Raw genomic sequence first — 57,671 nt, 5'->3', positions numbered from 1 at the left:
CCAGCGGCAGGATCACCTCGCTGGGCAGCGGGGGGAAGAGGTTCTCGAGTGCGATCGCGAGGCCGGCGCCGAAGCCGCCGAGCTGTTCCATCAGCTGGACGGCCCAGCCCGCGATGCCGGTCAGTTCGGTCGAATTCCCTGTCGTATCCATGTTTTCGACGCTAGGGAGCTCCGGCGCGATCATCAGTAGCGTCAACCACCCGGTCGACGCGGTACGACCGCAGTCGCAGGGTGGGGTTTTCCGCACCCGTCGTCGCGGGGCCTGCACCATCGATACGGTCCGAGTAGCTACTTAGCGTCGAAAGCTATGCGACAGAAACTCTTTCGGGCCACAGTGGTCGTTGTGGGCACCGTTGTGACGGCCACGTTGGTGGCCGCTCTCGTCCTCGTGACGGCACGGTGGCGGGTCGTCGGGGATATGGTCGAGGCCACGGCGCGCTGGAACGACACCGACGTGGTGGTGCGGGTTTCCGACGGCGAGCGGCAGCGCGAATGGCACCACGAGGGCAGCGCCGGGCAGACGAGTACGCCGGGACCGCACAGCAGGTTCCGGATCGGCAGCATCACCAAGACCTTCGTCGCCACCGTGGTGCTGCAACTGGTCGACGAGGGCAGAGTCGAGCTCGACGGCCCGATCGCCGGGCAGCTGCCGGAGCCGATTCCGGGCGGTGACCGGATCACGGTGCGGCAGTTGATGAATCACACCAGCGGGCTCTACGACTACATGAAGGAATCGGGCCTGTCGACGAACCGGTGGCGCGGTGACGACCGCTTCCGCGCGCACGCGCCGCGCGATCTGCTCGCCACCGCGATGCGCCACGACCCGTATTTCGCACCGGGCGCCCGCTTCCGGTACTCGAACACCAACTACATCGCGCTCGGCCTGCTGATCGAGCACGTGACCGGGCACCGCTACGGCGACGAGATCCGCGACCGTGTCCTCACGCCGCTGCGGTTGACCGCCACCACCGTGCCCGGCGACGACCCGCGCGTCCCCTCGCCCGCCCTCACCGCGCACCGCGACATCGACGGTGTCGGGCGCGTGGATGTGACCGAGATGAACCCCTCGCTGGACTGGGCCGCGGGTGAAATGATCTCCACCACAGCCGATCTCGACGCGTTCTTCGCCGCACTGCTCGGTGGGCGCCTGCTGAGCCCCGCGTCGTGGGACCGGATGCGGGAGACGGTCCCGATGGGCATGGGTTTCCACTACGGCCTCGGCCTGCAGCGTTTCGAGCCTCCGTGTGGCGCCGACCTGTGGGGACACGGCGGTGAACTGCTCGGCTACGTCTCGTACGCGTTCCGCTCGACCGGCGGCCGGTCGCTGACGATGGTTCTCGGCTCGGCGGCGTCGTCGGACGCGCTGTCGCTGTTCACCACGGTCACCGCCACCTACTGCCTCGCCTGACGGAGTTCTCCCCTGGGCAGTGGGGCGCAACAACGACGAGGCCGGGGCAGCGTGTCGCTACCCCGGCCCGCCATGGCGTTCATCAGCGCTGCAGGAAGGCGAACTCCTCTTGCAGCTGTGCCGTCTTGTCGCACAGCGCCGTCACCGACGGGCCCGCGTTGAGCACCTCGCGCGACACCGCGGGGACGGCGGCGGCGAAGTTCGCCTCGGTGACCAGGGCGCGGATGGAGTCCGCTCCCCCGCCCTGCGCGCCGACACCGGGCATCAGGATCGGGCCGTTGAGGGCCGACAGGTCGGGCGCCTCGGTGAGCGTCGCACCCACGACCACGCCGACGGAACCGAAACCGGACCCGACATTACGAGCCGCGGCCTCGTCGACCATCGTCTGCGCGATGGTGCGCCCGTCCGCGGCGGTGATCCGCTGCAGTTGCGCCCCTTCGGGATTCGAGGTCGCCGAGAGCACGAAGACCCCGCGGTGATTGTCCTTCGCCAGGCTCAGCGCCGGGTCGAGGGAGCCGAACCCGAGGTAGGGCGAGACCGTCACGGCGTCCGAACCCAGCGGGCCGTCGCCGAGCCAGGCATGGGCGTAGGCGTCCATGGTGGAGCCGATGTCGCCGCGCTTGGCATCGGCCAGCACCAAGGTGCCCGAGGCGCGCAGCACCGAGATGGTGCGCTCGAGCACCGCGATGCCGCCGGAACCGTAGGTTTCGAAGAACGCGACCTGTGGCTTCACCAGGGCGACGCGCCCGTCGAAGGCCTCGACACAGATCTCGGCGAACGCCTCGAGCCCGTCGACGTCTTCGGTGAGCCCCCACGCCCGCAGCAGCGCGGGGTGGGGGTCGATGCCGACGCACACGGGTCCGAACTGCCGCATGGCGTGCTGCAACCGGTGACCGAAGCTCATGTCAGCCACGCAGTTTCGAGTGCAGTTCCTGCAGCGAGCGCACCCCGATGCCACCGTTGATACCGGCCTCGATGCCCTGCACCGCCGCGGCAGCGCCCTGCACGGTGGTGATGCACGGAATGTTCGCGCCCACCGCGGCGGTGCGGATCTCGTAGCCGTCCACGCGGGGGCCCGAGTTGCCGTAGGGGGTGTTGAACACGATGTCGATCTCGCCGTCGCGGATCTGCTCCACGATCGAGGCCTCCGGCATGCCGGTGGCCGGATCGGTGGATTCCGGATCGGAGTGCTTGCGTGCCTGTTCACACGGAATGCCGTTGCGGCGCAGGGTTTCCGCGGTGCCCTCGGTGGCAAGGATGCGGAAGCCCAGGTCGTGCAGGCGCTTGATCGGGAACACCATGGCGCGCTTGTCGCGGTTGGCGATCGAGACGAACACGGTGCCCTCGGTCGGCAGCGAGCCGTAGGCGGCGGCCTGGCTCTTGGCGAAGGCGGTGCCGAAGTCGGCGTCGATGCCCATGACCTCACCGGTGGACTTCATCTCCGGCGAGAGCAGCGAGTCGATGCCGGAGCCGTCGGCGCGACGGAACCGGTGGAAGGGCAGTACGGCTTCCTTCACCGCGACCGGCGCGTCCAGGGGCACGTGGCCGCCGTCGCCCTCGGGCGGCAGCATGCCTTCCTTGCGCAGGTCGGCGATGGTGGCGCCGAGCATCACGCGCGCGCACGCCTTGGCCAGCGGAACCGCGGTGGCCTTGGAGACGAACGGAACCGTGCGGCTCGCCCGGGGATTGGCTTCCAGGACGTAGAGCACGTCGTCCTTGAGGGCGTACTGCACATTGAGCAGGCCCTTGACGCCAATGCCCTTGGCCAGCGCGATGGTGGAGCGGCGCACGGCCTCGATGTCGCTGCGGCCCAACGTGATCGGGGGCAGCGCGCAGGCGGAGTCACCGGAGTGGATACCGGCTTCCTCGATGTGCTCCATCACGCCGCCGAGGTAGACCTCGTCGCCGTCGCACAGCGCGTCGACGTCGATCTCGATGGCGTCTTCGAGGAAACGGTCGACCAGCACCGGGTGATCCGGGTTGAGCTCGGTGGCGCGGGAGATGTAGCCCTCGAGAGACTGCTCGTCGTAGACGATCTCCATGCCGCGCCCGCCCAGCACATAGGACGGGCGGACCAGCACCGGGTAGCCGATCTCGCCTGCGATCTTCTTGGCCTGGGCCACCGTGGTGGCGGTGCCGTACTTGGGCGCGGGCAGTCCGGCGGCGACGAGCACGTCACCGAATTCGCCACGGTCCTCGGCCAGGTCGATCGCGGCCGCGGAGGTACCGACCACCGGCACGCCGGCGTCGGTGAGCCGCTGCGCCAGACCCAGCGGGGTCTGTCCGCCGAGCTGCACGATCACACCGGCGACGGTGCCCGACTCGGCTTCGGCGTTGTACACCTCGAGGACGTCCTCGAAGGTGAGCGGCTCGAAGTAGAGACGATCGGCGGTGTCGTAGTCGGTGGAGACGGTCTCGGGGTTGCAGTTGACCATCACGGTCTCGTAGCCCGCGGCCGACAGGGTCTGGGCCGCATGCACACACGAGTAGTCGAACTCGATGCCCTGACCGATGCGGTTCGGGCCCGAGCCCAGGATGATGACCTTCTCGCGCTCACGCTGCGGCGCGACCTCGGACTCCGCACCGGGATCCAGCTCGTAGGTGCTGTAGTGGTACGGGGTCTTGGCCTCGAACTCCGCGGCGCAGGTGTCGACGGTCTTGTAGACCGGGCGCACCGCCAGACGATGCCGCAGCGAGCGCACACCCGACTCACCGGCCAGCTCGGGCCGCAGGGCGGCGAGCTGGCGGTCGGACAGTCCGTAGTGCTTGGCGCGCCGCAGCAGATCCTCGTCGAGGACGGGCGCGTCGAGGACTTCGGTCCGCAGCTCGACCAGGCCGAGTACCTCGGCGACGAACCACGGGTCCACACCGGAGGCCAGCGCGACCTCCGCGACGCTCGCGCCGTAGCGCAGCGCGCGTTCGACCTGGTAGATGCGACCTTCGGTCGGCACGCGCAGGTCGGCGAGGATGGCCTCGATCGCCTCGCGCACCGAGGCCGGATCGCTGGGATCGACCGGGGCCCACTGGCCGTCGTCGGTGGTCCAGAAGCTGGCGGCCTTGGTCTCGAGCGAGCGCAGCACCTTGCCGAGGGCCTCGGAGAAGTTGCGGCCCATCGACATCGCCTCGCCCACCGACTTCATGGTGGTGGTCAGCGTGGCATCGGCGCCAGGGAACTTCTCGAACGCGAACCGCGGCGCCTTCACGACGACGTAGTCCAGGGTCGGCTCGAAGGAGGCCGGGGTCTCGCCGGTGATGTCGTTGACGATCTCGTCGAGGGTGTAGCCGATGGCCAGCTTGGCGGCGATCTTGGCGATCGGGAAGCCGGTGGCCTTCGACGCCAGCGCCGAGGAGCGCGAGACGCGGGGGTTCATCTCGATGACGATCAGGCGACCGTCTGCGGGATCCACCGCGAACTGGATGTTGCAGCCGCCGGTGTCGACGCCGACCTCGCGCAGGATCGCGATGCCGAGATCGCGCATCTTCTGGTACTCGCGGTCGGTGAGGGTCATCGCGGGGGCGACGGTGACCGAGTCACCGGTGTGCACGCCCATCGGGTCGACGTTCTCGATCGAGCAGACGATGACCACGTTGTCGTTGCGGTCGCGCATGAGCTCGAGTTCGAACTCCTTCCAGCCGAGGATGGACTCCTCGATCAGGACGTTCGCGGTCGGCGAGGCGGACAGGCCGCCACCGGCGATGCGATCGAGGTCTTCCTCGTTGTAGGCCATGCCCGAGCCGAGCCCACCCATGGTGAACGAGGGACGCACGACCACGGGGTAACCGAGGTCGGCGACGGTCTCGCGGACTTCGTCCATGGTGTAACAGACGGCGCTGCGGGCACTCTCGCCGCCGACCTTGGCGACGATGTCCTTGAACTTCTGCCGGTCCTCACCGCGCTGGATGGCGTCGAAGTCGGCGCCGATCAGCTCGACGTTGTACTTCTGCAGCACACCGTTCTCGTGCAGCGCGACCGCGGTGTTGAGCGCGGTCTGCCCACCGAGGGTGGCCAGGATGGCGTCGGGGCGTTCCTTCTCGATGACCTTCTCGACGAACTCCGGGGTGATCGGCTCGACGTAGGTGGCGTCGGCGAATTCCGGGTCGGTCATGATGGTCGCCGGGTTGGAGTTCACCAGCGACACGCGCAGTCCTTCGGACCGCAGCACCCGGCACGCCTGGGTACCGGAGTAGTCGAATTCGCACGCCTGGCCGATCACGATCGGGCCAGAGCCGATCACCAGGATGTGCTTCAGATCCTCGCGGCGTGGCACTAGTTAGCCTCCTTCTGATTCACAAGTCTACGGAGCCCATCTCGAAACTGACAGAAGCTGTCAGATCTGTTTGACTCAATATTCATCACTGCAGAAATATCTATTGCTGCTCGCACCTTTGCCAAGCCGCCCGAATGATGCCCCGCTCTTTCAAGAACCCTATGCAAAGCTTCAGCAGTTCCGCCCTTTATCGCATCCGGGTTACGGAAAGGGACTCGAGACGCGAGAGAGGAAGGCACTCCCGGATAGGCGGTGCACATCGCCTCCACATCGCCAAAGAACCAAGCCTCCAATTCTTCGATGGCGATGCGGTTCAAGACCTGAAAGCAGCCCCCCGATGAGGAGGAAGCGGTAACCAAGCCAACTTTCTGTGCCGATAACTCTAACTTGGACTTAAGTACGACACAGTCTTCGTCGTCCCTGTCGACAATGACGACGATGCCAACATTGTCGGACACCCAGGATTTATAGCCAGCCATCCGGCTGTCCAATTTCTTGAGCAGGTCAGGCTTACCTCGAAAAGTTCGAATACTATAGTCGACGCCAGGGATAATCTTAGGCAAAAGCGCATTTAGCGCGTTCTCCATAGAGAGTTCCTCTACGATAATCTCAAGATAGTCGATCAATTGACACCCCACTCGGGGTCCGCCGACGACAAGTAGCCCTCATTCCACAGCGACCCCAACTGGCCTCCAGCAGCCACCATCGACATCAGGCGACTGTCATCCTTTGCACGCGCGACTCTGGCGTAGCCGTCGGCCCCCCGACGAATCATCCAAAGCTCTTCCGGCTTCAACATATCAATAAACTCGGGCGAGTGCGTTGTGACCAGAATTTGACAATTGGATGAGGCCGTTCGAATTTCTTCAGCAAGAGCAGGCAACAACTTCGGGTGCAACTGATTCTCAGGCTCTTCGATTCCAATAACCGCTGGCGGATCCGGGTCAAAAATCACCGTTAGGTAGGCGAGTAGCTTCAAAGTCCCATCACTCGCAAACTTGGAAAGCACTGGCTCCGCGAATGCCTTATCCTTTAATGTCAGCAGGAGACGACCATCCGCCAGCCGCTCAGTAAGCAGGCTCTCCAATTGCGGCACCCGACGACTGAGCACCCGGAAGATAAACTTGAGTCGTTCCGGATGATTCTCTTCTAGGTATTGGACGACATTTGGCAGGTTGTCCCCAGACTGGCTTAGACGAAGCTGAGGACCTGACATCGGCAAACCGCGAGCACTGTCTGCTGAAATGTACGAAAGGTACCATCCAGAGATGAAATCCTTTAGTGCTTTGACTCTTGGATGCCGCGCAAATTGGCCAAGAGCGGAGACTGCGAGTAGATCCGGGCCGCTGAGTGCTTCAAATGTATAGTCACCGGTATCCTCGTCCCAGGTTTGCCCCACCCCTCTGGAATAGCTCAAAATCTCACGAGGACGCCCTTGCCCTGGCGCAGTTGTCCACAGCAATTTTTCCTCGACTACGACCGGACCATGCATCTCCTCATCCAGCTTCAGCAGATAGGTAACCAGTCGACGCTTTCCATCTGGGCCAGCTGCGCGATATTTGAATTCGAAACCAATCGGACCATCGGATCCTCTACTTCGAATACCGTCCATCCTGTTACGCCGGTCCCATGCAGGCCTTAGTCCAGTTGTGAATGCCTCGTTCAAAAACGCAAATACATCGAAAACGGTCGATTTACCGCTGCCATTGGGTCCACAAAGAACGGTCAGTGGCGTGAGGTTCTTGAACGTGACATCCCGAAGCGCCCGATAATTCTGGATCCTGAGCGATTCGATTCGCATCCGGTCACTGGTCACTACATCAGCCTCGATCCATGAGACCGGCGAAACGGTCGAACAGGTATGCGGCGTCGTGCGGGCCTGCGGCGGCCTCGGGGTGGTACTGCACCGAGAAGGCGCGGCCGTCGATCAGCCGGACCCCTTCGACGGTGCCGTCGTTGGCGCAGATGTGGGAGACCTCGGCCTTGCCGAACGGGGTGTCGAACACCTCGCCCCGCTCGCCCTCGAGGGCGAAGCCGTGGTTCTGGGCGGTGATGGACACGCGGCCGGTGCCCTCTTCGATCACCGGGATATTGATGCCGCGGTGGCCGAACTTCATCTTGTAGGTGCTGCGGCCCAGTGCCCGGCCCAGGATCTGGTTGCCGAAGCAGATGCCGAACAGCGGGATCCCGCGCTCGAGCACGCCTTGGGTGAGCGCGATCGCGCCGACCTGGGTGGCCGGGTCGCCGGGGCCGTTCGACAGGAAGACACCGTTGGGGTTCAGCGCGAGGATGTCGTCGAGGGAGGTGTTCGACGGCACCACGTGGGTGCGCACGCCGCGCTCGGCGAACATGCGCGGGGTGTTGGTCTTGATGCCCAGGTCGACCGCGACGACGGTGAACTTGTGGTCACCGATCGGTTCGATCGTGTACATCGCGTCGGTGCTGACCTCTTCGGCGAGGTCGGCGCCCAGCATCGAGGCCTGGCCGTTCACCCGGGCGAGGAGTTCCTCGTCGTTGGCCAGCGCGGCACCGGAGAAGATGCCCGCCTTCATCGAGCCGCGGCTGCGCAGGTGGCGGACCACCGCGCGGGTGTCGATGCCCGCGATGCCGACCACGTCCTGGCGGTCGAGCTCGTCGGTCAGCGTGCCGGTGGCGCGCCAGTTGGAGGAGACCCGCGAGGGGTCGCGCACGGCGTAACCGGCGACCCAGATCTTGGCGGACTCGTCGTCCTCGTCGTTCCAGCCGGTGTTGCCGATCTGCGGGGCCGTGGCCACCACGATCTGGCGGGCGTAGCTGGGATCGGTCAGGGTTTCCTGGTACCCGGTCATCGCCGTGCAGAACACGGCCTCACCGAGTGTCTGTCCCTCGGCGCCGAAGGCGGTACCGCGGAATACGCGGCCGTCCTCGAGCACCAAGGCTGCCTTCACTGTGCTCATTCATCGTCTCCCGTCGTCACCCTGGTATCCGCAGTCCATGCCGGGTACACCGTCTTGTCGTCGCCCCGGAATCCGGTATCGATCTCGGTTCCGGTCGGCAGTGTCCAGCGAATTACCAGCACACCATTCTCCGTCATCACTTTGCCCGCGTGTCCGCGCTCGGTACGCACGGCTGTCACCGATTCCTGCGGAATCCAGATCACCGTGGCGCCGTCGCGTTCGAGCAGAATTCCGCGTTCGAACCGCGTCAGTTCGGCGGTCGCCCGGAATCCCAGGTCACCGACCGCGATCCGGTCCTGCCAGCTGGGCGCGATGGTGCTGCCCAGGTACATGCCGGTGGTCGGTTCCAGTAGTTGTGCGCCCAGTTCGGCCGGCACCGTCGGCAGTTCGCCGATGCGTGCCTGCTGTCGCGTGGCCTTCTTCTGCCAAGCCCGGTACATCAGCCACAGGCACACAATGAAAAATGCCAGCAGCCCGACTACCCACAGCGTTCTTTCCACGTCCTGGCCTCCCTAGATCCCGACCGCCTTGCCCTCGCGGGCAGTTACCCGGCCGCGCAGCACAGTGGCTGTGACCTCGGCCGGGAACGTCATGTCTTCGAACGGTGTGTTGTTCGAGATACTCGCCAGCTCGGCGCCGCGCACCGTCCACTCGGCGTCGGGGTCGATCAGCGTGAGGTTGGCGGGCTCGCCGACCGCGATCGGGCGGCCGTGGTCGTCGAGGCCGACGATCGCGGCGGGCTTCTCGCTCATCACCTTCGCGACGCCGCGCCAGTCGAGCAGGCCGGGCTCGACCATCGTCTGCACGATGATCGACAGCGCCGTCTCCAGCCCGAGCATGCCGGGGCGGGCGGCCGCGAATTCGCAGCACTTGTCCTGCTCGGCGTGCGGGGCGTGGTCGGTGGCGACGCAGTCGATGATGCCGTCGGCCAGCGCCTGGCGCAGGGCCGCCACGTCGGTGGATTCGCGCAGCGGCGGGTTCACCTTGTTGACCGCGTCGTAGGTTTCCAGGCGCGAGTCGTCGAGCAGCAGATGGTGCGGGGTGACCTCGGCGGTGATCGAGATGCCCTGGGACTTGGCCCATTTCACCAGTTCGACGGTGCCCGCGGTGGAGGCGTGGCAGATGTGCACGCGGGCGTTCGCGTCGCGGGCCAGCAGTGCGTCACGCGCGACGATCGACTCCTCGGCGGCACGCGGCCAGCCGTGCAGTCCGAGGCGCGCGGCGTTGGGGCCTTCGTGCGCGATGGCGTTCTTGGTCAGGCGCGGTTCCTCGGCGTGCTGGGCGATGAGCACGCCCAGCGAGTTCGCGTATTCGAGGGCGCGACGCATGATCAGCGGGTCGTCGACGCAGTGGCCGTCGTCGGAGAACATCCTGACCTGGCCGATACCGGCGGCCATGGTACCCATCTCGGCGAGCTGCTTGCCCTGCAGGCCGACCGTCACGGCGCCGACCGGGAACACGTCGACGAGACCGACTTCCTGGCCGCGACGCCACACGTGGTCGGTGATGACCACCGAGTCGGCGACCGGGCTGGTGTTGGCCATCGCGAACACCGCGGTGTAACCGCCCAGTGCGGCGGCGGCGGAACCGGTTTCGATGGTCTCGGTGTCCTCGCGGCCGGGTTCGCGCAGGTGCGTGTGCAGATCGACGAAGCCGGGCAGCAGGATCTGGCCGTTGCCCTCGATCACCTCGGCGCCGTCGGACGCCGTGAGGCCCGTGCCGATGTCGGCGATGAGGGTGCCGCGCACCAGGACGTCGACGGGGTCGCCTTCGCCGTAGGGCTTGACGTTCTTGATCAGCAGCTCACTCATACCGTTTCCTCCTGACCAACGAGCAGCCGGAACAACACGGCCATCCGCATGTGCACTCCGTTCGAGACCTGCTGCAGCACAGCAGATTTCGGCGAATCCGCGACCGCCGAAGCGATTTCCATGCCGCGCAGCATCGGGCCGGGATGCAGTACCACCGCGTCGTCGCCGAGCAGCGCGAGCCTGCGCTCGGACAGTCCGTAGTTGATCGAATATTCGCGGGCCGACGGGAAGAACCCGCCGTTCATCCGCTCCGCCTGCACGCGCAACATCATCACCGCGTCGGCACCGGGCAGTTCCGCGTCCAGCGAGGACGAGACCCGGCAGGGCCAGGCCTCCACGCCGACCGGCAGCAGCGTGCGCGGCGCCACCAGGACCACTTCGGCACCGAGGGTGTTGAGCAGGGAGACGTTCGAGCGGGCGACCCGGCTGTGCAGGATGTCGCCGACCAGCACGATCCGCTTGCCCTCGATGTCGCCGAGGCGCTGACGCAGGGTGAGTGCGTCGAGCAGGGCCTGAGTGGGGTGCTGGTGGGTGCCGTCGCCCGCGTTGATGATCGACGGGGCGGCGCGGTTCTCCTCGCGCGCCCACTGCTCCATCCAGCGCGCGATCTGGTGCGCGGCACCTGACGCCGGGTGCCGCACGATCAGCGCGTCGGCGCCCGCCGCGTGCAGGGTGAGGGCGGTGTCGCGCAGCGATTCACCTTTGGAGACAGAGGAACTCGACGCACTCACATTGATCACGTCGGCGCTCATCCACTTGCCCGCGACCTCGAAGGACACGCGGGTGCGGGTGGAGTTCTCGTAGAACACCGTCATCACGGTGCGTCCGCGCAGGGTCGGCAGCTTCTTCACCTCGCGGCCCAGCAGCGCCTGTTCGAAGCGCTCAGCTTCGTCGAGGAGTTCGGTGGCGGCGCCGCGATCCAGGTCGGCGACCGTCAGCAAATGCTTCACTCTTGACCTTCCTGATGCAGATACACACCGTCACGACCGTCGTGCTCGACCATCAGCACCGAGATGTCCTCGGCGCGCGAGGTCGGCACGTTCTTGCCCACGTAGTCGGCGCGGATCGGCAGTTCGCGGTGGCCGCGGTCGATGAGCACGGCCAGTTGCACGGCGCGGGGGCGGCCGAGGTCGCGCAGGCCGTCCAGGGCGGAGCGGACCGTGCGGCCGGAGAACAGCACGTCGTCGACGAGGACGACCAGGGAGTTCTCGATGCCGCCGTCGGGCACCGAGGTGCGTTCGAGCGGGCGGTGCGGGCGACTGCGCAGGTCGTCGCGGTACAGCGTGATGTCGAGGGAGCCGAGGGCGGGGCGCACACCGGAGAATTCCTCGATCTTGTCCGCCAGCCGATTGGCCAGGGTGGTGCCGCGCGTCGGGATTCCCATGAGAACCACCCGCGGTGCGTCGGCGTCGCCGGAATCCAAGGCGGTCTTCTCGATGATCTGATGCGCGATGCGCGCTACGGTCCTGGTGACGTCCGATGGCGACAACAGCTCGCGTCCGGCCGCCACCCACTCCGGGGTGTGCCGCTGCGATGTTTCGCCCGCGCCGGTTTTGGCCGCCCGTTCGGGCACAGCCATGCCGACCTCCTTCCCCGCCTCACCGGACGGTCCGTTAAAGGATGCCTAACTCGCCCGTCAGCCTATCAGCGCCGCGAGGTGCCTTTGACCAGGTAGGCCCACCTGTGAGCGCGACCACGGAGCACAAGAGGGTGACCGCTGCCGTGTCGGTGCTCACAGGCACGCCGAAAGTGCAGCGAGCGCGCATGTTTCACCCCCACGCAGACCTGGGGCGACCGCCCCGAGGCGAGCGGTCGGTGATCGCGTTCACGTCGCCGGAACGACCTCGACAACCGCCGCCGCCTCGACGCGACATGGTTTGCCTTCCGTCACACCCGCTCGGCGAGCACGACGCCGACCTCCGGGTCGTTCACCGCCACGTCTCTACCGAGGGGAACGATCATGTCGTCCCAAGCGCGGAACCGGGTGTGCCAGCCGTGCTCGAGCAGCCACTGCTCCCCCGGGCGCCCGGCGTCCGGCGGTGGCATACCGACGTCGTCACCGGCGACGAGGCGACGCAATTCGGCATAGGGCGCAGCCTCGGGGTCGACCGCGAACCGGCTGAGACCGAAGTGACTGCCGGGCGCGGACAGTGTCGTCAGCGTCGCCACCGTGCGGAGATGATCCTCGGGTGGGAGGTACGGGAGCGCGCCCTCGTCGATCCAGTGAGTCGGCAGCTCGGGCCGAAATCCCCGCTCGCGCAGCGGAACAGCCCAGTCGGTGCGCAGGTCGATCGGTAGGACGTGTCGTTGGGTGGTCGGCGTGGCGTGCACTGCGCGCAGTACCGACTCCTTGAAGGCGAACAGCTCGGGCAGGTCCAGTTCGTAGACGGTGACGTCGGCGGGCAGACCCATCCGGAACGCGCGGGTGTCCAGACCGGCGCCGAGCAGAACGATCTGCCTGCATCCGGCGGCGACGGCCTCGGCCACCCGGTCGTCGACCAGGCGGACCCCGACGGATCTTCCCGCGAAGAACTGTTCGGCCACGGCCTCGACTCGCTCCCATTTCGCGGCGCCTGCCCCGGTGCGGGCGAAGTCACGCCGCGCCGCGTCGACGAACGCCGTAGCGAGCGGGTCGGCGTAGAGCCGATCCGGCCTGCGCGACTCCTGCTCGCGGATCAGCGCGACGCCGATCGCTGTCAGCGCCACCCCCGCGGTAGGTGCGTTCACGTGTGTCATCTGCCCCTCCTTCAAACTAACTTGCCGACCGGCTAGTGATCTCGGTCATGGTCCGACGGTAGGCTCCCCCTAGCCGGTCGTCAAGCAAAGGAAAGCCCCGTGGACGGACGTCGTAGCGACACCAGGGAACGCATTCGCACGGTGGCGATGGAACTGTTCTCCGAGCGCGGGTACGAGAAGACCTCGCTGCGCGAGATCGCCGAGCGACTCGGGGTCACCAAAGCCGCGCTGTACTACCACTTCCGAACCAAGGAAGACATCGTCGTCAGCCTCTCCGACGATCTGCGCCGTGGCATCGACGACATCGTCACCTGGGCCGAACAGGCACCGCCGGGTTCCGAACGGGCCGAGCAGATCCTGCGCCGCTACAGCGCGCTGCTGCACAGCCTCGGCCGTGACATGGTGCGGTTCTGGCACGAGAACCAGCCCGCGTTCCGCGACCTCGGTTTCGGCGCGGGCCTGCGCTACCAGTTCCGCGTGCTCGCCGACCTCATGACCGCGCCCGACGGTGCTGCGCTGGACATCTACCACGCACGGCAAGCACTGCTCGCCATCAGCTGGAGCCTGTCGATGATGGGCGATCTCGATCTGACCGACGACCAGATGCACACCGCCGCAACGGATATCGCGATCGATATCCTCGCCAGGATCCACTGACCGCACATCGTCGAGCGCCGGAAACGCGTTGCCCGCGAGTCCCTGCGTCCGCGATCATCGATCATGACCATCAGCACCAGCGCTCAGCCCGGATCGACTCCACCGCAGCGGATCGATCTGGGCGATCTGCTGCTGCACCGGTGGCGCCCCAGTGACCTGACCCGCCAGTTCACCGCGCTGAGCGCCTCGCACGCACACCTGCGCCCGTGGATGTCGTGGGCCGGGGAGCCGCCGACGCTCGCCGGGCAACGCCGTTCCCTGCAGATCTCGTCCGCACACTGGCCGACACCCGACGGCGGCTACCTCTACGGAATCTTCACCGCGAGCGGCGAGGTGGCCGGTGGCATCGGACTCCACGACAGGATCGACCCGGCCGCACTGGAGATCGGTTACTGGTGCCATACCGCCCACACCGGACGGGGAATCATCACGCGCGCAGCCCATGCTCTGACCACCGCCGCGCTCGCCCTCCCCCACATCGGTCGCGTCGAAATCCATTGCGACGCGGCCAATGTCCGCAGTGCGGCTGTTCCCCGACGGCTCGGATACGAGCTGGTCAGCACTGCCCCGCGCCCGCGCACAGCGCCCGCCGACTCCGGCATCGGCATGGTCTGGTCGACCATCGAGGGTCCTCGGGCGGGCCGAGGAGATCGCTTGTCGCTCGACGACCCCCGGACTAGACTGTGACGCGCACCACATCGCGACGGCGGGTGCACACCGCCGTCCAGCGCGATCGTGATCCGATCGGAGCGCCGGATCGCGGTGTTCGATCGTGGCCCCCCGCTCGTCGGACCGGGCCCGAAGTCACTCCAACCCGCTCGACCGCGCAAGGAGATGACCGTCATGGCGGTTGCCGTCGAACTCGAATTCACCGGCGCGACACTCGAACAGTACGACCAGGCCCTCGGGAAGATGGGCTTCGTGCACGGCGGCTCCGGCGGCCCCGGCCTCCTGTTCCATCTGGTCAGGAAGACCGACACCGGATTCCACGTCACCGACGTGTGGGAAACCCCCGAGCAATTCCAGAGCTTCGCCGAATCCACCCTCGGCCCCATCGGCATGGAAGTCGGCATGCCCAACCAGCCCACCATCGAAGTCCACGAAATCTACAACTACCTGGCTCAGGGAAACTGACACGCCACACGGGGCGAGTAGTCGCCGCACCACACCGCTCGAGCCGGTGCCTGCGCCTCGTTCCAGGTCAGGACCTGCGGCTCAGGCCATGTGGGCGCGCAGGGCTTGGGCGAACCAGGTGAAGATCGGGGCCAGGTCGGGTTGGTCGGGCCAGGCGTTCACGGTGCCGAGCAGCCGCCAATAGCGTTGTACGCGTGGGTCGTCGGCTACGTCGAGTCGTTCGAGGATCCACCGGCGGAGTGCGGTGTCGTCAGAGCGGTCGAAGGTGGTGGCGTAGCGGGCGGTGAGGGCATCGAGGATGGGGGTCGCGGCCGGGGGTTGTGGGGGCATGCCCGCGGCGATGGCGCCACCGACGAGTGTGCGGACGGCTTCGGTGAGGTCGTGGTGCAGGCCGGTGGTGTCGCCTGCGGCGCGTTCGCGGGCCTGGTAGTCGGCCATCCGGCGGACGGCGTCACGGAAGTCGGTGTCCTGCACCAGTTCCGCCAGTTCCATCCAGGCTGCCAGCTGATCGGGGGTCGGGTCGTCGGGGAGGTCGGGCACGCTTGCCCGGACCAGCTCCACCATGGCGGGGTTGGCGGCGTAGCGGCCGAAGGTGTCGTCGACGAAATCCTCGATGAGGCGGTGCCTTTCGGCAGCGGACAGGGCGGCGAGTCGGTGCATGAGGTCCATCTCTCGTTGGCTGGAGTCCCGGACGGCCACCGCTCGCAACACGGCCCGGCGCACCCGCAGGGTCCGGATCTCGACGTCGAGCGCGACCGCGTGAGTGGCGGCGACCTCTGCCATCGAGGATTCGCGATCGAGCACAGCGCGCACGGTGCTCAGATCCATGCCGAGTGCGCGCAGGGTGCGCACGAGTTCCAGTCGCGCGATCGCGGCGGAGTCGTAGAGGCGGTGGCCGGCCGGGCTGAGTACGGTCGGCGCCACGATGTCGCGGTCGGCGTAGAAGCGGATGGTCTTGACCGTGAGCGCGGTACGCGCGGACACTTCACCGATCGTGCGGAGCGTGTCGTCGTCCATGGATCTCAGCGTGCCGTCTCCCCTCGGGGGAGAGGCAAATCCTCGCTGCGCGGAATCAGCGGCGCCGCCCGGCCTCTCGCAGCACCATCGCCGGAGCGGGCGTCTCGCGCATGATCGGGACGGACGGTCACAGCGGTGCGGGCGGTTCCGGCGTGGTCTGGCGGGCGGGCAGGGCGCTGATCGTCAATGCCAGCATGACCAATGCGATGCCCGCGAGTTCCAGCAGGGTGGGGCGTTGTGCGAGGGCGATCGCGCCCACGACGGTCGCGGTCGCCGGGAGCAACGCGAGCAGCAAGGCGAATCGGGCGCGTCCCACCGCGGTCAGCACCACCTGGTCCAGCGCGTAGGGCACCGCACTCGACAGCACGCCGACACCGAGACCGAGCAGCCAGGTCCACGGGTCGGCGAATACCGCGGCATCGATCATCAGCTGCGGAATCAGCACGAACGGCGCCAGTAGAACCGCCGCGGCCGCCATCCCGACAGCGAGAGAATCCTGGCCTTCACCGGTGTCGGCGACGCGCTTGCCGACCAGGATGTACGCCGCCCACAGGACCGCCGAGGCGAGAGCGAACCCCACCCCGACCGGCTCGACGTCGAACTGCACGCCGGCCAGCAGCACCACACCGACTGCCACCAGCGCCACGGCGAGCAGGTCGCGCGCCCGCCGCGACCCGAGCGTCGCGACGGCGACCGGACCGAGGAATTCGATGGCCACGGCGGTGCCGAGCGGGATACGCGCGATGGCCTCGTAGAACACGATGTTCATCGACACGGTGACGATGCCGAAGCCCGCCGCCGTCGCGATGCCCCGCCGTGTCCAGCGGGTCCGCCACGGCCGCCGCCAGGCCAGCAACGCGACCCCCGCCGCCGCGGCCCGCAACCAGGCGACAGTGGACGGCTCGGTGGTGTCGAACAGGAAGACGCCGAGTGCCGCACCCACATATTGCGAGGTCGCCGCGATGATGAACACCATCGGCACCGACCAGCCGGGTAGCGCGCGCGTCGCCGGCCGGTCGGTTGTCGAGATTGCATTCATCCCAGGAGTAATCCACAGACGGGCACGGATTTCAACGCGAACCGGCCCGGGATCGAATGATCGAGGACCGGTTCGCACTATCGGTGGCAGTGCGTCATGTGGCTGCCGGAACGTCGACGCCGGCAGCTGCGGAGTTTCGCGTTCGCGCGGTTACCGGACGCCGAACCACCTGGTCAGCGCCGCGCGCAGATCAGCTGCGGCGGTGTCCGACGACTCGTCGATCGTTGCCACCCAGGCGATGTGACCGTCGGGGCGGATCAGGAGTGCGTCGGCGAGACGATCGCCGGTCTTGGCCGCGTGGATGTCGACGTGCGGCGCCCACTCCCCGACGATCTCACGCAGGTCGGCACGGTCGGCCAGGTCGAGGAAGACCGGTCGCGCGGCGCGCATGATCTCGGCGACGGTGGTGGTGCCCTGGTCGGTGTGCAGGCTCAGATCAGGAGCGAAAGTTCCGGTGAGCGACGGGGCTCCGGGCGTCGGGTAGCGCAGATCGGTGCCCGCGACGAGGGCTCCCATACGGCGCAGCGCGGGCTCGTCGGAGAGCAGTTCCTGGAATACCGCGCGCAGCGCCTCGGCGGCAGGGTCCTGACCCTGGCGAAGTGCCGCCTGGGCGCGGGTCTGCAGCAGCGCGCGACCACCGGCGAAGTGACGTTCGTCGTGGTAGGTGTCGAGCAGGTCGGCCGGTGCCCAACCGTGGATGTCCGCGGCCAGCTTCCAGGCCAGGTTCACCGAATCGGTCATGCCGAGATTCATCGCGGCGCCGGTCGCGGGCAGCAGGTGGGCCGCGTCCCCCGCCAGGAAAACCCGGCCCACACGGTAGTTTTCGGCCTGTCTGTCCTGGAACTGGTAGCGCGACAAGCGAGTCGGCGCACCGAGCGCAACCTCCGCGCCCAGCACACGCCGGACGCTGTGGCCGAGTTCGGCCATGGTCAGTGGTTCGTCGTTGTCGTATTCGGCGTCGTCGTTCTCGGTGGTCTGGAAGAACATCACGCGGTCCTCGGAGCTGACCCGTCCCAGTGCGAACACCCCGGTGTCGGTGCGGGTGAATCCCGGATCGATCCGTCCGAAACCGGGCACCTCGAGGCCGCCGTCGTCGAGCACGGTCACCGACTCGTGCACCGCGACCACGGCCAGCCGGTTGACCTCCGGATAGGTGCTGCCGGGGAACCCGATTCCGGCCAGTTCGCGAATCCGGCTGCGGCCGCCGTCGCAGCCGACCAGGTAGCGGGCCCGCACCCGGTACGGTCCGTCCGGCCCGTTCACTTCCGCGATCACCGCCTCGTCGTCCTGGGTCACCGCGACCACTTCGTGTCCGCGCCGGATCTCGGCGCCGAGGTCGACGGCGTCCTCGGCGAGCAGTTCCTCGACCCGCGCCTGCGGAATCGCCATGGCGTGCAACGGAGTTTCGTCGAGACCGGTGAAGTCCAGGTACACCCCGCCGAAGGGGAAGATCGGCTTCGGACTCGCGTCACCGCTGACCGCCGTCATCCGGTCGAGCAGGCCCCGATAGCGCAGCACATCCAGAATTCGCCCGCCGAGACCGCTGGCCTTCTGCGCGGTGCCCGGCCGTTCACGACGTTCGAGCACCAACGGCCGCACCCCGGCCCGGCCCAGTTCCCCGGCGAGCATCAATCCGGCAGGCCCAGCGCCGACAACGATCACGTCGGTGGTCATCTCTTGCATCTCGTCACTCCCGAATACGGCTGGTCCCTGCATTGCCCAGCGATTCTGCAGCACCACCGGGGCCTTGCCGCAAGCCCCGGGGTGAGCTATAAGTTAGAAGGGGCAACGAGTCAGCGGGTCACCGTCAGGTGGTTGTCAGCGGAAGTACACATAGTCCTGGACCCAGTGGAATCCGCGGCTGCGCAAGGTGAAGGTGTCGGGGTCCTTGCGTTCCAGGGTGATCGTGATCGGGCGGTCGTGCAGTGTTCCGCGCAGCAGCAGTCGGTCCGGGGTGGGTTTTTCGGAGGACAGTGTCGCGAACGGTGGTCCGGGGTCGACCGCGCCGATGGCGTTCATCGAGGTGAGCTCCACTTGTCCATCGGGGCGGAAGTGGGCGTGCGCGGGTACCAGTTCGCCGTTCATCCGCTGGTAGGCGGCTTCCTGCGGGTCATCGAAAACCAGTCGCTGCCACCGTGTTTCGTCGGTGGTCAACGGCGGGATCGGCTGCCCGTCGATGGTGAAATCCCGCACCTCCCAGATTCCGTACAGCGCGGACTTGGGGCTCGCGGCACCGGATTGTTCGTGCCAGACCACCCAGCGGTCATAGCCGCTCCCCAACGCGACCCACAGGCCCAGCGCCGCCACCACCCAGATCGCCACGCGGTTCTTCCTGGCGTCGGTGAACAGCGCGGGCTGGGTCAGCGGCGCGCACGCGCGTTCGCGCGCGAAGACATCGGTCAGCCGGCGCAGGTACGGCGCGAGCAGGAACACGCTGATCAGCAGCAGATGCGCGGCGAGCAGTTTCTCCGGTATGTCGAACGTCATGTTCAGCAGCAGAATTTGCGCTGTACTCGCCAGCGTCAACGCGGCGCCGAGCACTGCGGTCCTGGACACGAACAGCAGCAGCCCCGCCACCACTTCCACCCCACCGAGAGCCATCTCGTACGGATACGAGCTGCCGACCTGCAGCCACAACACCGAGGCGGGGCTCATCTCGCCGTACGGCCGCAACAGCTGCGCCAGTCCGGGGGCCGGCATCTGAGTGGGGATCAGTTTGGCGAACCCGAACCCGATCATCTGCCCGCCCAGAGCCAGCCGCAGGAACAGCGAGAACCAGGCGAGCGGGCGGGCGGGTACGGGACGACGGTCGACGGCTGTCCACACCGCGGCGCCGGTCGCCGCGACGACCAGCAGACAGAACACCAGTACCCAGACGGCGGTCTGGTCGCCCGCTCCGGAATCCTGGTGTAACTGAGCGTCGACCCCGAAGACCGCTCGACCCACCGGCCCGGTGACGGGGTCGGTGATGGGCATGTTCCACGGCCCCGGGTATTCGCGAATCCACCGGCCGAGGATGCCGAGCAGCGCGAACGGGATATAGGTGAGAAGCAGGCAGAGCAGGCCGAAGTAGATGATGGAGAATCGGAGGACGATCTGGGTCAGCACGGGCCGACCGGCCCGTGCGGCGACGGGGGCAGACACTGTCGTGGTCACTGCTGCATCCTCGGGTCGTGGGTCGGGTCGGCGTACAGGGGCGGGCAGCCGAGTTCCCCCGCGTCGGAGCGAAGTTCGTAATGCCAGGGTTCGTTCGCGTAGATCTGGCACAACCCATAGGCGGCGCCGTGCGCGGCCAACCATGCCGCGCCGTCGGTCGGCCCGATATCAACCGCCTCGCCGGCTACGTGAGCGGAGGTGTAGGGGGTTGCCACCCACCGAGCGGCTTCGGTTTCCGAGCCGTATTTCGAGACTGCCTCGCGCAGCAGTTGTTCCTGGTATTCCGGCGACCGCCAGCCACTGTTGACGACGAGCTCGACTCCGTCGTCCGCGGCGTCGGCGGCGGCGGCGCGCAGGGCGGCGAGCAGATCGGAGTCGAGGTTGCCGACGGACGGATTCCCGTCATCGAAGAGCGTCGCGCCGGGCGGACCGGCGTGGCCGCCGACAAAGGCGTCGATGGATCGTGCGACCGAGGACATGGTCGGCAGCGACTGGTAAACGAGGACACCGACAGACGCCGCGCTGACGATGACAACGGCGCCGAGGGCGATCGATCGGAGACGGCGAATCGCCGGTTCACGGTAGTTCATGCCCCTCAGTCAAGGCAGCATGGTGTTGCCGACGCGTATGCGGTTTCGGATACGCCGACGATATCCCCGGGCTGGGAGAATCGAGCGTCTATGCGTGTACTGATCGTCGAGGACGAACCCTATCTGGCGGAGGCCATCCGCGATGGCCTGCGCCTGGACGCGATCGCCGGCGACATCGCGGGTGACGGCGACACCGCACTGGAACTGCTGAGCGTCAACACCTACGACATCGCGGTCCTGGACCGCGACATCCCGGGTCCCTCCGGCGACGAGATCGCCGAATACATCGTCGCCTCCGGTAGCGGTCTGCCGATCCTGATGCTCACCGCCGCCGATCGGCTCGACGACAAGGCGAGCGGTTTCGGGCTCGGTGCCGACGACTATCTCACCAAGCCGTTCGAACTCCGCGAACTGGTCCTCCGGCTCAGAGCGCTCGATCGCAGGCGCGCGCACAACCGGCCACCGGTGCGCGAGATCGCCGGGGTGCGGCTGGACGCGTTCCGCCGGGAGGTCTACCGCGACGGCCGCTACATCGCTCTGACCCGCAAGCAGTTCGCGGTGCTCGAAGTGCTCATCGCCGCCGAAGGCGGGGTCGTGAGCGCCGAGGAACTCCTGGAGCGGGCGTGGGACGAGAACGCGGACCCGTTCACCAACGCGGTGCGTATCACCGTCTCGGCGCTACGCAAACGGCTCGGCGAGCCCTGGGTCATCACCACCGTGGCCGGTGTCGGGTATCGCATCAGCGACGGGCGAGCGCGTGGGTAGGGCGCCCGGATTGAGTGTTCGCCTCAAACTCACCCTCAGCTACGCAGGCTTCATCATGGTCGTGGGTTCTCTGCTGATCGCCGCCGTAGGTGTCTACTACCTGTGGTACCTGCCCGAGGGGTGGATCTACACCAGCGGCGGCGATTTCTGGATCGATCGCGGCATGCTGCTACGGTCCTTCGCGCCGTTCGTGACCGTTGTGATGGCTTTCCTGCTGGCGATCGGTCTGGTGGGCGGATGGTTCCTCGCCGGTTGGATGCTCACCCCGCTGACCCGTATCACCGCCGCTACCCGGACCGCCGCGAACGGCTCACTCGCCCACCGAATCCGGCTGCCGGGCCGCAGCGACGAGTTCCGCGAACTCGCCGACGCCTTCGACATCATGCTCGCCCGGCTGGAAGCACACGTCACCGAACAGCGTCGATTCGCCGCCAACGCCTCCCACGAACTGCGCACGCCGCTGGCGATCACCCAGACCCTGCTCGACGTGGCCCGCGACGACCGCACCCACGACACCGGCGAACTGGTCGACCGCCTGCACGCCGTCAACACCCGAGCGATCGCTCTCACCGAGGCATTGCTCCTGCTCAGCCGCGCCGATCAAGGGTCGTTCACCCGAGAACACGTCGACCTCTCCCTGCTCGCGGAAGAAGCCGCCGAAACGCTGCTCGCCCTCGCCGAAGAACACGGCGTGAGCCTGGAGACCTCCGGCGAGGTGACGCCCACCATCGGTTCGCACGCCCTGCTGTTGCAGCTGACGACGAACCTCGTGCACAACGCGATCGTGCACAACCTGCCCGCACGCGGCATCGTGTGGGTCACGACCGGACTGCGCCCCGAGACGGTGGTGCTCACCGTCGAGAACACAGGCCCGGTCCTCGACCCCCTGGTGGTTTCCACACTGGTCGAGCCGTTTCAGCGCGGCACCGAACGCGTTCGCACCGACCACGCGGGCATCGGCCTCGGCCTGGCGATCGTCGACAGCATCACCGCGGCACACGGTGGAACCCTCGCACTCGATCCCCGTCCGGCCGGCGGACTCCGCGTCACCGTGCGGCTTCCGCGTCGGCCACATCCGCCGACAGCACGGCGGTAACGGCTCCGCCCCGGGCGTTCAGGGAGCGCGCAGCACCGAACGCACCAATTCCGCTACCGCCGATCGCAATCGGTCGACCTCGTCCGCCCTGGCCAGTTGCTGTGCGAGTTCCCCGCCGACTGTCGACAACAACAGCGCGCCCACGGTGTCGGCGTCGATATCGGGACGGACTTCGTGCAGGAGCGTGCCGATGTGCTGCGCCCAGAACGTGTGGAATTCGGCGCTGCGCGGATGTGGCGGCATCGCCTGATAGGCCGCGATCAGCTCCACGTCGTCGGTGACCATGCGCGTCATCGCATCGAAGAAGGCGAGTAGCCGGTCGGTCGCCGGCGCGCCCGGACCCAGCGGCGGTGGGCCGCTCGACACCGCCGCCATCAACGCGACGGCGCCCTCGGCGACGAGCTCGTAGAGCAGGCCCGCGCGGCTGCCGAACCGGTGGAAGATGGTCCCCTTTCCGACACCTGCCGCCGCGGCCACCCGATCCATCGTCACCCCGGCCGCGCCGTGTTCGGCCAGCAGCGCGGCGGTGGCATCGAGGATCGCTCGACGGTTGCGCGCGGCATCGGCGCGTTCGGTGGGACGTCGGTCGGTCATCGCACCCGCTTTCTCGGCACCCGCCGATCCGTTGACAAGTTGACCGACGGTCCATATCGTTCGAGATATCTGGACCGACAGTCAACTTATGGAGTTCTGATGCAGGCAATCGTAATGACCCAGACCGGCGCACCCGACGTTCTGGTAGCGCGCGAGATCGGCGAACCTCGCCCCGGCGAGGGACAGGTCGTCCTCCGGGCCGAAGTGGTGCCGGTGCTCTACCCCGAGACCAAGGTTCGGGCCGGCGCGTTTCCGTTTCCCGCGCCGCTGCCCGAGGTCTTCGGGTTCCAGGCGGCGGGCACGGTGATCGATATCGGCGCGGGCGTCGATCGGGCATTGCTGGGCGCCCGGGTGGTCGCGTCGACCCGCGGCTTCGGCGCCTACGCCGAACTTGTTGTCGCCGAGACCGATTCGGTGACCACGATCCCGGCCGACCTGACCATCGAGCACGCCGCCGCGATACTGATGCCGGGATCGGTGGCACTGGCGCTGATGCGGACCGCGGGTGTCGCGGCGGGCGAGACCGTCCTGGTCGAAGCGGCGGCTACCGGTGTCGGCAGCTGCCTCACCCAGCTGTGCGCCGCCGCGGGCGTGCGCGTCATCGGCACCGCGGGCGGGGAACAGAAGGCCCGGCTCGCGCGCGAGCGCGGCGCGCACGAGGTGCTCGATCACACCGCGCCCGACTGGGCGGATCAGCTGGCCGATCTCCTCACGGACGGCACGGTCGATGTCGTGTTCGATTCCATCGGGGGCGCATCACTGACGCCGCTGCTCGACCTGATCACGCCCCTGCGTGGCCGAATCCTCAGCTACGGCTGGCTCGACGGCGCTCCCGCACAGCTGGGCGTCACCGAACTGATCCTGCGCGGGCTCACGCTCACCGGCTGCGCGGGCACCGCCTGGCTCGGCGAAGTCGCCCGGCAGCGATCGGCGGCACTCACGGCAACAGCACAGGGCCTGCTGACACCCGCGATCGACTCGATCCTCCCCCTCGCCGACGCCGCGCGGGCACACCGAATGCTGGAGGACAGAACCGCTTTCGGCACGGTGCTCCTGCGTCCATGAACCTTCAGCCTCCTTGAAACTCGAGGTATGCTTCAACCAGCCTGAAGGTTGGTGGACGTCACGCAACCCGGGCACACCGATAGGAGCAAACCTCATGTCACAGGCCACATTCGGCATCGACTCGCTGGCACTACCGTCCACCCCACTCGCGATCGAGACCCACCGGCTGATCAACGAGGCCCTCGAAACATCGGTCTGCCATCACAGCGTTCGCGGGTTCCTGTTCGGGCGCGCCCACGCCGCCGAGCAGGGCCTGCGGCCCGGCGCGGACTACGACGAGGAGCTCATGTACCTCATCTGCGCGCTGCACGACATCGGCCTGTCCGAACGTGCCGTCGGCACACAGCGATTCGAGATCGACGGCGCGGATTTCGCGGCCGAATTCCTCGAAGCGCAGGGCATCGACGACGAACGCGTCGACATCATCTGGGACGCCATCGCCGCGCACACGACAGGCCTCAGCGACTCACCCGTGTACCGCCGTCGCCGACCCGCCGCCATCTGGATCGCGGTCACCGGCATCGGTCTCGACGTCGGCGGCGGCCCCGACGATCTGCCCCCGGGATTCGCGGACCTGGTCCACGCCTCCTATCCACGCCTCGGCGGCACGCGAGCCCTCACCGACATCATCGAACGTCAGGCCGTCGCCGATCCGCGCAAGGCGCCGCCGGGCTCGCTGCCGGGCGAGATCCTCCGGCTGCGACATCCGGAATTGGTGCCGTACACGTGGGACACGGTTCTCGACACGAGCGGCTGGCAGGACTGAGATGTCGAGAGTGCTCGGGCGGCTCCGTCCCAGGGTTACGAGAGCCGAACGGGCCTCGAGACGACGAGCGTCAGCGCGTCCGAAATCGATCGACCCGGCCAGAATGAGCCGGACGAACCCGAGGAGAACATCATGACGGTCCATCGGATGGATCATGTCGGCATCGTGGTCGACGATCTCGCGGCTGCTGTCGCGTTCTTCGTCGAACTGGGCCTGGAGCTGGAGGGCGAAGCCACAGTCGGGGGCCAATGGGCAGACGACCTGCTCGGATTGACGGGCGTCCGAGCCGACATGGCCGTCGTTCGGACACCCGACGGCCACAGCCGGGTCGAGCTCTCGACGTTCCGCTCGCCGACGACCACCCTTGCCGCGCCGAACGCGCCGGTGAACATCCCCGGCATCCCGCGCCTGACATTCGTCGTCGACGATGTCGAGAACGTCCTCGACCGCCTGCGCGCCCACGGCGCCGAACTCGTGGGCAGGCTCGCCCGCTACGAAGACATCTGCCGCTACGCCTATGTGCGCGGTCCCGACGGCGTCGTCCTCGGGCTGGTCGAGGAACTCCGCTGAGCGACACTCGCACCACAAGCCGTCTATCGAACATACATTCGAACACGTTGTAGACTGGCGCTCATGTCGCTGCCCCTGCAAGGTTCACTGTTCGACGGTGATGCGATTGCCCTGGGTTCGATCGAGGCGATCCGGCGCACCCCACTCGACGCGACCAGCTGGGTCGATGTGCTGCCCGGCTGGCTGAGCGGCGCGAGCCGGCTGTTCGATCGACTGGCTGAACGCGTTCCCTGGCACGCCGAACGCAGGCCGATGTACGACCGGGTCGTGGACGTGCCGCGGCTGGTGTCGTTCTTCGGGGAGAACGATCCGCTCCCCGATCACATTCTGGTCGATGCGCGGGCGGCCTTGACCGCGCATTACGCGGCGGAACTCGGTGAACCGTTCCGCACGGCCGGGCTGTGTTTCTACCGCGACGGTCGGGACAGCGTCGCCTGGCACGGCGACACGATCGGCCGCGGCGCCACCCACGACACGATGGTCGCGATCGTCTCGGTCGGAGCGCCGCGCGCTCTGCTGCTGCGCCCGCGCGGCGGTGGCGCGAGCGTCCGGTTCACGGCCGGGCACGGGGATCTCCTGGTGATGGGCGGGGCATGTCAGCGCACCTGGGAACACGCGGTCCCCAAGACCGCACGCCCCGTCGGACCCCGCATCAGCATCCAGTTCCGCCCCCGCGGGGTCCGGTGACCCGACCACGCCCGTTGGACTGATTCGGTCGAAATACTCTCTGTTGCTTGGTAATTCACCGATACTCGAAAGAACGGAGTATTACGGACCAAGCGGGGTGGCCGAGATGACGTCCGGTAACGATGAGGAATTCCTGCGTCTGCGTGCGGAAGAGGCGCTCGCGCAGAGCGTCGTCGGGCTGACCGGGCGTTTGCGTGGCGTCTACACAGCGTTGCTATTGGCGGGTAGACAGCGATGGCGGCTATCGGTGTACCGGACCCAGCCCGCTCCGACTGGTCGGTGTGACGCGCTGCTCATCGGGCCCGGTGGAGTGTTCGCGCTCGCCGTGGTCGACGAGCTGCCGGACGACGACCAGGTGCGGCGGCTGCGCGCACAGGCCGAACAGCTGTTTGCCGGTGTGTCGATCGGACCGAATCGCAATGAGTTCGTCCGGGAGACAGTCGAGTTGGTGTTCGTTCTGCCGCCGGGCCGACGTGCCGGCGGCGATGGCCGGTTCGTGGTCGTCACCGACGCGACGGTGCGCACACTGATGGGCCGGCGATCGGTGATGCCCGCACGGTTGGCAGGCGACCTCGCCGAGCACACCGCCCAGCGCCATCGCGACTATCGTCCGATCGCCCGGCTCGCTCCCGCGCAGCCGCCCGCCGAGACAGACGGCCTGCTGGAGGTGGAAACGCTACATACCGACCATCTTGCCGGTGCGCTGGCCAAGCCGTTCCCGACCTGGCTGGCTTTCCTCGATCCCGCCCAGCTCGCGTTGGTAACCCGCAATCACAACGGTCCGGCACGGATCGTGGGTCCGGCGGGGTCGGGGAAAACGGTACTGGCGCTACACCGGATGGCACATCGGGCCCGCCGCAGCACCGGGCCGCTGCTGTTCACCACGTTGGTGAAGAACCTGCCGCCGTGCCAGGAGTCGGCGTTCGCGCGGTTGCTGCCCGATGCGGCCGGGCGGGCGGAGTTCACGAACCTGCACGCGTGGGCGCAGGCGTTCCTGACCGAGCGCGGGATTCCGATGAGAATGGAACTCAAGCGGGCCGACACAGCCTTCAACCTCGCGTGGGGGCGAGTCGGCAGGTCGGGCCCACTGGCGGAGATCTCGCCCGCGCTCCCCTACTGGCGCGAGGAAGTCGATCGGGTGATCAAGGGGCGTGGACTCGCCTGCGACGACGCCGGGTTCACCGCCTATGCCGAGGTGGATCGGCGTGGTCGCCGAGTGTCGTTGCGTACCGGTCAGCGCCGACACGTGTGGGAGCTGTACCAGGCCTATGAGGCGTACCGGACCGAGTGGGGATGCTTCGACGGAAACGATGTCATCACCGCAGCGCTCGACGAACTGCGCGCGCGTCCCCTCCGGCACCCGTACGCGATGGTCGTCGTCGACGAAATGCAGGACATGACCGTGCAGAGTGTGCGGCTGGTTCACGCGCTGACCGGCGACGAACCCAACTCCCTGCTGTTCGTCGGCGACCGCCAGCAGCAGATCTACGCGGGCGGCTGGCGATTCGTCGATGCCGAAGTCAATATCGTCGGGCGCAGCGAGAAGCTCACCAAGAACTATCGCAACCGCCGGGAGGTCCTGCGACTCGCGGCGAGCCTGCCGGGCGCACGACCCGTCGAGGACCTCGATACCAGCGAACGGCAGAGCCTCGATCTCACCGACGCCGCCCTTCCCGACGGCTACGCCGGACGGCAGTACTGCACGCGGGCCGAGCTGCACGGTCATATTCGTCGCCAGCTGGACAATATTGTCGCCCAGGGCATCTCGCTGTCGGACACCGCGATCATCACCATCACCAACGCCGAAGCGGAAGCCGTGCTCCGCCGATTGCGCCGCTGGGGGATCGCCGCGCAGGAGCTCGTCGAGTACCGCTGCGCCGACAGCGACAGCGGCGTCAAGGTCGGCACGGTCTATCGCGCGAAGGGCTTGGATTTCCGCGCGGTGATCCATCCGTTCGTCGAGCCGGCGCCGCCGGGTACCGACGCCGAACGGGAGCGTCAGGATTTGATCATGCGCCAGCAGTTCGTCGCGGTCACGCGGGCCAGGGACTACGTCTGGCTGGGGATCGTCCGGGGCTGACGGATGTCGGCGACGTGGCGGATTGTCGGTCGCTGGTCGTAGGATCCGGGGATGGGGAGTTCACTTCTGCCGCATGTGCGGGCATCGAACGCGCTGACGGGGCGGTGGTGCGAAACGTTCGAGGGCGAGGACGCGGTGGTGTCGGGGGCCGGATTGTGGCCGTTGCTCGCCGTGTTGGCCGGGGCCGCTTCCGGCCCGGCCAGGGATGAGCTCGCTGCCGCGGTGGGAGTTCCGGCGGAGCAGGCGCATGCGGCGGGGCTGGACATGCTGAAATCGCTGGATACTTCGCGGGAGGTGTCGACGGCGATCGGGGCGTGGGTCCGGGCGGGGCTGACCTTGCGCGAGGAGTGGGTTCGCAGCATGCCCGCCGGGACGGTCGGTGAGCTGGGCGATCCGGCGGCACTGGATGCGTGGGCGAACGAGCAGACCCGGGGGTTGATCAAGAAGTTTCCGGTACCGATCACCTCGGACACGGCGCTCGCGCTGGCGACCGCGCTGATGGCACGCACCCGCTGGGTGACGGCGTTCGACGAGATCCTCTACACACCGGAAACCGGTCCGTGGCAAGGACATCGGGGACCCGGCCTGTACCGCACGAGCCATCCCGACGGCAGTGTGTCGGTACTCGACGACGAAGTGACCCGGGTGATCGTCACCGGCAAGGGCGAACTGGACGTGCACGTGCTGATCGGCGCGAATCCGCGGCACGGTCTGGCCACTGGCCTCGCAGCTCTGGACGGGACCGTCGAGGTGCGGACGGAACTGCCTGTCGGCACGACGGCACCCTGTCTATCGGTGAGTCGACGGGAGACCTTCGGCGGTGGCGACTCCGTGGTGCTGACCATGCCACCGTTCGAGGTGGAGAACAAGCACAACCTCGCTTGCCATGCGGCGATGTTCGGCCTGTCCACCTCGATGAACGTTCCCGGTTCCCATTTCGCCGGACTCGCAGCTGATCCGCTGGCGCTGGACGCTGCGGGTCAGGACGTCATCGCACGCTTCGACGCCGAAGGCTTCGAAGCGGCTGCCGTCACGGCCGTGGCGATGCGCCTCGGCGGTGTTCCGCAGAAGACATGGTCGACGATCACATCGGTGAACGTCGACCGCCCCTTCGGATTCATCGCGGTAGACCGGCCGACCGGCCTCGTCTTGGTCGCGGGTCAGGTCACGAAGCCGCCGGTGGAATGGGTTCGGCCGGTCGGTGTGGAACCGGCGGGCAGACGAAACCCGGGGCCGCCGTGGTGAGATCGGTAATCGACATTGCCGAAGCCGTTGCTCAGCAACAGGATTCGGTTTCGATACGGCTAGTGGAGGCCGTATCCTGGTAGCAGTCCGCAGTCAGGTGCACAGGGGGTCGTGGTGATCGTCGTTGTCGCGGACGAGAGCGAACTCGAAGGCGCGGAACAGATCGTCGGCGCGGCGCTCCGTGACCAGGCGTTTCGGGCGGGCGGCGTCGCCGTGTTCCGCTGTCACGTACCGGAGAACCGGGGTGGGTCGGTCGAGGTCGACGCGTTGGTGTGCACGCCGCAGAGCGTGACCATCGTGGAGGTGAAGGGTTTCACCGCCCGTCAGGAAGGCACCCTCGCCACCCCACCGAACGGCCCGTGGACCATCGACGGCGAACCGGCGGCGCTCTATCACGCCGTCCGGGTGCCGAACCCGTTCGTCCAGGTGCGCCGACAGGTGTTCGCGGCCAAGAGCCTGCTGCAGCAATCCGGGATCTTCGGCTGGGTGAACGCGGTGATCGCGCTGGTCGCTCAGCCCGGCGCCGAGATCACCATCGAGGAAACCAGGATCGCCGACGGGTACCGCGCGGTGCTGATCGATCGCGACGACGCCGGCGCGTTGCACGACTATTTCCAGGCCGAGAGCGGGCGCACGGTCCGGCTCAGCATCGATGACGTCACCCGGGTGTTCGGCGCGTTGAACCTGGGCCATCTGTTGCCCTCCCCCGATGAGCTGACAGCACAGGGCTTTCCGGCCGCGCTCGACCCGGCGACCACTTCCCGGCCCATCGCCCCGACCGCTGTGGAGCTCGGCTCCCCCTCGGAGACAGCTGTTTCCGACACCACATCGGATTCCCCTGCGGCGTCGACCGGCTCGGCTCGCGCATCTACACCCGCGTTTCTCGCCGCGATCGACAGACTCGCTCATCGACCCCCTACCGCGGCTCATCCCGAGGATCCGACGTCGGTGCCCGCTGAACGCGAGACGGAATCCCCTTCTTCGAGTGAAGGTTTCACCGGCGCGCAAGCCGACGAGTCCGACGACGCGGCGTTATCGGCCACAGCGATCGGACCACCCGACGAGCCGATACCCAGCACCGAATCCGCCGAACCGGTGACTGACCGAACTTCACCCCCCGACGGTGCCGAACAAGACTCGCCCCAGGACGACAACCCGGAGCACGAGCCAACCGCTGAGGGCACTGCTCCGGACAGGGAAAGCGCCACACGCGCTGAGCCTTTCGACGACGACACGATCGATCTGGACGAACCCGCGCTCGGTGAAGTAGCCGAATCATCGGACGGTCAGCCCGAAAGCACTGTCTCACTGAGCAAATCCGTCGCCGCCGATGAATCGGTCGCGATCGACGATCCACCGACCGATGGCATCGAACGCCACGAACCCACGCCCGGGGACGAAGTGGCCGCTGCGGGCACACCCGCTGGTACCGACGAAAACCGCACTGCCGAGTGGGCTCCCGCAGTCGGTACAGTGGCCGCGTCGGGCGCTGCTGCCGCGGTCGGTGCCGCCGGGTCGGCCCGCGAGACCGAATCGCGAAGTACCCCTTCCCCGGCGTACACCCCCGCCGTCGCACCGTCGTATCGTTCCCCGGAAACCCCAGCGCCCCAGCAACACCCGGAGCACTGGTCCGATTGGGTCGAACACGACCGAACGACGCGGCAGCCGACCCTCTCGCAGAAATGGCGGTCGTGGCGTCGCGGGGACGGCCCGTCACTGCTCGAGCGGTGGCACAACCGTCCCGTTCGGGAGCGGAGTGCCCCCAGGCGGGGCCTGCGAGTCGGGCCCGGTGTCGCTTTGCTGCTGTTCATCGCGCTGTTCGGAGCCGGGTTCTTCGCGATCGCGGCGGTGCAGGCGAGCCGATTCGAGATGTCGGACTACGACCGGATGTGTGGCGAGGACAAGAAGCCGTTCCCGAACGCCGCGCCCTATGAGCGCGACGGCGCGCGCCCGATCTATCTGTCCGGTGACCTCACGACCATGGTCCACCCGAACGATCCGACCGCGTGGAACCCGGACGACCCGTCGACCGTGCAGCTCATCGCCTGCATGAAGCAGCTGGAACTGCGCGACCTCGTGCAGACCTGCCAGTACGGCCCCTCCCCCGGCGCACCGGTGGGGCGCACCGTCAACCTCTTCCGCGCCACCTACGAGATCGCCGTCTACGAACTCCGTACCGGACGCGAGGTCGCCAAGGCCACCATGCTCGGCGAACGCTATTCCGACAACCCGGCCAACACCGACCAGGACCGCTGCCGGGCAGCCGCCGACGCCCCCGACTATCTCGGCCGCCGCCTGGGCCAACCCTCGAGAGCCCAGCTCACCGGCTTCCTCGCCCCACTGGTCCACGCCCCCCGCTGAACCGCTTGACCTCGAGCGCACTCGAGGTAGCAGGATTCACCTCGTGCCCCGAGCACAACCCGACACCGCGCCTACCCAGCGTCGGTCGCGCCTCCGCCGGTTTCCTCGTACACCCACCAGCGGAGGCCGTCGGGCTCACAGCGGGGCATCTGCGGCGACCCGCACGACCTCGGCGAGATGCGGATCCAGTTCGCCCGACTCGAAGCGAGTCGTGCCGATCACATGCCAGAACTGGCCCGCGACGTTGCCCTCGTATTTGTATCGCCCGTCGGGGGTCAACGCGGCCCATCCTTCGGGCAGTCCGAGCAACACCGCGCGAATCGAAGGCGCCGCCCCCTGATCCGCCGCACCGGACCACAACACGACGTTTCCGTCTTCGCTACCGCTGGCGAGTAGATCGCCCGACGCGTCGAACGCCAAGGTCGACACCCGGCGGCGATGACCTTCCAAGGTGTGCAGATGCCGACCGGTGTCCATGTCCCACAGCCGGATCACCAGGTCGTCTCCCGCGGTGGCGAGGATGCCCCGCTGGGCGTCGACGGCGGCCGACCAGAGTTTTCCGGTGTGCCGCGTCAATTCGTGCACCGGCTCGCCCGACGTGACGTCCCAGATCCGTGCCGTGCCGTCCCAGGAGACGCTGGCGACGCGGTTGCCGTGAAACGCCACCCCGTACACCCGGTCTCGGTGCCCGCGCAGGGTGTGCAAGCACCGCCCCGACTCCACGTCCCAGATCCGAACGACGGAGTCGTCGCAGCCCGAGGCCATCAGCGCCCCGTCCGCGCTGAAGGCCAGGGACCGAACCCTGCCTCGGTGCTCGCGGTAGATCCCGTACTGGGCACCGGTCGCACGGTTCCAGATCGTCACTGTGTCATCGTCGTTCGCCGTGGCGATCAGTTCACCGGAGGGGTTGAACGCGATCGCCCAGATCGGCGCATCCTCGATGCTGATGTGGCGCTCATAGGAGTCGGCGTCGAGGTTGAACAGGCTGAGTCTGCCGTCGTTGCCCACCATCGCGAGCTGCCCAGGTCGCACCGTGCTGAACAGCGCCGACTCGAAGGTCAGCAGGTGGTCGTCGCTGCCGGTCAGCGTGCGAACGAGACGTCCGGTGACGGGGTCCCACAGCCGGACGACGCCGTCGTTGCCCCGGGTGGACAGCATCGCCGAATCGGCGCTGAAGCCCACCGCTGTCGTTCGGCGGCCGTGCCCGGTGAGCAGGTATCGGCAGGCTCCGGTGACCGGATCCCAGAAACGCGTGGTGAATTGGTCGTCGGTTACCACGAACTGGGTGCCGTCGGGCCGGAAAGCGAACGGCCAGATGGATCCGGTGTGGGCGGTGAGACGATGCCGCAGCTGACCGGTCTCGGACGCACGCAGGCAGACGAGCCCCGCACTGTCCCCGGAGGCCAGCAGCTCTCCCGACGGGTTGTACGACACCCAATAGATCGCCGCGCTGTGTTCGGTCGGCGCGTGCAGCACTTCTCCGGTGTCGGTATTCCAGACGCGGAGCAGCCCGTCGGTGTCCCCGCTGGCCAGCACGTCCCGGGACGGGTGGAAGGCCAGCGTGTAGATGCGTCCGGTGTGACCGGTCAACCTGCCGGTGAGCGTGCAGGTGACGGGGTCCCAGAGCGTCAGTAGTCCGTCTACTCCACCCACCGCTATCCGGGTTCCCGACGAGTCGAAGGCGATGCGGTAGGCGGCGCCGCCCGCTGCCTGGAATTCCCCTGTTTGCCTGCCGGTTTCGATGTCCCACAGGCGCACCATGCCGTTGCCGTAGGCGGCGGCCAGCGTCCGACCGTGCAGGGCGATGCTGTAGATCAAGGTCATGCCGTGTTCGGGTGGCAGACACTCGTGACGCAGATCGCCGCTGGGCAACGACCACAGCCGCAGCACACCACGCGCGTCACCGGTGGCCAGCAGATCACCGCCGGGACCGAGCAGCACCGGCCACGGCCACTGTTCGTGCCCCCGCAGAATCCGGCGGAGTTCCCCACTGACGGCATCCCAGATGCCGACCGTTCCGTCGCCGGAGCCGGTGATCAGGACCTGGTCGGTGTACGCGACCGCGAAGGTGCGCGCGCGGTGGGTCTGCAGCATCCGCAGTGGCCGGCCGGTGTCGGCGTCACAGATCAGCACGCCCCCGTCGTCACTGCCGACCGCGACCGTACTTCCGTCCTGGCTGTACGCGACGGGCTGGGGCAGTCTGCCTCGACTGGCATGGAATCCGTGCCGAACGCCCAGTGCGGCAGGCGCGAATTCGGTCTGCACCGATCCGCCGGGTACTACGGCCGCGCCGCGCAGATCCGCCCCCGAGGCCTGCCCGATCACGTCCAGGAGTGCGGCGCGCTGCCAGCGGCTACCCCTGCCACGCGCGCCGGTCAGGTCGGTACGGATCAGGCGCGCCCTGGTGAGGTCCGCGTCGGTCAGATCAGCGCTGACGAGGCGTGCGTCGTCCAGCCGCGCCGCGACCAGCCGCGCACCGCGCAGCACCGCGTGGGTCAGATTCGCGCCGATCAACCGCGCACCACTGAGATCGGCGCCGCTGAGATCGACTCCTTGCAGGTCGCGGTAGGAGAGGTCCTCGCCGGCCAACATCGCGCCGCGCAGGTCCGAGCTCGGCGCCGTGCGCAGCCGGGTGGTGATCCGCAGCGCGTTGGTGCGTGAGTTCGGGTCGGCGTCGGAGTCGGCCAACACCGACTCCGCCCAGATACGCAGCGTGCGCGGGTCGGCGAGATCGCACAGGAAATCTATGATGAGCAGCGACAATTGGGCTTGCGCGAGGTGTGGTGCACTCACGCCCGCACCGAGTAGGCGGGCGAGGTGATCGGCCACCAGCCATTCGGTCACCGAGGAATGGATGAAACCGAACAGGTCGTCGTCGGTACGTACCAGCAGGCTGCCCGAACCGATGGCGTGCGCCGACTGCTGCACCGACATGCGATCGCGGACCGCGGTGTCGGTGAGTTCCCGTGCCACTTCCGACAATTCGGCCGCACGCAGATAGGGCCTGCCTGTCTCCCACACCCGCAGCGCGAAAGCCGTTACCGCCCTCCACAATTCGTCCAGTCCCAGTCCCGGCAGCGATCCGGCCACGGTAGCCGTGCGATCCACCTCGTAGCGAAGCCAGGAATCGAGGATCTCCCGATACAAGGCGGCCGGGCCGATGGCATTGGTTGTTCCCGCGGCCGCGCGCAACCGGCGCTCCTCGAGATCGGCGATGAAGCTGAGCATGCGCGGGTTCTGTGCCAGCCCGAGCAGGTCCTGGATGCCCCTGATCAACTGCATTCTGGCGTCGGCGCGCCGCGTGTCACCCCCGTAGCGATTGGTGAGGAAGGTATGGATCTGTGGCGGCGCGAACTCCTCGATGCTGATGATGCGCCGGTCGTCGAGCAGACCGACCCGCTCGCCCAACGCTGTCAACACCTGGGCCCTGGACTCGAAGTGCTGAGTCCGGCTGGCCACGATGATCTTCGCCTTGCCGACGGCGGCCTGCAGGAGGGTCTCGAGATGGTCGGCGGCGAACTCGTAGCTGATCCTGGTCACCAGTTCGTCGAAGCCGTCGAACAACAGCACCACCCGGCCTTCGCGCAGCATGTAGCGCAATGCCTTCAGATCGATCCGGTCTTCGCCGTGATTGGCCAGATGGGCGGCCACCAGTCCGTCGACCGAGTGGGTCTTGTCGAGCGCCCGCAGGTCGATCAGGATCGGAATCAGCGCGGGCGTCGACTCGCTGATCCGGCGGGCGAGCTCGCGCAGCGCGAACGTCTTGCCACGCCCGAAGTCACCGAGCAGCAGTACGAACCAGCCGTGATCGGCGGTCACCACGCCCATGAGTTCGGCGATCAGATCGTCGCGAATCGCGGTTTCGTTCTCCTCCAGCAGCCGAAACCGTTGTGGTACATACAATTCGGGTGGGTAGCGCCGGTCGGTGCGCAGGTCGAGCACCTGACGGGCGAGGTAGTCGGTCAGATCGAGCATGCCCTGGAATTCCAAGAAGCTGCGGATGCGCAACCCTTGACCCGCTGCCTCCTCCCGCAGCGAACGGGCCGGAACCGCGCCACGATAGACGAGCTCGGATCCGAATTCCGGGTCGTGCGCGAGGAAATCCTCGACCACCTGTCTGGTCAGATCTCCCACGTGGGCGCCGATGCGCCACTGCGCCGCCATTCCGTCACGATGATGGGTGACGAACAGGTGTGGCGGGTCCGCCTCGACCCGCCTGATCCGCGCGCCGGGGTAGCGCGCCGCACAGACCTCGATGACGCGCTCCAGCAAACGCCCCTGCGGATCGACCACGGGCGCCGAGTCACCGGCCTGTTCATCGGAATCCGGATCTTCGGTCCCCGCGGATTCGATCATCTTCGTCTCGGCGGGCGCGGCCAGGGCCGCGGCCACATTCGACCAGGACACGGGGATGACCGTGCGTTCGACCTCTCGATCATGGTGCTGGGCGGGATAGCGCGACATGCCCTCGGCGGTCAGGTGGATGATCTCCGCGCTCCCCGGGGCCGCGGCGGGCAGCACCGGCAGCACGCCCCCCAGCAGATCGGCATGCACGCCACCGGGTCCCGGCCCGTGCAGCAACACATTCAACCGGTTGCCGAGCAGCCGGGAGACCGTCGTCGCGTCACGAAGGAGCGCTGGGTCGGTTCGCGCGGCCCCCGCACCCGGCATCGGATCGTGGCGCACCACACCCAGGCGTAACCATCCGCGTGCCTCGAATGCGCGTAGTTGCTCGGAGAACCACGCGACCTGGGTCTGCCCCACACTGCCGTAGTCGTCTTCCTGACGATGCGTCGCGGCGATCGTCGAATTCATTCCTGCGACGACAATCCGCAAGTCCGCGATGGGAAACAGGGTCCATGGTTGCCCGGCGTCGAACACCAGATGATCCAGGCCCTGGTACAACTCGCCGAACATGCGCTCGAACTGTTCGAGTTTCTCGAAATACGGCGGTTGCGGCAGCCGGTCGCGTGACTCGCAGCGCAGAAAGTAGCTCTCGCACGCCTTCTTCGACACGTCGTGATTGCCGGGTACGACGATCAGGCGATCAGGCTCGAGCCCCAGCAGAATGCGCAGGCCGGTGAGGAAGGCAAGCGCGTCGTCGACCTCGCGCGGGTGGCCCGATTCGGTGAGGTCACCGGAGACGACGATCACATCCGGTGACGGCACGCCCTGATCGGACAGGTGGATGACATCGGCCCAGATGCGTGATTGCAGCTCGCCGGGACCGTCCGGCTCGTCGCGCCCGAACAGACCGCGCCCGAACCGGGGGCCGGCGACATGCAGCACCGAGAGCCCGTTGCGCGCTTCGCGTGAACTGCCCGCGCCCGGAAAGCTCGGTGGCACAGCGGGAGTCCGCCGACGCTCCACGGCCTGTGCCGGGCCGAAACCATTCGGAACGGGCCGATCCCGCACCGCCGCACCGGAACCCGGCGGGAACTCCGGTCCGCGCGCCGGTTTGGCTCGACCGTCACGCATGTGACCGACGCGATCGAGCAGGGTGTTCCGCGCGGTCTCGGCGCTGGCGACATTCACCAGATCCAGATAGGTGCGCGTGGCGAGCAGACCCTCCAGCGCGCAATCGGCGACCCGCACCGGCAGCAACTTGTGCTCGTCGGTGCGAATTGCCGCCTGCCACTCCATTGTTCCGTAATGGGAGGTCAGGTAGCTGTCGGACAGGATGGCGATCACGATGGCCGAATCGCGCACACCACGGTCCATGAAGTCGATGAAGTTCGTCCCCGGCACGAAGTCCCACGCCTGGATCAGCGTGCGGAATCCGGCGGTCTCCAGTTGCCACGCCACCCAGGTGGCCCAGCGTTCGTCAGCCGGCGAATAGCTGATGAAGAAGAATTCACGTGCCCACCCCAGGTCCGTCACACCGTCGAGTATGCGCCCGAATGATCACCGCGGCAGACTCTTGGCGGGACGAGCACGCGTCCGGTAAGCCGCAATGCGATCATGGATCGGTGTCCGAAAAGGTCGACCCGCACCGCCGCGTCACGCCACCGCAGTGGTGGGCACGGCTACCACGACCACGGCTGTCGGTGCTGGATCGGATTCGCGTCGGCCTGCTGCTCGTCGGGTTGACCTTCGTCGCGACCGGACTGCTGCCCCGCGCCGAGGCGGCGGCGAACCTGCGTCGCGTCGGGCCGTTGCTGCTTTTTCTCGCCAGCGTGATCGTGCTGGCCGAACTCACCAGGGAAGCCAAGGTTTTCGATGTCATCGCGCATCGGATCGCGATCGTCGGACGCGGAAACTACCTCGCCCTGTTCGCACTGTGCGTGACGTTCGCCTCGGCGACGACGATTCTGCTGAACCTCGACACCACCGCCGTGCTGCTGACCCCGGTCATGCTCGCGCTCGCGGGACCGACACGCATCCCGCCGCTGCCGCTGGCGATCACCACGCTGTGGCTGGCCAACACCGCCAGCCTGCTGTTGCCCGTATCCAATCTGACGAATCTGCTGGCGGCGGATCGGATCGCCAAGAGCTCCACAGAATTCGCGGCGAGCATGTGGGCGCCCCAGCTCGCCTCGATCACGGTGACGATGCTGTTCCTGTGGCTGTGGTACTGGCGTCGTGATCGTCGCGACGCCGACCGCTACGTGCCGCCGGAGCCCATCCGCACCGAGGGAATGCGTGCGCGGACATTGCTTTACGCGACCGCCGGTGCGTGCTTGCTGTTCATCCTCGCGATTCCGGTGGTCGGTGATCAGATCGGTCTCGCCGCGGTGGTGGCCGCCACGATCGCGGTCGTCGCCTTCGCGATTCTGCGGCCCGCAGCGCTGCGCTGGTCGCTGATCCCGTTCCAGTTGCTGATCTTCGTCATCGGATTGTTCCTGGTGGTGCCGACATTGAGCCGATGGGGACTCAACGACATCATGCACGGCCTGATCGGCGTCGACGACGGTGTCGCCGGGGCGTTCCGCGCGGCGGCCGCGGGGGCGGGCCTGTCCAACGTGGCCAACAATCTGCCTGCCTACACCGCCGGGGAATCCGTGATCCCGGTGGAGAACGGGACACAGCTGCTCGCGCTGCTCATCGGCACGAACGTCGGGCCGGTCGTCACGCCGTGGGCATCGCTGGCGACGCTGATCGGACTGGAGTTCTGTCGCACCCACGAGGTGCGCGTTCCGATGCTCCGGTTCGTCTGCACCGGATTCGCACTGGCCGTGGTCGCGACGGCCGCCGCGGTCACCGCGCTGCTGCTCATCGCCTGACTTCTCGACTTCCCGACCCGCCGACCCGGTCGCGCGGCCTATCCTGGAATCACCGAACTGGGAGGGGGCGGGATGTCGCGACTGCTGAACTGGTTGCGTACCAACGTCGATGGCGCGCTGGCGCTGACCATCGCGGTGATCATCGGCGCGATCGCCGTGATGGATCCACTGTCGAATCAGATCGAGCTCGAACCGGCGGTCATCGACGGCGCAGTACTGCTCGTGCTCGCTCTGCTCGCGACCACCCTGCTGCGTGACCGACGGATCGCCACCAAAGCGGTCCGCGACGCGACCGCGGTCCATCTGCTCTACGGACCCGAGATCGGCCACGCGCACACCCTCGCCCGCCGCGACACCGAGCAGTGGATCTTCAAGGGCGGCACCGGAACCTACATTCGAGCCGTCACCCTGCGCGCGTGCGTAGAGAACGCGCGCCGTGAACAACGCCCCCTGCGCATGCAGATCGAGATCCTCGATCCGTCGAACGAGGCGCTGTGCAAGACCTACGCGCAGTTCCGGTCCTCGCTCACCCCGGAAGCCGACCGCACCGGCGAGCAGTGGACCACTGAGCGCACTCGCAAGGAGGCCTACGCGACGGTGCTCGCGGCGTGCTGGTACCGCCAACGGTTCACCTTCCTCACCATCGACGTCGGGTTGTCCGCGGTGATGACGACCTTCCGTTGGGACCTCTCGTCGAGTTGCGTCATCGTCACGCAGGACAACCCGAACACCCCGGCGCTCATGTTCGAACGCGACCGGCCCTACTACCGTGACTTCAGCCGCGAACTGGTCGCCAGTTTCAAACAGACCCGCCAGGTTCCGTTGTATCGGTGCGAGGACCTGCCGTTGGCGGACGAACCCTCCGTCGACCAGACCAGGCGACTCTTCGACGCGCTGGGATTGGGTCTGCCGACCTCGTTCACCGACCGCGACGTCGCCGACATCGTGCGCCGTGCGCTCCAGCCGAGAAACCCGTACTGATGCCCGCCTACACCCGGCTCCGTTCGCTGCTCACCGCTGCGGGCGCGACCGCCGAGGTGCGTGCCTGGGTGCACGATTATCTGGCCGACGTGGCAGCAGGCGTGGTCGAGGTCGTCGCGGTCCGGCATCCGTTGGGGTTCACCTGTTTTCCGGTGTGGCGACAGGAGGGCCGCGGCATCTGCCTGCATGTATGGAGTACCGACCGGCCCGCCGCGCCGACGACATCGATGGTGCACGCCCATAGCTGGAATCTGGTCAGTCATGTCCTGTACGGCACGGTCGTCAACGAGATCATCGATGTCTCGGCCGATTCGGACGCGGGCACACATCGGGTTTTCGAGGTTCGTAGCGACACCGACGGCGATACCGTCCACGCCACCCGCCGCTCGGTCCGATACCGCAGCCGATCGCGCGAGGTGTTCCGCGACGGCGACGTGTACACGTTGCCGCACAGCGAGTTCCACGTCACCGACGTGTTGAGCGCCGCCGCCACCATCGTGTTGGGCGAACACATCCCCGGCGAGCTCGACCTGTCGCTGGGCGATCCCGGCACCACCGATCATCGTGTCGAACGCACACCGCACAGTTCCCAGCGAACGCGGGAACTGGCCGAAGCCGTCCTGGCGCGCCTGTGAACGGATTGCCCCGCGAATGGCCTGGAGGAACGGTGCGACACAGCGAATTCATAGATCTCACACTCGAACGCGACGTCATCGAGCGCGCCGCCGCGACCGCACGTGACACCGCGATCCGCGCCGGGCAGCTCATCCACTCACGTCTGACTCAGCCGCTCGGTATCCGGGTCAAGGACGCGGGCGGCGACCTGGTCAGCGATCTGGACCTCGGCGCCGAGGAGATCATTCTTCGCGATCTGCGCCGAGCGTTCCCCCACCACCGCGTCATCGCCGAAGAATCCGGCGAACTCCGCGGCGAGCCGGAATGGTGCTGGTTCGTCGACCCGCTCGACGGCACCAACAATCTCGCAGTCGGTCTGCCGGTGTTCAGCATCGGTATCGCGTTGTGCCACTTCGGGACCCCGGTTCTGGGTGTCGTGCACGAACCGATGACCGGCAACACCTGGTCGGCCATTCGGGGACGAGGCGCCGCAGGGCCGCACGGTGCGCTGCGACGCCAGGTGCCGCCGCGACCGCCCGGCGATCCAGTCCTGGCGTGGTTGCAGGGGTATCCGGTCGGCCGTACCGACACCACCGCCATCGCCCTTCGACTCGCGCTGGAAACCCATTCCCGACGTCTCATCCAGCTGTGGTCACCCCTGCTGTGCTGGATCATGCTGAGCCGTGGGCTGATACACGGATTCGTCGGCTACCGCGCCGGGTTGATCGACTTCCCCGCAGGTAGCGTGATCGCTCGTGAATGCGGCATCGAGATCACCGACTTCGACCGAACTCCGCTGCCCGAATCCATCGATGATCCGTCGAGCGAAGTGAGCTTCCTCGCCGGTGGGCCTGTCGCTGTCGACGAGCTGGCACAGCTCGTGAAGTCCGTCGTGCGCAAACCGGAGCCTCCCGCTAGCCTGTAGCGCATCGCACCGGACGAATGACCGGCGATGTCGGCGAAAAGGGGTGGCCGCCATGAGTTTTCCCGCACGCATCGTCGCTGCTGCGGTGTGGATCAAGAGCAATTTCGAAAGCGCGATCGCCATTGTTCTTGCTGTCACACTGAGCGTGCTCGGGCTGGTCGACCCCACCAGGCAAGAGCTGCTGACCAAGGTCATCCCACTCACTCTCGGGGTGATCGCCTTCGCCGTTCTGCGTGACCGATGGCGACAGGAGGCGATGAACGCACAGGTACGACAGTCCCTCGCCGATATCGCGCACACGCTGGACGAGCTGAACGACCGGCGCGACCGGGCCTCGGCGATCGACGAACTGCTCACCAGCACCCAGCGCACGCTCGACAGCTTGTCGGCCGTCCGATTCGCCAAGGGCGACGAGGTATCGGACGTGCTCGCCGAGGCACGGACCGAAACCGATCGCTGGATCTTCAAAGGCGGTACCGGGGCTCACACCCGCGTTGTCACGCTGCCCGATTGCTTGCACCGGGCTCATCGCAATCGCCGAGAGCTGCTGGTCCGCCTGGAAATTCTCGATCCGACCGATCGCGACCTCTGTTCGCGTTACGCCGCGCTCTACCGCTCGCTGGCCGAAGGCGCCGACGACGACGCGCGCACCTGGACGGCCAAGGGCACTCAGATCGAGGTGTACGCCACCATCGCCGCGGCATGCTGGCACAAACAACGACTGCCGCAGCTCCTCGACATCCAGATCGGCCTGACGTCGTCGGTGTCGCTGTTCCGGTGGGACCTGTCCACCCGCTTTCTGATCGTCACCCAGCGCGGACCGCGGTTCCCCGCCATGATCATCGAGCGCGACCGCCCCTACTACGACTCCTGGAACATCGAACTCAGGACCAGCTTCGCCGAATCCCGGCCGGTCGCGATCGACCGCGCGACGTCCGTACGGCTCGACGACGAGCCGACTGTCGAACAGGTACGCGACCTGTTCGACACCCTGGGCATGGGCCTGCCCGGCGATTTCGACGATGCCGACGTCACCGACATCATCACGAAAGCACTCCAGGACCACGATCGAGCGGTCCGGGGCGCCGGCGACACGGCAGCGTAGGGCTCGCCCCGCGGTATGGGTGCGAGACGACAGCCGCGATGCGAGTTCGATTGCGCCGGTGGCAAGCTGGCGGGGTGGAGCAGCCGAACATCCCGCAGGGACAACAGACCGGGCAGCCGGCGCGACCGAGTGATCAGTGGCGACCGCCCCGCGGTCGTCGCACACGGCCGGGCTATCGGGAGCAACAGGCGCGCACTGCGCGCTTGTTCGGCGGCAAACGTAAGTGGGTTCTGCTCGGGCTGGTCGCGCTCGTGCCGATCAGCGCGGTCGGGTTGATGGCCTGGGGTCTGCTCTCGCCGCGATCGGACACGGAGCGAACCGGCGATTGCGGGTACTACACCGATCCGACGCGCGGTGGCTGGGACTTTCATCGACGGGCATGCGCCGACCCCGACGCGGCGTTGATCATCACCAGCGCGTGGAGTACGCAGAAATGCGCGACCGGTGACATGGACTTCTCGCGGAGTCGCCGGAAGTACACCAGCAGCCCCATGAAGTACCTGTGCACTCACCTCAACGCGAAAGTCGGTGAGTGTGTCAACGACCCGGGCAACGTCAAGCTCCATCTCGACCGTCTACGCAAGGTCCCCTGTGGCACAGGGGCATTCGAGGTCGATACTCGCGTCGAAGCCGAGGACCGGAACGTCTGCGACGCGACGCGGAATCGGTTTCGCGAGACGAAAGCGGTGATCCACACCTCACCGGCGGTCTCGTTCTGCCTGCACAAGATCTGACCGGGCCGCGTACGACAACAGCCGCACGTTCACTCGGAACGTGCGGCTGCGGGAACGGGATTCACGCCGAAACGGTGATTTCCCATTCGTGGATCGTCAGATCCGAGGCGCCGGTGGTGTGCAGCGGGTCGGAGTGGGCGATTGTTGTTGCGGCGGTGAGGCTTTCGGCCAGGATGACATAGGCGCCGCCGGTGCCGTCGGTGAAGCCACCGCTTTCCTGGAGTCGGCCCTCAGCGAGCAGGTCCCGCAGGAAGGTGCGGTGCGGTTCGATCACCGAGGCGTCGAACGCCGGGGTGCGTTCGGCCATCACAAGGTACTTGCGCGCCACGCCTCAGGACTCCGACTCGCCACGCGCGGCCTTCGTGGCGGCCGTTGCGGCCGCGGCGGCGCGGACCTGCGGCGCCACCTGCACGACCTGGCCGAGCACGCCGTTCACGAACGACGGGGAGTCGTCGGTGGACAGTTCCTTGGCCAGCTCGACAGCCTCGTCGACCGCGACGACCGGGGGCACGTCGGTGGCGTGGAACAGCTCCCACACCGCGATCCGCAGAATGGCCCGGTCGACCGCGGGCAGCCGCTGCAGAGTCCAGTCCTGGAGGTAGCCCTCGATGGTGCCGTCGACCCGGTCGAGATCGTCGGCGACGCCCTCGACGAGGGTGGTGGTGTAGGCGTGCACGGGAGCCACGCTCTGGTCGCGGGTCGCCAGCTCAGCGCGATCCGAGAGCAGCACGGAGACGTCGACATCGCGCGCCTCCGCTTCGAACAGCAGGTCCACGGCCCGGCGGCGCGCCTTGTGGCGCGCGCCGAGCTTCTTGAACGAGCCCTTCTTGTCTGCCGGGGAGTCGGTCACGATCAGCCGTTGACGCGGCCGAGGTAGCTGCCGTCGCGCGAGTCGATTTTCAGCTTGTCACCGGTGTTGATGAACAGCGGAACGGCCACCTCGGCGCCGGTTTCCAGGGTGGCGGGCTTGGTGCCGCCGGTGGAGCGGTCGCCCTGCAGGCCGATGTCGGTGTGCTGCACGACCAGCTCGATGGTGACGGGGAGCTCCACGAACAGCGGCGCGTCCTCGTGCACGGCGACCTGCACGCCCATGTTCTCCAGCAGGAAGCGGGCACCGTCACCGATGGTGGCCTCCGGGATGGAGATCTGGTCGTAGGTGTCACCGTCCATGAAGATGTAGTCGGTGCCGTCGTGGTACAGGTAGGTCATGTCGCGACGGTCGACGGTCGCGGTCTCGACCTTGACACCCGCGTTGAAGGTCTTGTCGACGACCTTGCCGGACACGACGTTCTTCAGCTTGGTCCGCACGAACGCGGGGCCTTTGCCCGGCTTCACGTGCTGGAATTCGATGATCTGCTGAAGCTGACCGTCGATCTTCAGCACAAGGCCGTTCTTGAAGTCGCTGGTGTCCGCCACTGTCCTCGGATCTCCTCGTTCGTATTACTGCGTACTGGGGGTTACTGCGTTCTGCGCGCCGACGTCAGTCGACGACGATCAAGTCCTTGCTGGTGCGGGTGAGCAGTTCCGGGCCCGCTTCGCGTACCACGAGCGTGTCCTCGATCCGGACCCCGCCGCGGCCGGGAAGGTATACACCAGGTTCGACGGTCACCGCCACACCAGCCAGAAGTGTACCGGTACTCGTTTTCGCCACTCCGGGTGCTTCATGGATCTGCAGCCCGACGCCGTGACCGAGACCGTGCACGAACTGCGGGCCGTACCCCGCTTCTTCGATGATCATCCGGGCCGCCGCGTCGACCTCGCTGGTCTGCGCGCCGGGTTCGAGCGCCTCGGTGCCCGCGCGTTGCGAGCGGGCGACCAGTTCGTAGATCTCCCGCTGCCAATCGGCGGGGGTCCCCAGGACCAGGGTGCGGGTCATGTCGGAGTGGTAGCCGTTGACCACCGCGCCGAAATCGAACTTCACGAAGTCACCGGTGGCCAGGACGGCGCCGGTCGGCCGGTGGTGCGGGATGGCCGAATGGGCGCCCGCGGCGACGATCGTCTCGAACGAGATCGCATCGGCACCGTGCTCGAACATCGCCCATTCGAGGTCGCGGGCGACCTGTCTCTCGGTGCGGCCCGGACGCAGCAGGCCCCGCTCGAGCAGGGTGGCCAGCGCCTTGTCGGCGGCCGTGCACGCCGCGCCGAGCTGGTCGACCTCGTAGGGATCCTTGACCATGCGCAGCTGTTCGACCAGACCCGAGGTGGGGACGAGTTGCAGCCCGGTGCGCAGCTCCTGGAACGCGGTGTGCTGATCGACGGTCACCACGTGGCTCTCGAAGCCGACGCGACCGAGCTGCCATTCCCCGGTCAGCTCGAGAACGCGGCGCGCGGTGGCCCGGCAGATCTCGGCCTGCAGATCGGGGACCTGTTCGGCGACCTGAGCGGAGTACCGGCCGTCGGTACCGATGACGGTGCGGTCCTCGGCTCCGCGCATATCCCACGAATGCACCAGCACAACGGCATTGGATCCGGTGAAGCCGGTCAGGTAGCGGATGTTGACCAGATCGGTCACCAGCAACGCGTCGACACCGTTTTCCACCAGCAGGCTCCGCAGGGCACCGCGCCGGGCCGCGTAATCGGGAGCCGTGTAGTCAGCACACATGGGTCAACGCTACCGCCCGACGGGCGACACGTCGGCACGCGATACCCAGGATTTCGTGTCGGTGGGCGAGGTGGATACGGCGTTGTCCACATGCGCGGACGTTATCCACATTCTCGGGTACGGCCCACTTTCGGCGGTCGCGGCCCAGCACGATCGATCCCATGACCACTGCCGCGTTCTGTTGCCTCATCGCCTGGTGCCTGCTGCTGGGCGTCATCGACATCCATGCCCGTCGCCTTCCCAACGCGCTGACCGGCGTGGGTGCGGCCGCGGTGTTCCTGTTCGCGTTCTCGACAGGGGAATTGGAGACCGCGGTGATCGGGGCCGCGCTGTTGACGATGCCGTATCTGATCGCCCACCTGCTCTCCCCGGCCGCGCTCGGCGCGGGTGATGTGAAGCTCGCGGTGTCGCTCGGAGCTGCCACGGCGATCGCCGGTCCGCCGGCCTGGGTGTGGGCCGCGGTGGCCGCCCCGCTGCTCACCGCCGCGGCCGCGGCCGTGCTGCTCGGCGGTGATCGGCTGCGTGCGGTGGTGGGCCGTGGTTCGCGGCAGGTGCGCGCGGTACCGGCACGGCGGCTGGTGCCACACGGCCCCGCGATGTGCCTGGCCACCGTCACCGCGATGGCACTGGCATGACCGGCAGCGCGACGCGCCGAGACGAACCCTGTGATGGGGTGTTGCCTGCGGTCCGGAGCAGGCCGGTTCGGCCGGATCAGGGCGGCGGCCGCCACCGCGCGGCCCGCCTCGGCGCCTACGTGCCGCTCGTCACGTCGGCCCGCATTCCCGACTACACGTGTCGACATGGGAAGATAGTCGGCGTGTTGCGCTGGATAACTGCCGGAGAATCCCATGGTCCCGCTCTCGTCGCCCTCCTGGAAGGGATGGTCGCCGGAGTCGAGGTGACATCGGACGATGTCTCCGCACAGCTCGCCCGCCGCCGGCTCGGTTACGGGCGCGGCGCCCGGATGAAGTTCGAGGCCGACAAGGTCACCCTGGTCGGTGGCGTACGCCACGGCCGCACCATGGGTGGCCCGGTCGCCATCGAGATCGCCAACTCCGAGTGGCCCAAGTGGACCGAAGTGATGTCGGCCGATCCGATCGACGAGACCGAGCTCGCGGGAATGGCGCGTAACGCGCCGCTCACCCGCCCGCGCCCCGGTCACGCCGATTACTCCGGGATGCTCAAGTACGGCTTCGACGATGCCCGTCCGGTGCTCGAACGGGCCAGCGCCCGGGAGACCGCGGCCCGGGTCGCAGCAGGCACACTCGCGCGCAACTTCCTGCGTCAGGCCTTCGGTGTCGAGGTCATCTCGCATGTGGTGTCGATCGGCGCCGCCGCCAACACCACCGGCGTCACACCGGGCCCGGCCGATCTCGACGCGGTCGACGCCAGCCCCGTGCGGGCGTTCGACGCCGACGCCGAGGCGGCCATGATCGCGGAGATCGAAGCGGCCAAGAAGGACGGCGACACCCTCGGCGGCGTCGTCGAGGTGATCGTGGACGGCCTGCCCATCGGGCTCGGTTCGTTCGTCAGCGGTGAGCAGCGTCTGGATTCGCGCCTGGCCGCCGCCCTCATGGGCATCCAGGCGATCAAGGGTGTCGAGGTGGGCGACGGGTTCGAGACCGCGCGACGACGCGGCAGCCAGGCCCACGACGAGATGCGTCCCGGCCCCGACGGCGTCCTGCGCTCGACCAACCGCGCGGGCGGCCTCGAAGGCGGCATGACCAACGGCGAAGCACTGCGGGTGCGCGCCGCGATGAAGCCGATCTCGACTGTGCCGCGTGCGCTGTCGACGGTCGACATGTCCAGCGGTGAGGAAGCCGTCGCCATCCACCAGCGCTCGGACGTGTGCGCGGTGCCCGCGGCGGCCGTGGTCGCGGAGTCGATGGTGGCGCTGGTGCTGGCGCAGGCCGCGCTGGAGAAGTTCGGCGGCGACTCGCTGGCCGAGACCGTCGACAACATCACCAGTTACGTCAAGCGGATCGGTAGCCGCCCACACGTGCCCGCGGACAGCCGTATCCCGTGACCGCGCAGGGGCAGGAGGGGACCGCGCCGGAGAGCGACGCGGGCCCCTCACCGGCGATCGTCGAGCCCGGAGCTCCTGACACCGGCGGTGACGACCGGACAGCGCCTGCGGCACGCGTGGTGCTGGTCGGGTTGCCCGGCTCGGGGAAGTCGACCATCGGGCGCAAGCTGGCCAGGGAACTCGGGGTGGAGCTCTACGACACCGACGCGGGGATCGAGGCCGATACCGGCCGCACGATTCCCGACATCTTCGCCACCGACGGTGAGACGGAGTTCCGCCGGATCGAGGAACAGGTGGTGCGCCGCGCTGTGCTCGAGCACGACGGCGTGGTTTCCCTCGGCGGCGGTTCGGTGCTGTCCGAACGAACCAGGGACCTGCTGCGGGACGCTCTCGTCGTCTACCTGGAAATCAGTGTGTCCGAAGGGGTTCGGCGTACCGGCGCCAGCAGTACCCGTCCACTGCTCAACGGAGTCGACCCCGCTGCCAAGTATCGGGATCTGATGCGCGAGCGTCGCCCGCTCTACCGCGAGATCGCCTCCGTGCGTGTGCGGACCGACGGGCGGAGTCCGGGTCGGGTGGTGCGAATGATCCTGGCCAAGCTCGGTCTCGAATCGGTGCGTACCGATCTGCAATCTCCACGTGTGAACGCCGGAAACACCTCGCCCGCTTCGGGTTCGGTCACCGGCAGGCCCGGAACGGGAAGCAATCGGTCCAAGAACAGGCGACGCGCCAGGGCCCGCGCCGCCGCCGCACGCCGAAGTGGTGCCGACCAGACGGGCGTGGCGGCCATCGAACGCCGCGACGCCCCGGATGATCGGAACCGTTCGGGGGCAACACAATCCGCGACCGATCGGGCGGCAGTCGACGACACCACCGGCGCCACTCGCACAGCGGGTGCGGCGCAGAGTGAGTCACGCACGACCGCCGGTCGACGGTCCCGGCGTAGCAGGTCGCGCCGAGGCGGTGCGCGGATCCGGCCGGCAACCACCGTGGCCACCCGGGAAACCGGCGGCTCGGTGGCCGAGAGTCCGGAGAACCGCGCGAGCTCGAAATCAGAGGGCCGCGCGGGTACAGCCGAAAACCAGCCGGGCAACCGCGCTGCCGGCGCCGGGGGCCGGACGGGTAATCGCAGCACGCCGGGTAGTCGAGTAGGCGGCCGCAGCCCGGTCACGGGAGGCCAGGCGACCGGTCGCAATGCCGGTCGCGGCAGGCGGACGGCGAGCCGTCAGGCAGGCGCCCCAGGGCGGGCCGGGCAGCGCGGTGGCGAGCCTGCCGGACCGTCGGGTTCGACTACCCCGGAGTCTTCGGTGGAAAGCCGGACCGGGGCACCACAACAGGTGCAGCGGGCCGGACCATCCGGTGACGCGGAGCGTGGGACCGGCGCCAACGAACGCCGACGACGCGGGCAACCGCGGCGACGCGGCGGACGACGCAATAACAATGACCAGAAAGAATCGGAGCAGCGCACGTGACAGAGCCGAACATCATCCAGGTTCGCACCGCCGACCCGTACCCCGTGATCATCGGCCGCGGACTGCTCGGCGATCTCGTCGAAGCGGTCAACGCGGGCAACGCCGTGCGGACCGTGGCGATCTTCCATCAGCCGCCGCTGGCCGAAACCGCCGAGGCGGTGCGTAAAGCACTGGCCGACACCGGGATCGACGCGCATCGCATCGAGATCCCCGACGCCGAGGACGGCAAGGAACTGGCCGTGGCCGGGTTCTGCTGGGAGGTGCTCGGCCGGATCGGCCTGACCCGCAACGACGCCATCGTGAGTCTCGGTGGCGGCGCCGCGACCGACCTGGCCGGCTTCGTCGCCGCCACCTGGATGCGCGGGGTGCGCATCGTGCACGTGCCGACCACGCTGCTGGCGATGGTCGACGCCGCGGTCGGCGGCAAGACCGGCATCAACACCGAGGCGGGCAAGAACCTCGTGGGCAGCTTCCACGAGCCCAGCGCCGTGCTGGTCGACCTGGCGACCCTGGAAACGGTGCCGCGCAACGAGATCGTGGCGGGCATGGCCGAGATCATCAAGGCCGGTTTCATCGCCGACCCGGTGATCCTCGACCTCATCGAGGCCGATCCCGAGGCTGCCCTCGACCCCACCGGCGATGTGCTGCCCGAACTGATCCGGCGCGCCATCCAGGTCAAGGCCGACGTGGTCGCCGCCGACCTCAAGGAATCGAGCCTGCGCGAGATCCTGAACTACGGCCACACCCTCGGCCACGCCGTGGAGCGCCGCGAGCGCTATCGCTGGCGTCACGGCGCCGCGGTGTCCGTCGGCTTGGTCTTCGCCGCCGAACTCGGCCGACTGGCCGGCCGTCTCGACGACGCCACCGCCGATCGGCACCGCACCATCCTGGAAAGCGTCGGCCTGCCCGTCTCCTACGACGGCGATGCGCTCCCCCACCTGATGGACGCGATGCAAACCGACAAGAAGACCCGATCCGGTGTGCTGCGTTTCGTGATCCTGGACGGTCTGGCCAAGCCCGGCCGCCTCGAGGGCCCTGATCCGTCGCTGCTGGCCGCCGCCTACTCGGCCATCGCCCGCGACACCACCCCGGGCACGTCACCGATCATGCTCTGAGATCCACACTCTGGCACCTGTTCGCGCCCCGGCACCGTGGTGGGGCGCGAACAGGTTCGAAGGGTCGACTCGCGGCCGGTGCCGTTCCCGAGAGAACGACTCCGCTCAGTTCGCGGTGGCGAATTCGGGTTCCGCGGCGCCGGTGGCGGATTCGCTCGAACGGCGCGACCGCGAGTAGCCGAAGGCGACACCCGCCAGCGCGGGCAGGAAGATCAGCAGCAGGATGAACGATGCCGCGGACGTCAGTTCGTAGAGGATCCCGGCGTCGCCGAGTTCGATTCCGGGCACCTGATCGAGGACCCAGCACACGGCCGAGCTGGCCAGCCCCGCGCCGAACCCGGCAGCCAACCAGCGGACGGTGAGGCCGTCGGCGCCCGTGCGGCCGTCGCGCACGCCCCAGGCGACTACCACGGCGACGATGGCGAGCAGGCAGGCCGCGCGCCAGAAGGTGCCGTAGGTCGGCCAGGAGGCCATGACGAGGCCGAGCAGAACACGCAGGGCGACGACCAGCGCGCCGAGGACGGTGGCTCGTAACACCCAAGCGGTCATGAAGAACACCTTAGCGGGCAAAAACTAGAACCGGTGTCAATTCGACAGATCGGTCGGTGACGTCGAGGATTCGGCACCGCACTCGGCGGCAGCCACCGGAGCCGTCGCCTACTGCTACGGAAGGGACGCTTCCAGCGCAGCGGCCATCGCCGCACGCGGCGCAGGTCGACCGGTGAACAGTTCGACCTGTCCGTAGGCCTGATTCAGCAACATCTGCAGGCCGCTGACCACCGTGTGCCCGGCGGCCTCGACCGCCGTTGCGAGGGGGGTCGGCCACGGGTTGTAGATCGCATCGAGCACGACCGGTGCCACGGCTACCGCCGACGCGATCACCGCGGCCGCCTCGGCGGGCACCGTGCTCACCACCGCCGCGGCCGACGCGCACGCCGCGCGCACCTGCTCCCTGTCGAGCGGCACGACCGCGGCCCGCAGGCCGAGACGGTCCGCCAATTCCAGTGCGCTGCGTGCCCGTCCGGCATCACGGGCGATCACCGTGACCTTTTTCGCCCCGAGTTCGGTCAGGGCAAGCAACGCGGGCCTGGCCGTTCCGCCGGCACCGAGCACGACAGCCTCGTCGATCGCCGAGACGCCACCACCGCGCAACGCACCGAGTACGCCGTCGACATCGGTGCAGTCCGCCGACCACCCGGCATCGACGCGCACGAGGGTATTGGCCGAGCCGACCAGCACCGCGCGCTCGGTGCGCTCGGCAGCCACCGCCAGCGCCGCTTCCTTGCCCGGCATCGTCACCGACAGCCCGACCCACTCCGGGCCCAGCTCACCGACGAGCCCGGGCAGCCGCGCGGCATCGCATTCGATCCGCTCGTAACTCCAGTCGAGGCCCAGCGCGCGGTAGGCGGCCAGGTGCAGCTGAGGCGAGCGCGAATGCGCGATCGGCTGACCGAGGACAGCGGCCTTGCGACCCATCTCAGCGCCCACTGTCGAGAATGCCGCTCTGCTCGGCCTTCACGATATTGCGCAGGTGCTCGGAGTAGCTCTCGGTGAACAGGGTGGTGCCCTTCTTGTCGATCGTGACGAAGTACAGCCACTTCCCCGGCTCCGGATTCTCCATCGCCTGCAGGGCTTTGAGCGAGGGCGCGGAGATCGGATTGGCGGGCAGACCCGACATCGCGTACGTGTTCCACGGCGTGACGGTGTTGCGGTCGGAGTCGGTGGTGGCGACCTCGGTCTCCTCCAGCGAATAGTTCACCGTCGAGTCGAACTGCAACGGCTGGTCGATCCGCAGCCGGTTGACGATGACCCGCGCGACCTTCGGCATGTCCGGTGCCAGCGCTTCGCGTTCGACCAACGAGGCCGCGATCAACGTCTGGTAGGGGTTGAGCTGGGTTTCGGCGCCCGAACGCAACAATCCGGTGGACTCGTAGAGCGCCGCGCTCGCGGTGATCAGCTGACGCAGGATCTGTACCGCCCCGCCGCTGGGATCGAAATCCAGGGTGCCCGCGGAGATCAGCCCGTCGAGCTGCCTGCGCCGGTCCGGAGCGGCCGCGACCGACGCCTTGGCCCAGTCGGGCACGCCGAGAGCGGCCAGGTCGGCACTGGCGCCCGCGGCATCGAGTTGCTCGTAGGTGACGCACTTGGCGGCGGAGCCGGCGCCGAGGCAGCTGGCGGCGGCGATCTTGGTGTAGATGCCTTCCGTGGGGGCGCCGGTGTGGACGTCGCGCCGGTTGTGCAGCTGACGCCCCTCCGAGATCACGACGTTGCCGACGCGCGAGTCCTTCGACACCAGCGAGGTCACCGCGTGCGCGGCGGGACTGTTCTTCTGCACCGCGTAGTACCCGGGCTGCACGCTGTTCATGTTCGAATTGCGCACGGCCGCTTCGTAGAACGCTTCCGAACTGGCGACGACACCCTTTTCCTTCATGGTGTCGGCGATCTGGGTGGCGGTGTCACCGGAGTGCACCTGGACCACCACGAGTTCGCCGGGCGGGCCCGCGAAATCCTCGGCGGGCGCGAGACTGCCCATCAGTTTGTACCCGGCGAAACCGGCCGCGGAGACGACCAGCACTACGAACACCGCCGCGATCACCCACATATTGCGGCGGCGCTTCTTGCGCTCAGCCGCCTTCCGCGAGGCGATCCGTGATTTGGCGCGTCCCGACGGCTTGTTCCGGCCGGGCGGCTTGTTCCGGCCGGACCCCGCGCGAGGACGGCCACGCTCGGCCGTCGCGGCGCGCTGCCCGACGCGACGCGGCGGAACGACCGGCTCCGGCTCGGGTTCCGGTTCGAGGACGTCTTCCAGGACCTGGTCGTCGTAGACCTCGTCCTCATAGCGCGGGATGACGTCGGTGCCGTCCTCGTCCCACTCGCCGCGATCCGGCGCCGCGTCCTCACGCACCGTGCGGGCATCGAGCCCCCAGTCGTCGCGGCGGGGGTAGCGCCGATCAGCTTCCCGAGCCCGGTAGCGTTCCTCGGCCCTGGTCCATCGGTCGGTCATGCATCGTCTCCGACCCTCGCCGTATCTGCTGCGTCCTTCAACACCGAACTCCGCTCGTCCAACCATCCTTGCAGAATCGACACGGCTGCCGCCTGATCGATCATCTGCCGCTGGCCACGTGCGCGAACTCCACTGTCGCGCAGCGCACGTGCAGCAGACACCGTAGTCAAACGTTCGTCGGAAAGGCGTATCGGAATCGGGTCGATCACCCGGCGCAACTGCTTGGCAAACTTACGCGCGATGGCGGCCGCGGTGCCGTTTTCGCCGCGCAGCGTGCGTGGCAGACCGATGATCACCTCGACCGCTTCGTATTCCCGCACAATGTCGGCAATTCTTGCGATATCGACGGGTGGGCCCGCGCGCCCACCGGATTTGGCGCGCGCGACGGTCTCGACGGGGGTGGCGAGGATACCGTCGGGGTCGCTCGAGGCGACTCCGATGCGCACGCTACCGACGTCGATCGCGATCCGGCGGCCCCGACCCGGGTCGGTCTCCGGGTCGGGGCGGTCGGCCGATTCCTCGCTGGACGAACCAGGGGTGGTCATCAGCCGGCGAGTTCGGCCACCCGGGCGCGGACCGCGGTCAAACCGGCCGGGATGCCCGACGGATCCGAGCCCGCGCCCTGCGCCATCTCCGGCTTGCCGCCACCACGCCCGGCGATACTCGGTCCGAAGGCCGCGACCAGATCGCCGGACTTGAAGCCGAGATCCTGGGCGGCCTTGTTCACGGTCACCACGAACGGTGCCTTGCCCTCGACGTTGCCGAGCAGCACGACCACGGCGGCCTCACTGCCGAGACGGCCACGGATATCGGTGGCCAGCGTCCGCAGGTCACCGGCCGACACACCCTCGGGCGCCGCGGCGGCCACCAGACGCACCGCACCGACCCGCTCGGCCTGCTCGGCGAAGGTGCCCGCCGACGACAGCACCGCGGCGATCTTGGTGCGCTCCAGTTCCTTCTCGGCCACCTTGAGCCGCTCCACGAGCTGCTCCACGCGCCCCGGCACCTCGTCGGAGGGCACCTTCAGCGACGACGCGACACCGGCCAGCAGCGCCCGCTCCTTGGCCAGGTACTTGTAGGAGTCGAGGCCGACGAAGGCCTCGACGCGGCGCACACCGGAACCGACCGAGGCCTCACCCAGCAGGGTGATCGGGCCGATCTGCGAGGAGTGCTCCACGTGGGTGCCGCCGCACAGCTCCATCGAGAACGGGCCGCCGATCTCCACGACGCGCACCTCGTCGCCGTAGTTCTCGCCGAACAGCGCCATCGCGCCCATCTTCTTGGCGTTAGGCAGATCGGTGACGAAGGTGTTCACCGGGAAGTTCGCGCCGACAGCGTCATTGGAGACGGCCTCGATATCGGCCTTCTGCTGCTCCGACAGCGCACCCTGCCAGTTGAAGTCGAACCGCAGGTAACCCGGCTTGTTCAGCGAACCCGCCTGCACGGCGTTGGGGCCGAGGATCTGGCGCAGCGCGGCGTGCACCATGTGCGTGCCGGAGTGGCCCTGGGTGGCGCCGCGACGCCAGGCCGGATCCGCTTGCGCGAGCACGACATCGCCCTCGGTGAGCTGGCCCGACTCGACGGTGGCCTTGTGTACCCAGACCTTCTTGGCGATCTTCTGCACGTCGTTGACCTGCAGCTTCACACCCGAGGCCGTGATGGTGCCGCGGTCGGCGATCTGACCGCCGGACTCGGCGTACATCGGGCTGCGATCGAGGATGACCTCGATGTCGCGGCCTGCCGTGACCACCGGGACGCGCACGCCGTCGGCGATCAGGGCCAGCACAGTGGCCTCGGAGGTCAGCTCGTCGAAACCGGTGAATTCGGTGGCGCCACGGTCGACCAGTTCCTTGTAGACGGTGAGGTCGGCGTGGGCGTGCTTGCGAGCCTGGGCGTCGTCCTTGGCCCGCTTGCGCTGCTCGGCCATGAGCGAGCGGAAACCGTCCTCGTCGACGGAAAGGCCCGCCTCGGCGGCCATTTCGAGGGTGAGGTCGATCGGGAAGCCGTAGGTGTCGTGCAGGGCGAACGCGTCGGAGCCGGTGATCTGCTTGCCGCCCTTGGACTTCACCGCGGTGGCGGCGTTGTCGAACAGGGTCTCGCCGGTGTTGAGGGTCTTGAGGAACGCCATCTCCTCACCGACCGACACGGTCTCGATGCGCGAGAAGTCGGTGGCCAGCTCGGGGTAGGACGGCGCCATCAGGTCGGTGACGACCTTGATCAGCTCGGCCATCACCGGCTTCTCGGCGCCGAGCAGGCGCGCCGAACGCACGATGCGGCGCAGCAGGCGGCGCAGCACATACCCGCGGCCGTCGTTGCCGGGGTTCACGCCGTCGGCGATGAGCATCGCGGCGGTGCGGGCGTGGTCGGCGATCACGCGGAAGCGCACGTCGTCGGTGTGCTCGACGCCGTAGGAGCGGCCGGTGAGTTCCTCGGCCTTGTCGATGATCGGGCGCATCAGGTCGGTCTCGTAGACGTTGTCCACGCCCTGCAGCAGGAACGCGACCCGCTCGACGCCCATGCCGGTGTCGATGTTCTGCTTGGGCAGCGGGCCGAGGATCTCGAAGTTGTCCTTGGAGATGCCCGCGCCGCGCTCGTTCTGCATGAACACGAGATTCCAGATCTCGATGTAGCGGTCCTCGTCGGCCTCCGGGCCGCCCTCGACGCCGTACTCGGGGCCGCGGTCGTAGTAGATCTCCGAACACGGGCCACACGGGCCGGGGATGCCCATCGACCAGTAGTTGTCGGCCATGCCGCGGCGCTGGATGCGGTCGGCGGGCACGCCCATCTCGAGCCACATCCGCTCGGCCTCGTCGTCGTCGAGGTAGACGGTGACCCACAGGCGCTCGGGATCGAAGCCGTAGCCGCCGTCCTCCACGCTGTCGGTGAGCAGCGTCCAGGCCAGCGTGATGGCCTCACGCTTGAAGTAGTCGCCGAAGCTGAAGTTGCCCGCCATCTGGAAGAACGTGTTGTGGCGGGTGGTGATGCCGACGTTCTCGATGTCGAGGGTGCGCACGCACTTCTGCACGCTGGTCGCGGTGGCGTACGGCGGGGTCTGCTGACCGAGGAAATACGGAACGAACTGGACCATGCCTGCGTTGACGAACAACAGGTTGGGGTCGGCCAGGATCAGCGAAGCACTGGGGACCTCGGTGTGTCCGGCACGGACGAAATGGTCCAGGAACCGTCGTCGAATCTCGTGGGTCTGCACAAATACCCAGCCTACCGGGCCGGTGCGGGTGCTTTTTCATCGACCGGGGTGGTCCGCGCCACGCCGGTGGCACAGTGGATCGACGACAATCGCGTCGTGACGAAAACCGAGCGGCTCTACGCACTCGCCGAGGAACTGCGGGCCTACAGCCCGCGACCGCGGACCGCCCGGCAGCTCGCGGCCCGCTTCGAGGTGTCGACCCGCACGATCGAACGCGATCTGGCCGCATTGGCCCAGGCCGGGGTGCCGATCATGACCGTGCCGGGGCGCTCGGGCGGGTACGCGCTCGATCGGCATCGAACGCTCGCTCCGGTGAGTCTGACGACGGCCGAGGCCACCGCCCTCGCGGTGGCGTTGCCACGGTTGGCCGGTACGCCGTTCGCCGCGGCGGCGGCTTCGGCGGTACACAAGATCGTGGCGGTCCTGCCCGAACAGGACCGAGTGCGCGCTACCGCGCTGGTGGAGCGGATCCGGTTCCTGCCGGTAGATCCGGCGAGAGCGGTCTCGCCCGCGATTCTCGACGCGGTGATCCGGCGGCGAGTGCTGCGCTTGGACTACGCCGACCGCGAGGGCGTGACCACCTCACGGGAAGTGGAACCGCTGGCGTTCCTGGCGGGCGAGGAGTGGTTTCTGTACGCCTGGTGCCGGATGCGGGCGGGGCTGCGGGGATTTCGGCTCGA

50 protein-coding genes and 1 pseudogene (2 of these 51 running past the window's edge) are annotated in these 57,671 nt (G+C 67.7%); 24 read left to right on the top strand and 27 right to left on the bottom strand.

Annotated features, from left to right (window positions below; translation table 11 throughout):
- Positions 1 to 151: the 5' end (the start) of a DedA family protein gene (locus ACWFRF_RS07920; protein WP_452449268.1), read on the bottom strand. Its footprint begins 500 nt before the window's first position; 151 of the gene's 651 nt are visible here — the first part of the coding sequence; it begins with the start codon at positions 149 to 151; its stop codon lies beyond the left edge, outside the window.
- A gap of 192 nt (positions 152 to 343) precedes the next feature.
- On the opposite strand from ACWFRF_RS07920, the gene ACWFRF_RS07915 reads away from it, so the two are divergent.
- A complete protein-coding gene (locus ACWFRF_RS07915) occupies positions 344 to 1,408 on the top strand; it encodes a serine hydrolase domain-containing protein (protein ID WP_452449267.1) in 1,065 nt (354 codons plus the stop codon).
- An 82-nt stretch (positions 1,409 to 1,490) separates the two neighbouring features.
- Here the strand turns inward: ACWFRF_RS07915 and pyrF are convergent, their stop codons facing one another.
- The 10 genes from pyrF to ACWFRF_RS07865 all read right to left on the bottom strand — a co-directional run bounded on the left by pyrF (position 1,491) and on the right by ACWFRF_RS07865 (position 13,159).
- Entirely contained in the window at positions 1,491 to 2,312 is an 822-nt protein-coding gene (gene pyrF, locus ACWFRF_RS07910; protein WP_379317498.1) for an orotidine-5'-phosphate decarboxylase, read from the bottom strand.
- A 1-nt stretch (position 2,313) separates the two neighbouring features.
- Positions 2,314 to 5,676, bottom strand: coding sequence for a carbamoyl-phosphate synthase large subunit (carB, locus tag ACWFRF_RS07905; protein WP_452449265.1), 3,363 nt, complete (start codon positions 5,674 to 5,676; stop codon positions 2,314 to 2,316).
- On the bottom strand, positions 5,676 to 6,314 hold the full coding sequence (locus ACWFRF_RS07900; protein ID WP_452449264.1) for a DUF4276 family protein: 639 nt from the start codon (positions 6,312 to 6,314) through the stop codon (positions 5,676 to 5,678). The genes carB and ACWFRF_RS07900 overlap by 1 nt, the downstream gene beginning before the upstream one ends.
- A complete protein-coding gene (locus ACWFRF_RS07895; RefSeq protein ID WP_452449263.1) occupies positions 6,299 to 7,492 on the bottom strand; it encodes an AAA family ATPase in 1,194 nt (397 codons plus the stop codon). Before ACWFRF_RS07895 ends, ACWFRF_RS07900 begins: the two co-directional genes overlap by 16 nt.
- Before the next feature lie 4 nt (positions 7,493 to 7,496).
- Positions 7,497 to 8,612 carry a glutamine-hydrolyzing carbamoyl-phosphate synthase small subunit gene (gene carA / locus ACWFRF_RS07890; protein WP_452449262.1) on the bottom strand — a complete coding sequence of 372 codons (1,116 nt, stop codon included), beginning with the start codon at positions 8,610 to 8,612 and terminating at the stop codon, positions 7,497 to 7,499.
- Positions 8,609 to 9,112, bottom strand: a complete 504-nt coding sequence (locus ACWFRF_RS07885; RefSeq protein WP_358062764.1) for a PH-like domain-containing protein — start codon at positions 9,110 to 9,112, stop codon at positions 8,609 to 8,611. The genes carA and ACWFRF_RS07885 overlap by 4 nt, the downstream gene beginning before the upstream one ends.
- A gap of 12 nt (positions 9,113 to 9,124) precedes the next feature.
- Complete coding sequence (locus tag ACWFRF_RS07880) at positions 9,125 to 10,423, bottom strand: dihydroorotase (RefSeq protein WP_379314659.1); 1,299 nt, start codon at positions 10,421 to 10,423, stop codon at positions 9,125 to 9,127.
- Positions 10,420 to 11,373, bottom strand: a complete 954-nt coding sequence (locus ACWFRF_RS07875) for an aspartate carbamoyltransferase catalytic subunit (RefSeq protein ID WP_266290507.1) — start codon at positions 11,371 to 11,373, stop codon at positions 10,420 to 10,422. The genes ACWFRF_RS07880 and ACWFRF_RS07875 overlap by 4 nt, the downstream gene beginning before the upstream one ends.
- Positions 11,370 to 12,002 (bottom strand): bifunctional pyr operon transcriptional regulator/uracil phosphoribosyltransferase PyrR, encoded by a 633-nt coding sequence (gene pyrR, locus ACWFRF_RS07870; protein WP_378989058.1) that lies wholly within the window; start codon positions 12,000 to 12,002, stop codon positions 11,370 to 11,372. Before pyrR ends, ACWFRF_RS07875 begins: the two co-directional genes overlap by 4 nt.
- 308 nt (positions 12,003 to 12,310) lie before the next feature.
- Positions 12,311 to 13,159, bottom strand: a complete 849-nt coding sequence (locus tag ACWFRF_RS07865; protein WP_452449261.1) for an SAM-dependent methyltransferase — start codon at positions 13,157 to 13,159, stop codon at positions 12,311 to 12,313.
- A gap of 99 nt (positions 13,160 to 13,258) precedes the next feature.
- On the opposite strand from ACWFRF_RS07865, the gene ACWFRF_RS07860 reads away from it, so the two are divergent.
- The 3 genes from ACWFRF_RS07860 to ACWFRF_RS07850 all read left to right on the top strand — a co-directional run bounded on the left by ACWFRF_RS07860 (position 13,259) and on the right by ACWFRF_RS07850 (position 14,950).
- Positions 13,259 to 13,816 (top strand): TetR/AcrR family transcriptional regulator, encoded by a 558-nt coding sequence (locus tag ACWFRF_RS07860; protein ID WP_378989056.1) that lies wholly within the window; start codon positions 13,259 to 13,261, stop codon positions 13,814 to 13,816.
- Between the two features lie 63 nt (positions 13,817 to 13,879).
- Positions 13,880 to 14,503 carry a GNAT family N-acetyltransferase gene (locus ACWFRF_RS07855; protein ID WP_452449260.1) on the top strand — a complete coding sequence of 208 codons (624 nt, stop codon included), beginning with the start codon at positions 13,880 to 13,882 and terminating at the stop codon, positions 14,501 to 14,503.
- A gap of 156 nt (positions 14,504 to 14,659) precedes the next feature.
- On the top strand, positions 14,660 to 14,950 hold the full coding sequence (locus ACWFRF_RS07850) for a hypothetical protein (protein ID WP_378989054.1): 291 nt from the start codon (positions 14,660 to 14,662) through the stop codon (positions 14,948 to 14,950).
- A gap of 81 nt (positions 14,951 to 15,031) precedes the next feature.
- On the opposite strand, the gene ACWFRF_RS07845 is transcribed toward ACWFRF_RS07850, so the two are convergent.
- The 5 genes from ACWFRF_RS07845 to ACWFRF_RS07825 all read right to left on the bottom strand — a co-directional run bounded on the left by ACWFRF_RS07845 (position 15,032) and on the right by ACWFRF_RS07825 (position 20,752).
- Complete coding sequence (locus ACWFRF_RS07845; protein ID WP_452449259.1) at positions 15,032 to 15,967, bottom strand: MerR family transcriptional regulator; 936 nt, start codon at positions 15,965 to 15,967, stop codon at positions 15,032 to 15,034.
- Between the two features lie 127 nt (positions 15,968 to 16,094).
- Entirely contained in the window at positions 16,095 to 17,006 is a 912-nt protein-coding gene (locus tag ACWFRF_RS07840) for an EamA family transporter (RefSeq protein ID WP_452449258.1), read from the bottom strand.
- A 150-nt stretch (positions 17,007 to 17,156) separates the two neighbouring features.
- The gene (locus ACWFRF_RS07835; RefSeq protein WP_452449257.1) at positions 17,157 to 18,689 is read right to left on the bottom strand and encodes an FAD-dependent monooxygenase; all 1,533 of its coding nucleotides are present in this window, start codon (positions 18,687 to 18,689) and stop codon (positions 17,157 to 17,159) included.
- Between the two features lie 135 nt (positions 18,690 to 18,824).
- Positions 18,825 to 20,162 carry a DoxX family protein gene (locus ACWFRF_RS07830; protein WP_452449256.1) on the bottom strand — a complete coding sequence of 446 codons (1,338 nt, stop codon included), beginning with the start codon at positions 20,160 to 20,162 and terminating at the stop codon, positions 18,825 to 18,827.
- Positions 20,159 to 20,752: a M15 family metallopeptidase gene (locus ACWFRF_RS07825; RefSeq protein WP_378989049.1), complete on the bottom strand. Its 594-nt coding sequence runs from the start codon at positions 20,750 to 20,752 to the stop codon at positions 20,159 to 20,161. Before ACWFRF_RS07825 ends, ACWFRF_RS07830 begins: the two co-directional genes overlap by 4 nt.
- A gap of 90 nt (positions 20,753 to 20,842) precedes the next feature.
- Here ACWFRF_RS07825 and ACWFRF_RS07820 point away from each other — a divergent pair, with 90 nt between their 5' ends.
- Positions 20,843 to 21,517: a response regulator transcription factor gene (locus ACWFRF_RS07820; protein ID WP_379313677.1), complete on the top strand. Its 675-nt coding sequence runs from the start codon at positions 20,843 to 20,845 to the stop codon at positions 21,515 to 21,517.
- Positions 21,518 to 21,527: 10 nt separating this feature from the next.
- A complete protein-coding gene (locus tag ACWFRF_RS07815; RefSeq protein ID WP_452449255.1) occupies positions 21,528 to 22,613 on the top strand; it encodes a sensor histidine kinase in 1,086 nt (361 codons plus the stop codon).
- An 18-nt stretch (positions 22,614 to 22,631) separates the two neighbouring features.
- Here the strand turns inward: ACWFRF_RS07815 and ACWFRF_RS07810 are convergent, their stop codons facing one another.
- Positions 22,632 to 23,207 (bottom strand): TetR/AcrR family transcriptional regulator, encoded by a 576-nt coding sequence (locus tag ACWFRF_RS07810; RefSeq protein ID WP_452449254.1) that lies wholly within the window; start codon positions 23,205 to 23,207, stop codon positions 22,632 to 22,634.
- A gap of 99 nt (positions 23,208 to 23,306) precedes the next feature.
- Here ACWFRF_RS07810 and ACWFRF_RS07805 point away from each other — a divergent pair, with 99 nt between their 5' ends.
- From ACWFRF_RS07805 to ACWFRF_RS07775, 7 genes are all read left to right on the top strand, one after another.
- The gene (locus ACWFRF_RS07805; protein WP_449966008.1) at positions 23,307 to 24,272 is read left to right on the top strand and encodes a quinone oxidoreductase family protein; all 966 of its coding nucleotides are present in this window, start codon (positions 23,307 to 23,309) and stop codon (positions 24,270 to 24,272) included.
- Between the two features lie 94 nt (positions 24,273 to 24,366).
- Positions 24,367 to 25,038, top strand: coding sequence for an HD domain-containing protein (locus tag ACWFRF_RS07800; protein WP_452449253.1), 672 nt, complete (start codon positions 24,367 to 24,369; stop codon positions 25,036 to 25,038).
- 132 nt (positions 25,039 to 25,170) lie between these two features.
- Positions 25,171 to 25,608 carry a VOC family protein gene (locus tag ACWFRF_RS07795; protein ID WP_379312857.1) on the top strand — a complete coding sequence of 146 codons (438 nt, stop codon included), beginning with the start codon at positions 25,171 to 25,173 and terminating at the stop codon, positions 25,606 to 25,608.
- Positions 25,609 to 25,671: 63 nt separating this feature from the next.
- A complete protein-coding gene (locus ACWFRF_RS07790; protein WP_378989037.1) occupies positions 25,672 to 26,295 on the top strand; it encodes an alpha-ketoglutarate-dependent dioxygenase AlkB in 624 nt (207 codons plus the stop codon).
- Between the two features lie 106 nt (positions 26,296 to 26,401).
- Positions 26,402 to 28,375 (top strand): UvrD-helicase domain-containing protein, encoded by a 1,974-nt coding sequence (locus ACWFRF_RS07785; protein WP_452449252.1) that lies wholly within the window; start codon positions 26,402 to 26,404, stop codon positions 28,373 to 28,375.
- Positions 28,376 to 28,426: 51 nt separating this feature from the next.
- Positions 28,427 to 29,620, top strand: coding sequence for a serpin family protein (locus ACWFRF_RS07780; protein WP_452449251.1), 1,194 nt, complete (start codon positions 28,427 to 28,429; stop codon positions 29,618 to 29,620).
- 111 nt (positions 29,621 to 29,731) lie between these two features.
- The gene (locus tag ACWFRF_RS07775) at positions 29,732 to 31,981 is read left to right on the top strand and encodes an NERD domain-containing protein (protein ID WP_452449250.1); all 2,250 of its coding nucleotides are present in this window, start codon (positions 29,732 to 29,734) and stop codon (positions 31,979 to 31,981) included.
- A gap of 135 nt (positions 31,982 to 32,116) precedes the next feature.
- On the opposite strand, the gene ACWFRF_RS07770 is transcribed toward ACWFRF_RS07775, so the two are convergent.
- Positions 32,117 to 37,861 (bottom strand): WD40 domain-containing protein, encoded by a 5,745-nt coding sequence (locus ACWFRF_RS07770; protein WP_452449249.1) that lies wholly within the window; start codon positions 37,859 to 37,861, stop codon positions 32,117 to 32,119.
- A gap of 89 nt (positions 37,862 to 37,950) precedes the next feature.
- Here ACWFRF_RS07770 and ACWFRF_RS07765 point away from each other — a divergent pair, with 89 nt between their 5' ends.
- The 6 genes from ACWFRF_RS07765 (at position 37,951) to ACWFRF_RS07740 (ending at position 43,564) form a co-directional block, all read left to right on the top strand.
- Positions 37,951 to 39,204 carry an SLC13 family permease gene (locus tag ACWFRF_RS07765; RefSeq protein ID WP_452449248.1) on the top strand — a complete coding sequence of 418 codons (1,254 nt, stop codon included), beginning with the start codon at positions 37,951 to 37,953 and terminating at the stop codon, positions 39,202 to 39,204.
- A 72-nt stretch (positions 39,205 to 39,276) separates the two neighbouring features.
- Positions 39,277 to 40,185, top strand: coding sequence for a hypothetical protein (locus ACWFRF_RS07760; protein WP_378989031.1), 909 nt, complete (start codon positions 39,277 to 39,279; stop codon positions 40,183 to 40,185).
- Complete coding sequence (locus ACWFRF_RS07755) at positions 40,185 to 40,820, top strand: hypothetical protein (protein WP_452449247.1); 636 nt, start codon at positions 40,185 to 40,187, stop codon at positions 40,818 to 40,820. Before ACWFRF_RS07760 ends, ACWFRF_RS07755 begins: the two co-directional genes overlap by 1 nt.
- Positions 40,821 to 40,852: 32 nt before the next feature.
- Positions 40,853 to 41,725, top strand: a complete 873-nt coding sequence (locus tag ACWFRF_RS07750) for an inositol monophosphatase family protein (RefSeq protein ID WP_378989029.1) — start codon at positions 40,853 to 40,855, stop codon at positions 41,723 to 41,725.
- 52 nt (positions 41,726 to 41,777) lie between these two features.
- Positions 41,778 to 42,830 (top strand): hypothetical protein, encoded by a 1,053-nt coding sequence (locus ACWFRF_RS07745; protein WP_452449246.1) that lies wholly within the window; start codon positions 41,778 to 41,780, stop codon positions 42,828 to 42,830.
- 74 nt (positions 42,831 to 42,904) lie between these two features.
- Positions 42,905 to 43,564 (top strand): hypothetical protein, encoded by a 660-nt coding sequence (locus ACWFRF_RS07740; RefSeq protein ID WP_452449245.1) that lies wholly within the window; start codon positions 42,905 to 42,907, stop codon positions 43,562 to 43,564.
- 61 nt (positions 43,565 to 43,625) lie between these two features.
- On the opposite strand, the gene ACWFRF_RS07735 is transcribed toward ACWFRF_RS07740, so the two are convergent.
- The 4 genes from ACWFRF_RS07735 to ACWFRF_RS07720 form a co-directional block, all read right to left on the bottom strand.
- A complete protein-coding gene (locus ACWFRF_RS07735; RefSeq protein WP_378989026.1) occupies positions 43,626 to 43,892 on the bottom strand; it encodes a YciI family protein in 267 nt (88 codons plus the stop codon).
- A gap of 3 nt (positions 43,893 to 43,895) precedes the next feature.
- Complete coding sequence (gene nusB / locus ACWFRF_RS07730; protein ID WP_378626982.1) at positions 43,896 to 44,414, bottom strand: transcription antitermination factor NusB; 519 nt, start codon at positions 44,412 to 44,414, stop codon at positions 43,896 to 43,898.
- A 2-nt stretch (positions 44,415 to 44,416) separates the two neighbouring features.
- Positions 44,417 to 44,980, bottom strand: coding sequence for an elongation factor P (gene efp, locus ACWFRF_RS07725; protein ID WP_067452307.1), 564 nt, complete (start codon positions 44,978 to 44,980; stop codon positions 44,417 to 44,419).
- Between the two features lie 64 nt (positions 44,981 to 45,044).
- Positions 45,045 to 46,166, bottom strand: coding sequence for a M24 family metallopeptidase (locus tag ACWFRF_RS07720; RefSeq protein WP_378989024.1), 1,122 nt, complete (start codon positions 46,164 to 46,166; stop codon positions 45,045 to 45,047).
- Between the two features lie 161 nt (positions 46,167 to 46,327).
- On the opposite strand from ACWFRF_RS07720, the gene ACWFRF_RS07715 reads away from it, so the two are divergent.
- From ACWFRF_RS07715 to aroB, 4 genes and pseudogenes are all read left to right on the top strand, one after another.
- Positions 46,328 to 46,801, top strand: a complete 474-nt coding sequence (locus ACWFRF_RS07715; protein WP_449966044.1) for a prepilin peptidase — start codon at positions 46,328 to 46,330, stop codon at positions 46,799 to 46,801.
- A gap of 182 nt (positions 46,802 to 46,983) precedes the next feature.
- Positions 46,984 to 48,192 carry a chorismate synthase gene (gene aroC / locus ACWFRF_RS07710; RefSeq protein ID WP_387444442.1) on the top strand — a complete coding sequence of 403 codons (1,209 nt, stop codon included), beginning with the start codon at positions 46,984 to 46,986 and terminating at the stop codon, positions 48,190 to 48,192.
- 56 nt (positions 48,193 to 48,248) lie between these two features.
- Positions 48,249 to 48,794: pseudogene (locus ACWFRF_RS07705) on the top strand (shikimate kinase); the annotation flags it as partial.
- 866 nt (positions 48,795 to 49,660) lie between these two features.
- Complete coding sequence (gene aroB, locus ACWFRF_RS07700) at positions 49,661 to 50,779, top strand: 3-dehydroquinate synthase (protein WP_101467074.1); 1,119 nt, start codon at positions 49,661 to 49,663, stop codon at positions 50,777 to 50,779.
- A 105-nt stretch (positions 50,780 to 50,884) separates the two neighbouring features.
- Here the strand turns inward: aroB and ACWFRF_RS07695 are convergent, their stop codons facing one another.
- From ACWFRF_RS07695 to alaS, 5 genes are all read right to left on the bottom strand, one after another.
- On the bottom strand, positions 50,885 to 51,328 hold the full coding sequence (locus ACWFRF_RS07695; protein ID WP_379315194.1) for a B-4DMT family transporter: 444 nt from the start codon (positions 51,326 to 51,328) through the stop codon (positions 50,885 to 50,887).
- A 114-nt stretch (positions 51,329 to 51,442) separates the two neighbouring features.
- Positions 51,443 to 52,255, bottom strand: a complete 813-nt coding sequence (locus tag ACWFRF_RS07690) for a shikimate dehydrogenase (protein ID WP_452449244.1) — start codon at positions 52,253 to 52,255, stop codon at positions 51,443 to 51,445.
- A 1-nt stretch (position 52,256) separates the two neighbouring features.
- A complete protein-coding gene (locus tag ACWFRF_RS07685) occupies positions 52,257 to 53,783 on the bottom strand; it encodes an endolytic transglycosylase MltG (protein ID WP_449966051.1) in 1,527 nt (508 codons plus the stop codon).
- Positions 53,780 to 54,328: a Holliday junction resolvase RuvX gene (gene ruvX / locus ACWFRF_RS07680; protein ID WP_452449243.1), complete on the bottom strand. Its 549-nt coding sequence runs from the start codon at positions 54,326 to 54,328 to the stop codon at positions 53,780 to 53,782. The genes ACWFRF_RS07685 and ruvX overlap by 4 nt, the downstream gene beginning before the upstream one ends.
- Positions 54,328 to 56,991 carry an alanine--tRNA ligase gene (gene alaS, locus ACWFRF_RS07675; RefSeq protein ID WP_452449242.1) on the bottom strand — a complete coding sequence of 888 codons (2,664 nt, stop codon included), beginning with the start codon at positions 56,989 to 56,991 and terminating at the stop codon, positions 54,328 to 54,330. Before alaS ends, ruvX begins: the two co-directional genes overlap by 1 nt.
- A gap of 96 nt (positions 56,992 to 57,087) precedes the next feature.
- Between alaS and ACWFRF_RS07670 the strand changes: the two genes are divergently transcribed.
- On the top strand, positions 57,088 to 57,671 hold the 5' portion of the coding sequence (locus ACWFRF_RS07670) for a helix-turn-helix transcriptional regulator (RefSeq protein WP_452449241.1). Its footprint extends 136 nt past the window's final position; the window shows 584 of its 720 coding nt (coding positions 1-584); the start codon lies at positions 57,088 to 57,090; the stop codon falls past the right edge of the window.

This window comes from Nocardia sp. NPDC055165, from assembly GCF_053606985.1.
This window is presented reverse-complemented; position numbering and strand designations above follow the sequence as displayed.

Coding starts and splice junctions, on each gene's coding strand:
- ACWFRF_RS07785 (WP_452449252.1), top strand. CDS start 26,402: ATGACGTCCGGTAACGATGAGGAATTCCTGCGTCTGCGTGCGGAAGAG.
- ACWFRF_RS07820 (WP_379313677.1), top strand. CDS start 20,843: ATGCGTGTACTGATCGTCGAGGACGAACCCTATCTGGCGGAGGCCATC.
- ACWFRF_RS07850 (WP_378989054.1), top strand. CDS start 14,660: ATGGCGGTTGCCGTCGAACTCGAATTCACCGGCGCGACACTCGAACAG.
- ACWFRF_RS07720 (WP_378989024.1), bottom strand. CDS start 46,166: ATGTGTGCTGACTACACGGCTCCCGATTACGCGGCCCGGCGCGGTGCC.
- ACWFRF_RS07795 (WP_379312857.1), top strand. CDS start 25,171: ATGACGGTCCATCGGATGGATCATGTCGGCATCGTGGTCGACGATCTC.
- ACWFRF_RS07805 (WP_449966008.1), top strand. CDS start 23,307: ATGCAGGCAATCGTAATGACCCAGACCGGCGCACCCGACGTTCTGGTA.
- pyrR (WP_378989058.1), bottom strand. CDS start 12,002: ATGGCTGTGCCCGAACGGGCGGCCAAAACCGGCGCGGGCGAAACATCG.
- ACWFRF_RS07845 (WP_452449259.1), bottom strand. CDS start 15,967: ATGGACGACGACACGCTCCGCACGATCGGTGAAGTGTCCGCGCGTACC.
- ACWFRF_RS07755 (WP_452449247.1), top strand. CDS start 40,185: ATGCCCGCCTACACCCGGCTCCGTTCGCTGCTCACCGCTGCGGGCGCG.
- ACWFRF_RS07685 (WP_449966051.1), bottom strand. CDS start 53,783: ATGACCGACCGATGGACCAGGGCCGAGGAACGCTACCGGGCTCGGGAA.
- ACWFRF_RS07790 (WP_378989037.1), top strand. CDS start 25,672: ATGTCGCTGCCCCTGCAAGGTTCACTGTTCGACGGTGATGCGATTGCC.
- ACWFRF_RS07810 (WP_452449254.1), bottom strand. CDS start 23,207: ATGACCGACCGACGTCCCACCGAACGCGCCGATGCCGCGCGCAACCGT.
- ACWFRF_RS07865 (WP_452449261.1), bottom strand. CDS start 13,159: ATGACACACGTGAACGCACCTACCGCGGGGGTGGCGCTGACAGCGATC.
- carA (WP_452449262.1), bottom strand. CDS start 8,612: ATGAGCACAGTGAAGGCAGCCTTGGTGCTCGAGGACGGCCGCGTATTC.
- ruvX (WP_452449243.1), bottom strand. CDS start 54,328: ATGACCACCCCTGGTTCGTCCAGCGAGGAATCGGCCGACCGCCCCGAC.
- ACWFRF_RS07760 (WP_378989031.1), top strand. CDS start 39,277: ATGTCGCGACTGCTGAACTGGTTGCGTACCAACGTCGATGGCGCGCTG.
- ACWFRF_RS07715 (WP_449966044.1), top strand. CDS start 46,328: ATGACCACTGCCGCGTTCTGTTGCCTCATCGCCTGGTGCCTGCTGCTG.
- ACWFRF_RS07835 (WP_452449257.1), bottom strand. CDS start 18,689: ATGCAAGAGATGACCACCGACGTGATCGTTGTCGGCGCTGGGCCTGCC.
- ACWFRF_RS07800 (WP_452449253.1), top strand. CDS start 24,367: ATGTCACAGGCCACATTCGGCATCGACTCGCTGGCACTACCGTCCACC.
- ACWFRF_RS07880 (WP_379314659.1), bottom strand. CDS start 10,423: ATGAGTGAGCTGCTGATCAAGAACGTCAAGCCCTACGGCGAAGGCGAC.
- ACWFRF_RS07695 (WP_379315194.1), bottom strand. CDS start 51,328: ATGACCGCTTGGGTGTTACGAGCCACCGTCCTCGGCGCGCTGGTCGTC.
- ACWFRF_RS07690 (WP_452449244.1), bottom strand. CDS start 52,255: ATGGGTCGCAAGGCCGCTGTCCTCGGTCAGCCGATCGCGCATTCGCGC.
- pyrF (WP_379317498.1), bottom strand. CDS start 2,312: ATGAGCTTCGGTCACCGGTTGCAGCACGCCATGCGGCAGTTCGGACCC.
- ACWFRF_RS07855 (WP_452449260.1), top strand. CDS start 13,880: ATGACCATCAGCACCAGCGCTCAGCCCGGATCGACTCCACCGCAGCGG.
- ACWFRF_RS07840 (WP_452449258.1), bottom strand. CDS start 17,006: ATGAATGCAATCTCGACAACCGACCGGCCGGCGACGCGCGCGCTACCC.
- ACWFRF_RS07745 (WP_452449246.1), top strand. CDS start 41,778: ATGAGTTTTCCCGCACGCATCGTCGCTGCTGCGGTGTGGATCAAGAGC.
- ACWFRF_RS07780 (WP_452449251.1), top strand. CDS start 28,427: ATGGGGAGTTCACTTCTGCCGCATGTGCGGGCATCGAACGCGCTGACG.
- ACWFRF_RS07825 (WP_378989049.1), bottom strand. CDS start 20,752: ATGAACTACCGTGAACCGGCGATTCGCCGTCTCCGATCGATCGCCCTC.